Source organism: Asanoa siamensis (assembly GCF_016862555.1).
GTDB lineage: Bacteria > Actinomycetota > Actinomycetes > Mycobacteriales > Micromonosporaceae > Asanoa > Asanoa siamensis.
Map to the genome: position 1 here is coordinate 1 of NZ_BONE01000043.1, position 56,431 is coordinate 56,431.

52 protein-coding genes and 1 pseudogene (1 of these 53 cut by a window edge) are annotated in these 56,431 nt (G+C 72.1%); 29 read left to right on the forward strand and 24 right to left on the reverse strand.

The features are described from left to right. Positions 1–701 (forward strand): alpha/beta hydrolase (locus Asi02nite_RS24610; RefSeq protein WP_203716275.1); only part of this gene is annotated, 701 nt, incomplete at its 5' end. Between the two features lie 537 nt (positions 702–1,238). Here Asi02nite_RS24610 and Asi02nite_RS24615 read toward each other — a convergent pair. Next, positions 1,239–2,951 (reverse strand): glycosyltransferase family protein, encoded by a 1,713-nt coding sequence (locus Asi02nite_RS24615; protein WP_203716276.1) that lies wholly within the window; start codon positions 2,949–2,951, stop codon positions 1,239–1,241. Between the two features lie 132 nt (positions 2,952–3,083). Between Asi02nite_RS24615 and Asi02nite_RS24620 the strand changes: the two genes are divergently transcribed. Beyond that, positions 3,084–3,407, forward strand: a complete 324-nt coding sequence (locus Asi02nite_RS24620; RefSeq protein WP_203716277.1) for a PadR family transcriptional regulator — start codon at positions 3,084–3,086, stop codon at positions 3,405–3,407. Positions 3,408–3,593: 186 nt separating this feature from the next. Next, entirely contained in the window at positions 3,594–4,799 is a 1,206-nt protein-coding gene (locus tag Asi02nite_RS24625) for a hypothetical protein (RefSeq protein WP_203716278.1), read from the forward strand. Positions 4,800–4,807: 8 nt separating this feature from the next. Here the strand turns inward: Asi02nite_RS24625 and Asi02nite_RS24630 are convergent, their stop codons facing one another. After that, positions 4,808–5,494, reverse strand: a complete 687-nt coding sequence (locus Asi02nite_RS24630; protein WP_203716338.1) for a response regulator — start codon at positions 5,492–5,494, stop codon at positions 4,808–4,810. 130 nt (positions 5,495–5,624) lie between these two features. On the opposite strand from Asi02nite_RS24630, the pseudogene Asi02nite_RS24635 reads away from it, so the two are divergent. The 4 genes and pseudogenes from Asi02nite_RS24635 to Asi02nite_RS24650 all read left to right on the forward strand — a co-directional run. Next, positions 5,625–6,365 (forward strand): annotated as a pseudogene (locus tag Asi02nite_RS24635) (ABC transporter ATP-binding protein); the annotation flags it as partial. Between the two features lie 972 nt (positions 6,366–7,337). Then, on the forward strand, positions 7,338–9,890 hold the full coding sequence (locus Asi02nite_RS24640; RefSeq protein ID WP_203716279.1) for an ABC transporter permease: 2,553 nt from the start codon (positions 7,338–7,340) through the stop codon (positions 9,888–9,890). A 306-nt stretch (positions 9,891–10,196) separates the two neighbouring features. Further along, positions 10,197–10,973 carry an ABC transporter ATP-binding protein gene (locus Asi02nite_RS24645; RefSeq protein WP_203716280.1) on the forward strand — a complete coding sequence of 259 codons (777 nt, stop codon included), beginning with the start codon at positions 10,197–10,199 and terminating at the stop codon, positions 10,971–10,973. Then, a complete protein-coding gene (locus Asi02nite_RS24650; RefSeq protein WP_203716281.1) occupies positions 10,973–13,513 on the forward strand; it encodes an ABC transporter permease in 2,541 nt (846 codons plus the stop codon). Before Asi02nite_RS24645 ends, Asi02nite_RS24650 begins: the two co-directional genes overlap by 1 nt. Before the next feature lie 28 nt (positions 13,514–13,541). Here the strand turns inward: Asi02nite_RS24650 and Asi02nite_RS24655 are convergent, their stop codons facing one another. After that, the gene (locus Asi02nite_RS24655) at positions 13,542–14,195 is read right to left on the reverse strand and encodes an HAD family hydrolase (RefSeq protein WP_203716339.1); all 654 of its coding nucleotides are present in this window, start codon (positions 14,193–14,195) and stop codon (positions 13,542–13,544) included. Positions 14,196–14,442: 247 nt separating this feature from the next. Between Asi02nite_RS24655 and Asi02nite_RS24660 the strand changes: the two genes are divergently transcribed. After that, positions 14,443–15,165 (forward strand): neutral zinc metallopeptidase, encoded by a 723-nt coding sequence (locus Asi02nite_RS24660; protein ID WP_203716282.1) that lies wholly within the window; start codon positions 14,443–14,445, stop codon positions 15,163–15,165. Here the strand turns inward: Asi02nite_RS24660 and Asi02nite_RS24665 are convergent. The 3 genes from Asi02nite_RS24665 to Asi02nite_RS24675 are packed head-to-tail and all read right to left on the reverse strand — an operon-like array spanning position 15,158 to position 16,921. Continuing rightward, positions 15,158–15,550 carry a VOC family protein gene (locus Asi02nite_RS24665; RefSeq protein WP_203716283.1) on the reverse strand — a complete coding sequence of 131 codons (393 nt, stop codon included), beginning with the start codon at positions 15,548–15,550 and terminating at the stop codon, positions 15,158–15,160. The genes Asi02nite_RS24660 and Asi02nite_RS24665 overlap by 8 nt on opposite strands. A gap of 23 nt (positions 15,551–15,573) precedes the next feature. Further along, positions 15,574–16,347 (reverse strand): hypothetical protein, encoded by a 774-nt coding sequence (locus Asi02nite_RS24670; RefSeq protein WP_203716284.1) that lies wholly within the window; start codon positions 16,345–16,347, stop codon positions 15,574–15,576. Between the two features lie 55 nt (positions 16,348–16,402). After that, on the reverse strand, positions 16,403–16,921 hold the full coding sequence (locus tag Asi02nite_RS24675; protein ID WP_203716285.1) for a TetR/AcrR family transcriptional regulator: 519 nt from the start codon (positions 16,919–16,921) through the stop codon (positions 16,403–16,405). Positions 16,922–17,027: 106 nt separating this feature from the next. Between Asi02nite_RS24675 and Asi02nite_RS24680 the strand changes: the two genes are divergently transcribed. Next, positions 17,028–18,434 carry an amidase gene (locus Asi02nite_RS24680; RefSeq protein WP_203716286.1) on the forward strand — a complete coding sequence of 469 codons (1,407 nt, stop codon included), beginning with the start codon at positions 17,028–17,030 and terminating at the stop codon, positions 18,432–18,434. Positions 18,435–18,444: 10 nt separating this feature from the next. Next, positions 18,445–18,867 carry a nuclear transport factor 2 family protein gene (locus tag Asi02nite_RS24685; protein WP_203716287.1) on the forward strand — a complete coding sequence of 141 codons (423 nt, stop codon included), beginning with the start codon at positions 18,445–18,447 and terminating at the stop codon, positions 18,865–18,867. A gap of 18 nt (positions 18,868–18,885) precedes the next feature. On the opposite strand, the gene Asi02nite_RS24690 is transcribed toward Asi02nite_RS24685, so the two are convergent. Next, positions 18,886–19,572, reverse strand: a complete 687-nt coding sequence (locus tag Asi02nite_RS24690; protein ID WP_203716288.1) for a type 1 glutamine amidotransferase domain-containing protein — start codon at positions 19,570–19,572, stop codon at positions 18,886–18,888. A 110-nt stretch (positions 19,573–19,682) separates the two neighbouring features. Here Asi02nite_RS24690 and Asi02nite_RS24695 point away from each other — a divergent pair, with 110 nt between their 5' ends. Both Asi02nite_RS24695 and Asi02nite_RS42390 read left to right on the forward strand, forming a co-directional pair. Then, positions 19,683–20,177 (forward strand): CGNR zinc finger domain-containing protein, encoded by a 495-nt coding sequence (locus tag Asi02nite_RS24695; RefSeq protein ID WP_203716289.1) that lies wholly within the window; start codon positions 19,683–19,685, stop codon positions 20,175–20,177. Position 20,178: 1 nt separating this feature from the next. Then, positions 20,179–20,481: a LysR family transcriptional regulator gene (locus Asi02nite_RS42390; RefSeq protein WP_203716290.1), complete on the forward strand. Its 303-nt coding sequence runs from the start codon at positions 20,179–20,181 to the stop codon at positions 20,479–20,481. Here Asi02nite_RS42390 and Asi02nite_RS24705 read toward each other — a convergent pair. The 5 genes from Asi02nite_RS24705 to Asi02nite_RS24725 all read right to left on the reverse strand — a co-directional run bounded on the left by Asi02nite_RS24705 (position 20,440) and on the right by Asi02nite_RS24725 (position 25,299). Continuing rightward, positions 20,440–20,757, reverse strand: a complete 318-nt coding sequence (locus tag Asi02nite_RS24705; protein ID WP_203716291.1) for an STAS domain-containing protein — start codon at positions 20,755–20,757, stop codon at positions 20,440–20,442. The two genes, Asi02nite_RS42390 and Asi02nite_RS24705, sit on opposite strands and share 42 nt — an antisense overlap. A gap of 75 nt (positions 20,758–20,832) precedes the next feature. After that, a complete protein-coding gene (locus Asi02nite_RS24710; protein ID WP_203716292.1) occupies positions 20,833–21,681 on the reverse strand; it encodes a hypothetical protein in 849 nt (282 codons plus the stop codon). Then, positions 21,602–22,132: a hypothetical protein gene (locus tag Asi02nite_RS24715; RefSeq protein WP_203716293.1), complete on the reverse strand. Its 531-nt coding sequence runs from the start codon at positions 22,130–22,132 to the stop codon at positions 21,602–21,604. Before Asi02nite_RS24715 ends, Asi02nite_RS24710 begins: the two co-directional genes overlap by 80 nt. Before the next feature lie 11 nt (positions 22,133–22,143). Beyond that, positions 22,144–23,823 carry a hypothetical protein gene (locus tag Asi02nite_RS24720; protein ID WP_203716294.1) on the reverse strand — a complete coding sequence of 560 codons (1,680 nt, stop codon included), beginning with the start codon at positions 23,821–23,823 and terminating at the stop codon, positions 22,144–22,146. A 291-nt stretch (positions 23,824–24,114) separates the two neighbouring features. Next, positions 24,115–25,299, reverse strand: a complete 1,185-nt coding sequence (locus Asi02nite_RS24725; RefSeq protein ID WP_203716295.1) for an MFS transporter — start codon at positions 25,297–25,299, stop codon at positions 24,115–24,117. A gap of 83 nt (positions 25,300–25,382) precedes the next feature. On the opposite strand from Asi02nite_RS24725, the gene Asi02nite_RS24730 reads away from it, so the two are divergent. Next, on the forward strand, positions 25,383–26,300 hold the full coding sequence (locus Asi02nite_RS24730; RefSeq protein ID WP_203716296.1) for a LysR family transcriptional regulator: 918 nt from the start codon (positions 25,383–25,385) through the stop codon (positions 26,298–26,300). Here the strand turns inward: Asi02nite_RS24730 and sigJ are convergent. Beyond that, complete coding sequence (sigJ, locus tag Asi02nite_RS24735) at positions 26,248–27,123, reverse strand: RNA polymerase sigma factor SigJ (RefSeq protein ID WP_203716297.1); 876 nt, start codon at positions 27,121–27,123, stop codon at positions 26,248–26,250. The two genes, Asi02nite_RS24730 and sigJ, sit on opposite strands and share 53 nt — an antisense overlap. Before the next feature lie 88 nt (positions 27,124–27,211). On the opposite strand from sigJ, the gene Asi02nite_RS24740 reads away from it, so the two are divergent. Genes Asi02nite_RS24740 through Asi02nite_RS24750 form a run of 3 tightly spaced genes read left to right on the forward strand, consistent with a single transcriptional unit; the run spans position 27,212 to position 28,578 of the window. Beyond that, positions 27,212–27,676, forward strand: a complete 465-nt coding sequence (locus tag Asi02nite_RS24740) for a nuclear transport factor 2 family protein (protein WP_203716298.1) — start codon at positions 27,212–27,214, stop codon at positions 27,674–27,676. A gap of 60 nt (positions 27,677–27,736) precedes the next feature. Further along, positions 27,737–28,135, forward strand: a complete 399-nt coding sequence (locus tag Asi02nite_RS24745) for a hypothetical protein (protein WP_203716299.1) — start codon at positions 27,737–27,739, stop codon at positions 28,133–28,135. A 41-nt stretch (positions 28,136–28,176) separates the two neighbouring features. Beyond that, entirely contained in the window at positions 28,177–28,578 is a 402-nt protein-coding gene (locus Asi02nite_RS24750; protein ID WP_203716300.1) for a hypothetical protein, read from the forward strand. Between the two features lie 409 nt (positions 28,579–28,987). On the opposite strand, the gene Asi02nite_RS24755 is transcribed toward Asi02nite_RS24750, so the two are convergent. Together Asi02nite_RS24755 and metH are read right to left on the reverse strand one after the other, a co-directional pair. Continuing rightward, on the reverse strand, positions 28,988–29,701 hold the full coding sequence (locus Asi02nite_RS24755; RefSeq protein WP_203716301.1) for a VOC family protein: 714 nt from the start codon (positions 29,699–29,701) through the stop codon (positions 28,988–28,990). Positions 29,702–29,744: 43 nt separating this feature from the next. Then, entirely contained in the window at positions 29,745–33,254 is a 3,510-nt protein-coding gene (gene metH, locus Asi02nite_RS24760) for a methionine synthase (protein WP_203716302.1), read from the reverse strand. Positions 33,255–33,451: 197 nt separating this feature from the next. Between metH and Asi02nite_RS24765 the strand changes: the two genes are divergently transcribed. Further along, on the forward strand, positions 33,452–34,321 hold the full coding sequence (locus Asi02nite_RS24765) for a PAC2 family protein (RefSeq protein WP_203716303.1): 870 nt from the start codon (positions 33,452–33,454) through the stop codon (positions 34,319–34,321). A gap of 73 nt (positions 34,322–34,394) precedes the next feature. Then, positions 34,395–35,189: a GntR family transcriptional regulator gene (locus Asi02nite_RS24770; RefSeq protein WP_203716304.1), complete on the forward strand. Its 795-nt coding sequence runs from the start codon at positions 34,395–34,397 to the stop codon at positions 35,187–35,189. Positions 35,190–35,417: 228 nt separating this feature from the next. On the opposite strand, the gene Asi02nite_RS24775 is transcribed toward Asi02nite_RS24770, so the two are convergent. Beyond that, positions 35,418–35,789, reverse strand: a complete 372-nt coding sequence (locus Asi02nite_RS24775; protein WP_203716305.1) for a cupin domain-containing protein — start codon at positions 35,787–35,789, stop codon at positions 35,418–35,420. A gap of 61 nt (positions 35,790–35,850) precedes the next feature. On the opposite strand from Asi02nite_RS24775, the gene Asi02nite_RS24780 reads away from it, so the two are divergent. Further along, on the forward strand, positions 35,851–36,312 hold the full coding sequence (locus tag Asi02nite_RS24780; RefSeq protein WP_239127037.1) for a MarR family winged helix-turn-helix transcriptional regulator: 462 nt from the start codon (positions 35,851–35,853) through the stop codon (positions 36,310–36,312). Between the two features lie 59 nt (positions 36,313–36,371). Here the strand turns inward: Asi02nite_RS24780 and Asi02nite_RS24785 are convergent, their stop codons facing one another. Further along, positions 36,372–37,343, reverse strand: coding sequence for an aldo/keto reductase (locus Asi02nite_RS24785; protein ID WP_203716306.1), 972 nt, complete (start codon positions 37,341–37,343; stop codon positions 36,372–36,374). A 220-nt stretch (positions 37,344–37,563) separates the two neighbouring features. Between Asi02nite_RS24785 and Asi02nite_RS24790 the strand changes: the two genes are divergently transcribed. The 5 genes from Asi02nite_RS24790 (at position 37,564) to Asi02nite_RS24810 (ending at position 41,665) form a co-directional block, all read left to right on the forward strand. Further along, positions 37,564–38,616 (forward strand): LLM class F420-dependent oxidoreductase, encoded by a 1,053-nt coding sequence (locus tag Asi02nite_RS24790; RefSeq protein ID WP_203716307.1) that lies wholly within the window; start codon positions 37,564–37,566, stop codon positions 38,614–38,616. Then, positions 38,613–39,446 carry an undecaprenyl-diphosphate phosphatase gene (locus Asi02nite_RS24795; protein ID WP_203716308.1) on the forward strand — a complete coding sequence of 278 codons (834 nt, stop codon included), beginning with the start codon at positions 38,613–38,615 and terminating at the stop codon, positions 39,444–39,446. Before Asi02nite_RS24790 ends, Asi02nite_RS24795 begins: the two co-directional genes overlap by 4 nt. Before the next feature lie 10 nt (positions 39,447–39,456). Next, positions 39,457–40,158 (forward strand): histidine phosphatase family protein, encoded by a 702-nt coding sequence (locus Asi02nite_RS24800; protein WP_203716309.1) that lies wholly within the window; start codon positions 39,457–39,459, stop codon positions 40,156–40,158. A 90-nt stretch (positions 40,159–40,248) separates the two neighbouring features. Next, a complete protein-coding gene (locus Asi02nite_RS24805) occupies positions 40,249–40,839 on the forward strand; it encodes a DUF3090 domain-containing protein (RefSeq protein WP_203716310.1) in 591 nt (196 codons plus the stop codon). Further along, a complete protein-coding gene (locus tag Asi02nite_RS24810) occupies positions 40,823–41,665 on the forward strand; it encodes an SCO1664 family protein (RefSeq protein WP_203716311.1) in 843 nt (280 codons plus the stop codon). Before Asi02nite_RS24805 ends, Asi02nite_RS24810 begins: the two co-directional genes overlap by 17 nt. A 7-nt stretch (positions 41,666–41,672) precedes the next feature. Here the strand turns inward: Asi02nite_RS24810 and mshC are convergent, their stop codons facing one another. After that, positions 41,673–42,932, reverse strand: coding sequence for a cysteine--1-D-myo-inosityl 2-amino-2-deoxy-alpha-D-glucopyranoside ligase (gene mshC, locus Asi02nite_RS24815; protein ID WP_203716312.1), 1,260 nt, complete (start codon positions 42,930–42,932; stop codon positions 41,673–41,675). Between the two features lie 354 nt (positions 42,933–43,286). Here mshC and Asi02nite_RS24820 point away from each other — a divergent pair, with 354 nt between their 5' ends. The 3 genes from Asi02nite_RS24820 (at position 43,287) to Asi02nite_RS24830 (ending at position 48,710) form a co-directional block, all read left to right on the forward strand. Continuing rightward, on the forward strand, positions 43,287–48,035 hold the full coding sequence (locus tag Asi02nite_RS24820; protein WP_203716313.1) for an RHS repeat-associated core domain-containing protein: 4,749 nt from the start codon (positions 43,287–43,289) through the stop codon (positions 48,033–48,035). Positions 48,036–48,060: 25 nt separating this feature from the next. Beyond that, complete coding sequence (locus Asi02nite_RS24825) at positions 48,061–48,372, forward strand: hypothetical protein (protein WP_203716314.1); 312 nt, start codon at positions 48,061–48,063, stop codon at positions 48,370–48,372. A gap of 146 nt (positions 48,373–48,518) precedes the next feature. Beyond that, entirely contained in the window at positions 48,519–48,710 is a 192-nt protein-coding gene (locus Asi02nite_RS24830) for a DUF5703 family protein (protein WP_203716315.1), read from the forward strand. A 57-nt stretch (positions 48,711–48,767) separates the two neighbouring features. Here the strand turns inward: Asi02nite_RS24830 and Asi02nite_RS24835 are convergent, their stop codons facing one another. The 5 genes from Asi02nite_RS24835 to Asi02nite_RS24855 form a co-directional block, all read right to left on the reverse strand. Further along, positions 48,768–49,460, reverse strand: coding sequence for a hypothetical protein (locus Asi02nite_RS24835; protein WP_203716316.1), 693 nt, complete (start codon positions 49,458–49,460; stop codon positions 48,768–48,770). Positions 49,461–49,503: 43 nt separating this feature from the next. Beyond that, positions 49,504–50,820: a M20/M25/M40 family metallo-hydrolase gene (locus Asi02nite_RS24840; RefSeq protein WP_203716317.1), complete on the reverse strand. Its 1,317-nt coding sequence runs from the start codon at positions 50,818–50,820 to the stop codon at positions 49,504–49,506. 63 nt (positions 50,821–50,883) lie between these two features. Beyond that, a complete protein-coding gene (locus Asi02nite_RS24845) occupies positions 50,884–52,107 on the reverse strand; it encodes an RNA polymerase sigma factor (RefSeq protein WP_308440175.1) in 1,224 nt (407 codons plus the stop codon). Between the two features lie 51 nt (positions 52,108–52,158). Beyond that, the gene (locus Asi02nite_RS24850; RefSeq protein ID WP_203716319.1) at positions 52,159–52,521 is read right to left on the reverse strand and encodes a YciI family protein; all 363 of its coding nucleotides are present in this window, start codon (positions 52,519–52,521) and stop codon (positions 52,159–52,161) included. Positions 52,522–52,534: 13 nt separating this feature from the next. Further along, on the reverse strand, positions 52,535–53,158 hold the full coding sequence (locus Asi02nite_RS24855; RefSeq protein WP_203716320.1) for a DUF998 domain-containing protein: 624 nt from the start codon (positions 53,156–53,158) through the stop codon (positions 52,535–52,537). A gap of 142 nt (positions 53,159–53,300) precedes the next feature. On the opposite strand from Asi02nite_RS24855, the gene Asi02nite_RS24860 reads away from it, so the two are divergent. Further along, positions 53,301–54,284: a LysR family transcriptional regulator gene (locus Asi02nite_RS24860; protein ID WP_203716321.1), complete on the forward strand. Its 984-nt coding sequence runs from the start codon at positions 53,301–53,303 to the stop codon at positions 54,282–54,284. 78 nt (positions 54,285–54,362) lie between these two features. Continuing rightward, positions 54,363–55,847, forward strand: a complete 1,485-nt coding sequence (locus tag Asi02nite_RS24865) for a S1 family peptidase (protein WP_308440176.1) — start codon at positions 54,363–54,365, stop codon at positions 55,845–55,847. 28 nt (positions 55,848–55,875) lie between these two features. Here Asi02nite_RS24865 and Asi02nite_RS24870 read toward each other — a convergent pair whose 3' ends face one another. Next, positions 55,876–56,431 carry the end of an alpha/beta fold hydrolase gene (locus Asi02nite_RS24870; protein WP_203716322.1) on the reverse strand. Its footprint extends 797 nt past the window's final position, so 556 of the gene's 1,353 nt are visible here — the last part of the coding sequence; its start codon lies beyond the right edge, outside the window; the stop codon is at positions 55,876–55,878.

The following is a 56,431-nucleotide window of genomic DNA, read 5'->3' on the forward strand; positions in this document are numbered from 1 at the left end:
CCCTGGCGGGCCACGACGAGCCGGTGGCGCGGCGGGTGGCGAAGCTGTTCGCCCAGGCCCGCCTGACGCCGATCCCGGCGCCGCACGCGGACCCGCCGGGCGCGCTGACCTACGGGGACCTGCTGGTCTCGACGTTCACCCCGCTGCGCCTGCCTTTGACCTGGCCGCGGTTCGCCACGGACCTGGACGCGGCGGCATCGGGCGACGCCTCGGCCCTGCTGACGACGGCCCGCGAGATGCAGACGGCGGCCGGCTTCGAGGCGTCGACGGTTTCCACCTCGATCTCCTGCGGCGACGCCCCGGCCCGGGTGCCCCTCGCGGACTGGCCGGCGCAGATCGCCCGCTTCACGGAGTCGGGCGCGCTCTGGGGCCCGGTCCTGGGCTGGTGGCTGTGGGCCCCGTGCGCGGCCGACTGGCCGGCGAACGCTCCGGACCGCTACGCGGGCCCGTGGAACGCCCGGACGTCGACGCCGATCCTGCTGATGAGCGCGCACTACGACCCAGGCACCCCGTACCGCAACGCCGTGGCCGCGGAACAACGCCTCGGAAACGCGGTGCTGGTCACGCTGGAGGGCTGGGGCCACCCGAGCTACCAGATCCCGAGCGCGTGCATGGACGAGCTACGCACCCGCTACCTGGTGGACTTGACGGTCCCACCCCGCGGCACGACCTGCCAGCCGGACGAACTCCCGTTCGGATAGTCCCGGCCGCGCGGGTTGCCGAACGGGTCCTAGTCGTACCGCGGTGGTCGCCGCGGCCGTGATCCGGCGCCGCCGTCCGACGCAGCTAGCGGCCCCGGCGCGGGCCAGGGCCGCGTCGCCGGTGGAGACCATCACCGGCCGGCGGAACATGGGCAGCCACGTGGAGCCGCCGCCTGCGACGGTGCCGCGCATGCGAGCGGCGTAGCCCTTAGTGTCGCGGCCCGGAGATAGCCCGCAATCCCGGCCACGCGGCGCCGTTGAAGACGCCGCCGCCCCAGCCGCCGAGTTCGCAGACCTCGCCGGGCCGGGACGTTCGAACCGACCAGGCCGCCGCCGCCCCAACCGCCGAACCCCGAAACCCCGCCGGACCGCAACACCCGAACCAACCGGGCCGCCGCCGCGCCTGCGGGCGTGTGCCATGCCCGCCAGGACGGCCGAACCATCACTCTCCGACGCCGGCGCACCTGCGCGTGAGCTGTCGCTCCCCTGCCGCGGGGCGGCGCTGCGGGTTGTTCGGTCAGGGGTGGCGGTGTGGCCTTACTGGTACATCTCCAGGCACGGGTCGTCCGGGCCTGCGGGCAGTGGGGACGGTGGCACCTGGGTCAGTTCGACCAGGGCCCACGAGTGGGGGCCGATGCGGGTGTTCGTGCGGTCGTGTTGTTCGACGATCGTGCCCATCGCGTCGAGGGCCCGTAGGCTCTCGGCGAAGTTGTCGCGGCGGGTTGTGGCGTTGAGCATGCCCTCGACGTAGAAGACGCGTTTCGCGCCCGACAGCTTCGCGTAGAGCTCGTCCTGCTTCGACTTCGGGCTGTCCGGCTGGCACAGGCGGACGTTGTGGACGTCGGGGCCGAGGTTCAGGTACGGCTTGTACCAGGTCGTCACCGCGTTGCCGAAGTAGTAGACCAGCACCACGTCGCCCGGCTGGACGCGGTCGGAGACCTCGCGCAGCGCGTCGCGTAGTGCCTCCTTGCCCAGCGGCTGGGCGATCTCCGCGCGGGCCGTGCCCGCCGACGGGCCGGCGACCAGGCCGATGCCGACCGCGGCCGCTACCGCCGCCAGGGCCGCCGCGATCGCCGGGATGCGCTGCCAGGGGTGCGCGCGGCCGCGGCGGTAGAGGGCGACGCTCGCCCGCGCCAGACCGTCGACCGCGGCGACCACCAGGACCACCGTCGGCGCGATCAGGTAGATGGCCGGGCGGCTCACCACCGGGAAGCCGCGCACCGCGCCGCCGCCGACGGCGGCCAGGAAGACCATCAGGAGCATCGCCGCCCAGAGGCGGCTGCGTAGCCAGAGGCTGACCAGGCCGACGACCATGAGGGCGAGCACGAGCGCGCCGTGCCGCCAGCTCATGGGGGCCTCGATGAACTTGCTCCACATGTAGGGGAACCAGTCGAGGTATTCGCGCACGCCGGCGCCCTCGGGGGCCGTGCCGCCGCGGAAGTAGTCGGTCTGGTTCGGGTAGAACGAGAAACGGTGGCGCCACCAGACGAGGAAGACGGCGGTGAGTGCCGCCGGTGCCGACAGTGCCGCCTGGAACAGCGCGTCGGGCCAGGCCCGGCGCAGCGCGTGCAGGCCCACCAGCGCCGCCGTGACCGCGAACATCACCAGGATCGCGCTGAACGAGACGAACACCGCCACGCCCGTCGCCGCGATCCAGGCCAGCGCGAGCCAGGGACGGGCGCGCAGGGCGGGCCACCCGGCCCACCGGATCGCGTCGTGCGCCCACGCGGCGAGCACGATCAGCGCCAGCGCGACGCCCGCCTCCCAGGCGTATTGCTTGGTCTCGCCCGCGTAGACCAGCAGCACCGGCGAGAAGGAGAGCAGCAGGGCGACCGCGACCGCGCCGAACCGACCGATCGCGCGCCGCGCGATCAGGGTGCCGAGGCAGAGCACGGTCAGCGTGCCCACGAAGGGTAGGAACCGCAGCACGCGGTCGCCGGGCCCGACGACCTCGATCATCGCCTTCTGCAGCCAGAGCCAGCCGACCGGCGCGACCTGGTCGTAGGTCAGGTGCCCCGCCAGCTGCAGGAAGGACCGGCGGAGGTTGTTGGCGATCGCCGCCTCGTCCTTCCACATGCCGAGGGCGGTCCACCAGACGCGGGTCGCGCCGACCAGGCCGACGCCGAGCGCCACCGTGAGCAGCACCCGGAACGGCCACTCGCCGAGCCGGGTGAGTCGACCGCGCGGCTGGTCGCCGGACGCCGGAGTCGCCTGGACCGGCACCGCCTCGCGTGTCGCTGTGTCTTCCACTCGCCCCGCTCCACTCGGTCGACGCGGCGGGAATCAGCCGCTGAAGGACTTTAGCGTGACCGGCCAGCCGCGCAGGTGCCCCTGTGGACAAGGGGCTTGCGGACTAACTCTATCTAGGTAGATATTAGGACCATGGCACGTGTACGACGTCCCTCGCCGCAGACCGCCGCCGTGCTCACCGCCCTCGCCGAGGCGGGCGCGGAGTGGAGCCACGGCTACGACCTGTGCCGCGCCCTCGGGCTCAAGGCGGGCACGGTCTACCCGATCCTCATCCGGCTCACCGAGCGCGGCCAGGTCGAGACCACCTGGGAGACCGACCCACCCCGCGGCCGACCGGCTCGGCACCTCTACCGCCTCAGCACCGCGGGCGCCGAACTCGCCCGTGCCCTGGCCACACCAACCCGCGCCACCGACCCCACCCCGGGCACGCCCCGCCTGGCCCCCGGAACCACCTGACCCACGCCCAACCAGGCCGGCCAACGCCCGCCCAGACCGCCGACCGACGCACAACCAGGACGACCGACCCGCGCTGAGCGTCACCCGACCGATGCGCACGCGCGACCGCCCGGCCGCCACGGACCCGAGGCCGGCCGACGGACCACGACCCAGACCTGAATGCCCGTCCGTCCACGGAGGCCATTGATGCTCGGATTCCTCCTGCTCCTGGTCGTGCTCGTGCCGGCGCCCCTCCTCGCGCTGATCCTGCTGATCCTCCGGATACGTGAAGCCGGTGCCGCCAACCCGACAAAGCGCATCCGGGCCGCGCTGCGGGGTGGCACCGCGCGGCCCGTCTGGCCCTGGCTCCTCGCGGCCGCCCTCGTCGCCGCCGCCGGGACCGCCGGAATCGAGCAGGCCTACCTCGTCGCCGTGGCGGACAGGCCGAGCCGCGACTTCGACCTGAGCCTCCTGGCCGTGGTCTCCGGGCAGCTCGCCGTCGTCGGTTGCGCCGCGATGACGGGCCTCGTCGGCGCCTCCGTCGCCCGCGCCCGCGGCTTCGGTGCCGGCACGGTCGCCGGCCTTCTCACCCTCGTGGCCGTCGCCGCCGGCACGTCCGCGGCCCACCTGCCGTTGAAGGCCGCCTACCTCGCCGACCCGACGACCTTCCCCCTCGTCGCGAACCTCGGCCAGGGCGACCTGCTGATGCCGTTCGACGCCTTCCGGTACGCCCTCGTCTGGGCCCTGCCCTGGCCGGTCATCGGCGCCGCGCTGGCAGCCCGGCGCCGGGTGGCGGTCCGCGACCTGCCGCAGCTCCTGCTCGACCTCGCCACCGCCGACCTCCCGGCAGGTCGGGCCGCCTGGGGTGCGGCGCTGCGGGCGGAGCTGGCGGCCATCGACCCGCCGGCCGAGCGGCGGCGGTTCGCCCGCGGTGGTGCGTGGGCCGCCCTGCGCTCCGGCGCGCCGCGCTACGTGTGGCTGCTCGCCCTGGGCGTGTCGGCCGTCGTCGCGGCCGGTACGTTCGCCGCCTCCCGGTGGGAGCTGGCCCACGACCGCGGCGGCGTACTCGACTTCTGGCTCTCCGGGCCCAGTGTCCTGCTGCTCGCGGCGGCGCTGGTCACGGCGCGGCACAGCCGGTCGCTGGGCGCCGGCATCCGCGCCGGTGTCGGATCCGGGCTGGGCGCGTTGCTGGCCGTGGTCGCGGTCGGCATTCCCGAGGCGGTGGTCTGGGCCGATCGGCGGGCGGGCTTCCTCAGCACCGGCGACGCCGTGCCGCCGAGTGTCGAGGCCGCGATTCGCGACGTCGTACGCCCGGAGTTCCTGCTCAGTGTCGTCGTCGTCTGGACCGCCGCCGTGGGGGGCGGTGCCGTCATCGGCGCGGCGCTGAGTCGCCTGCGGGCCCGCACGCTCTGACGGACCGCTCAGGCGCCGGGGCGGACCAGCCCCGACTCGTACGCGAGGACGACCGCCTGGACGCGGTCGCGGAGGCCGAGTTTCGTCAGCACATGGCCCACGTGGGTCTTGATCGTGGTCTCGCTGACCGAGAGCTTCCTCGCGATCTCCGCGTTGGACAGGCCGCGGGCGACCTGCACCAGCACCTCGCGCTCGCGTTCGGTCAGGGTCGCCAGGGCCGGCGGCGTGGTCTCGAGCGGGTCCGGCAGCGCGGCGAAGCGGTCCAGGAGGCGCTTCAGGATCCGCGGCGCGACGACCGCCTCGCCCGCGGCGACGGTGCGGATCGCGGTCACCAGATCGTCGGCGGGTACGTCCTTGGCCAGGAAACCGCTCGCGCCCGCGCGCAGCGCGCCCACCACGTACTCGTCGAGATCGAAGGTGGTCAGCACCAGGACCCGGACCGGCAGCCGCGACTCGACGATCGCGCGGGTGGCGGCCACACCGTCCATTCTGGGCATCCGGACGTCCATCAGCACCACGTCGGGCAGCAGGCGGCGGGCCAGGTCGACCGCTTCCGCGCCGTCGCCGGCCTCGCCGACCACGTCGAGGTCGGGTTGAGCGCCGAGGACCATACGGAAGCCGGTACGCAGCAGCGGCTGGTCGTCGGCGAGTAACACCCGGACCGGCCGCCCAGGTGCCCTGTCCTCCGCCGTCATCGCCACCCCGCTGTCTCGATCCGCCCGCGCGTACACGCTCATCTTTCCGCACCGCCACCATGGAACGCGGCCGGGCGTTTCGTGCCTAAATGATCGGTTATCGGGGAGCGCTGAGGAAAGATCGGACAGCGTGACCACGACTGCCGTGACCGGACCGGCCGCGCGGGCCGTCCAGGTGTGGAAGGTGTACGGGGCCGGCGAGACCGAGGTCGTCGCACTGCGCGACGTGAGCGTCGAACTGGCACGCGGGAAGTTCACCGCGATCATGGGGCCGTCCGGGTCCGGCAAGTCGACGCTGATGCACTGCCTGGCGGGGCTCGACACGGTCAGCCGGGGCGAGGTCTACGTCGGCGACACGCGGGTCACCGGCCTCGGCGACGCGGGCCTGACCCGGCTGCGGCGGGACAAGATCGGGTTCATCTTCCAGCAGTTCAACCTGCTGCCGACGCTGACGGCCGAGGAGAACATCCTGCTGCCGCTCTCGATCGCGGGGCGCAAGCCGGACCCGGAGTGGTACCGCACCGTCATCGACACCGTCCGCCTCGGCGACCGGCTGGGCCACCGCCCGTCGCAACTCTCCGGCGGCCAGCAGCAGCGGGTGGCCTGCGCCCGCGCGCTGGTGTCGCGCCCCGAGGTGATCTTCGCCGACGAGCCGACGGGCAACCTCGACTCGCGCTCGGGCGCCGACGTGCTGACGTTCCTGCGCGACTCGGTGCAACGGCACGGCCAGACGATCGTGATGGTCACCCACGACCCGGTCGCCGCCTCGTACGCGGACCGCGTCCTGTTCCTCGCCGACGGCATGGTGGTCGACGAGATCCTGAACCCGACGGCGGACGCGGTGCTGGACCGCATGCGGACGATCGACGCGCTGGACGAGTCGCCGATCGCGCCGGGGGCGCCGGAGGTCAGCGGGCCGGCGCCCGAAAGCCGCGGCACGACCGACCCGACCGGCCGCACTCCCCACCCGGGGCCGATGCGGGGCTCCGGCGGCGGTCCGGGGTCGGAGAGTCCACATCGGAACGGGGATGGTCCGGGGGCCGGCGGAGGCTCGACGGAGCCGCGGGATCCGGGCGGACCGACTGCCCGGGCCGTCCCGGGCGCGGGTCGGAAGGACGGGGGCAGGCCGGGTACGTCGGAGGTGGTCGCGCGGACAGCGACGGCGACGCTGACGGCGGCCACGCCCGCACAGCCACAGCCGGTCGCGGCCGCTGCGACACCGCCCGGCGCGAAGGTGACGGCAGCCCAGGGTGACGCCGCGGCGCTTCCCGCCGAGCCGGACACGACCGGGCCGCAGCCGGCGCTCGCCGCGCCCGGATCGCCTCGGGACGCGGAAGCGGACGAACCAAAGGCCGAAACGGCAGAGAAGAAGGATCGCGCGAGCAACACGGGGACGGCCGGCAAGGCAGCCTCCACGCAGGAGAGAGATCGGGCGAGCACGAAGGCGGCCGGCAAGGCGACCGCGCCGGACAAGGCGCGGACGGACGAAGGAACAGCCGACTCGCGCGGTGTGGAAGGGGCCGGCTCCGACGCCGGAGAGGTGAGTCCGCGGGACGGTGAGCGCCGGGCCCAGGGTGGGCCGACGCGGCGGAAGTCGGCCGGCGCCGCCGGGCCACGGCCGGCCGCGTCCCGACCGCCGAGGGGCAAGCAGCGCAAGCGAACCGGCCCCACCGACCCGTCCCCCACCGACCAGCCCGAGCCGGGCACGGGCGCAGCAGACCAGACCGCGACGCCGCGCAAGGCCGCCAAACGCGCCGCCGCCCGCAAGCCCACACCGCCACCAGACAAGTCCATCATGGACGACGAGCGGCCCCAGCCGCCCACAACCGGCCAGGGGTAGGCCATGTTCCGGTCCATGTTGCGCGGGCTGCTCACCCACAAGCTGCGGCTCGCCCTGTCGGCGCTGGCGGTCGTACTCGGCACGATGTTCATGTCCGGTGCCTTCGTCGCCGGCGACACGTTCGCGCAAGGGTTCACCGCGCTCTTCTCCACCGTCAACCAGAACATCGACGTCGAGGTCACCGCCAAGGACACCACCCCCGGTGGGCAGGCGCAGCAGCTCGGTACGCCGACCGCCCTGCTCGACCAGCAGGACGTCGACGCCGTCCGCGGTGTGGACGGTGTCGGCCGGGTCGACCCCGGTGTCTACACCGCCGGCGCGCGGCTCATCGGCGACGACGGCAAGGTGGTCGGTGGCACCGGGCCGCCGCAGCAGGGCATCGCCTGGCAGGACGACGACCCTCTCATCCAGCTCCGGCAGGGGCGCCCGCCCCAGGCCGCCGACGAGATCGCCATCAACCAGGGGCTCTCCGAGGCCAGCGGGTTCGGGCTCGGACAGACCGCGGACGTCATCACGCTCGAGCCGCGTACGCCGTACAGAATCGTCGGTATCTTCGGCTTTCCCGGCGACCGGCCCTCGCTGGCCGGCGAGACGACGGTCGCGTTCACACTGCCGCAGGCGCAGAAGGTCCTGCTCGACGCGCCCGGCAAGTTCACCAGCATCGACGTGACGGCCGCCGGTGGGGTCAGTGACGACACACTGCGCGACCGGATCGCCGCCGCCCTGCCCGACGCGGAGGTGCGGACGGGCGCGCAGGTCGCGCAGGAGCAGCAGAGCGAGACGTCCAGCTTCGTCAACATCCTGAAGACCGGCCTGGTCGTGTTCGCGCTGATCGGCATGTTCACCGGCGCCTTCCTGATCTTCAACACGTTCTCGATGCTGGTGGCGCAGCGGACCCGGGAGCTGGCCCTGTACCGCTCCTTCGGCGCCAGCCGCGGCCAGGTCAACCGCTCCGTCCTGCTCGAGTCGCTGCTGCTCGGCCTGGCCGCCAGCATCGTCGGGCTCGGCCTCGGCATCCTGGTCGGCTTCATCCTGAACCGGGCGCTGCAGGCGTTCATCGACGCGAGCCTGCCGGTCAGCGGCGTCGTGGTCCGGGCGTACGCGGTCGTCGCCACCCTCGCCGTCGGCACCGCCTTCACGGTCGTGGCGGCGCTGATCCCCGCGCTGCGGGCCAGCCGCGTGCCGCCGATCGCCGCGATGCGCGACGCCGTGACGCCGGACAAGCCGCTCGCCCGGCTCACGGCCGCCGGCGGCGTCGTGCTGGCCGCCGGTGGGATCCTGCTCGGCCTCGGCGTGGCCGGCGTCGGCGACCTGCCGACCTGGCTGACGCTGGGGATCGGCGCGGGGCTCTGCTTCCTCGGCATGGCACTGCTCGCACCCGTCATCAGCCGCCCGCTGACGGCCGCGGCCGGCAAGGTGTTCGCCGGGTCGGTCCCGGGCCGGCTGGGCGCCCGCAACACCGGCCGCAACCCGCGCCGGACCGCCGTCACCGCCGCCGCGCTGATGATCGGCGTCGCGCTGGCCACCGGCGCCGGGGTGTTCGCCCAGTCGGCGAAGGCCGGCATCAGCAACGCGTTCGAGCGCGACGTCAACGCCCAGCTCGCCGTGACCACCAGCCTGAGCCAGGGCCCGGGCGCGAACGCCGGCTTCCCGCCGGAGCTCGAGCAGACCATGGCCGCGCTGCCGGGCGTGACGTCGGCGGTCGCCCTGCGCGCCGACACCGTGAGCCTCAACGGCAGCGACCGGTTCGTGCTGGCCGGCGACGCCCAGGCGGCCTCGACGATCTTCAACCTGCGGCCCGTGGCCGGCAACGTCCGCGAGCTGAACCCGGGCGAGGCCCTGCTCACCGAGGACACCGCGAACGCCCTGCGCGTCGGCGTCGGCAACCAGGTCACGATGCGGACCGCCCGCGGCGGGCCGGTCACCCTCGACGTGGTCGGCGTGTTCGAGCCCAACCAGGCGATCTCCAGCTCGCTGATCAGCAGCGCGGACGCGGGCGGCTTCCGGTCGCCGTTCGCCCAGCAGGGCTTCGTGCAGGTGGCCGGCGACAGCCAGGTGCCGCAGGTACGCGCGGAGCTCGACCGGCTGTTCGCCGACAACCCCGAGGTCACCGTCAACGACCAGTCACAGCTCATCGACCAGGCCAACAGCTTCGTCGACATCCTGCTCGGCATCGTCAACACGCTGCTGGCCCTGACGATCATCGTGGCGGTGCTGGGCGTGGTGAACACGCTGCTGCTCTCGGTCTTCGAGCGCACCCGGGAGCTCGGCCTGATCCGCGCGGTCGGGATGAGCCGCGGCCAGATCGGCCGGATGATCACCGTCGAGTCGATCCTGATCTCGGTCTTCGGCGCGATCCTCGGCATCTTCATCGGCGTCGGCCTGGGCATCGCGATCGTGGTCGCGCTCGGCGACGAGTTCCTGTCGCTGACGGTGCCGTGGGGCTACCTGTTGATCACCCTCGCCCTCGCGATCGTGGCGGGCGCCATAGCCGCGGTCCTCCCCGCCATCCGCGCGGCCAGGCTCAACGTCCTTCAAGCCATCGCGTACGAGTAAGGACAGAGGCCCGGGTCCGGTCTGGGGCCGGGCTGCGGCGGGCCCAGGCGCCGCCTGGACGCACGGCGTATTCGCGCAGATACGCTCCGGTATCTACGCGAATCCGCCGGACGCCCAGCCGACACCTGGACTCCGCCTCGCCTCGACCCCAGACCGGACCCGGGCCTCAGGGACAAACCCTGAGGTCAGGTACGGGACACCCGCACCGGAAAATCCGCCTGCCCTCCCCCGCGGGGCGGACGAGAAGGTTGCCGGCGTCGCGCAGCATGGAGTACGCCGGCCGGACCGCCCTGGTCCGGCCGGACCATGACACGAGGGGGACCCAAGGTGACGGCCAGCGATCCGGTGGCGGCCCGCGCGGACGACGTGTGGAAGGTCTACGGCAGCGGCGAGGCGGAGGTGATCGCGCTCCGGGGGGTGAGCGTCACCTTCCAGCGAGGCGTGTTCACGGCGATCATGGGGCCGTCCGGCTCCGGCAAGTCGACGCTCATGCACTGCCTGGCCGGGCTCGACTCGGTGACCAGGGGTGAGGTGCGGATCGGCGAGACCACGGTGACCGGGCTCGGCGACGCCGGCCTGACCAGGCTGCGGCGCGACAAGGTCGGCTTCATCTTCCAGCAGTTCAACCTGCTGCCGACGCTGTCGGCCAAGGAGAACATCCTGCTGCCCCTGGCGATCGCGGGGCGGAAGCCGGACGACGCCTGGTTCGACACGGTGATCCGGACGGTCGGTCTCCAGGACCGGCTCGAGCACCGCCCGGCCCAGCTCTCCGGCGGCCAGCAGCAGCGCGTCGCCTGCGCCCGCGCCCTGGTCGCCCGGCCGGAGGTCATCTTCGCCGACGAGCCGACCGGCAACCTCGACTCCCGCTCGGGCGCCGACGTGCTGGGCTTCCTGCGGGACTCGGTCCGCCAGCACGGGCAGACCATCGTGATGGTCACCCACGACCCGGTGGCCGCCTCGTACGCGGACCGGGTCATCTTCCTGGCCGACGGCGCCGTGGTCGACGAGTTGCACGACCCGTCGCCCGACATGGTGCTCGACCGCATGAAGAAGCTGGACGCGCCGGCCGAGGTGGAGCGCTGATGCTGCGCGCCACCCTCAAGAGCCTGCTGGCCCGCAAGGTCCGGCTGCTGTTGTCCGGCCTCGCGGTCGTACTCGGCGTCATGTTCGTCGCGGGCTCGTTCGTGCTCACCGACACCCTGTCCCGCTCCTTCGACTCGATCTTCTCCGACGCGTACTCCCAGACCGATGTGACCGTGGCCGGCAAGCCCAAGGTCGAGGTCTCGGAGCTCGACGGCGAGTCCGTCCCGGCCCCGGTCCCGGCGTCCGCGGTCGACACCGTGGCGGCGCTGCCCGGCGTGGCGCAGGCGCGCGGCATGGTGGCCGCCGACGGCGCGACCCTGATCGGCAGCAACGGCAAGGCCGTCGGCTCGTTCGGGCCGCCGCAGCTCGGCGAGAACTGGCTGGGCGAGAACGCGCTGACCCAGCTCCGGGAAGGTCGCGGCCCGACCGCGGACGACGAGATCGTCATCAACAAGGGCCTCGCCGAGGCCGGCAAGGTCGCGGTCGGCGACCGGGTCGGCGTGCTCACGCTCGACGCCAAGCAGCGGACGTTCACGATCGTCGGCACGTTCGGTTACAGCGGCGACCGCGACAGCCTGGGCGGCGTCAACGAGATCGCGTTCACCGACCCGGTGGCCCAGCAGCTCATGCTCGGTCGGACCGGCCTGTTCACCAGCATCGACGTCAAGGGCACCGACGGCACCGACCCCGCGACGCTCAAGGAACGCGTCGCGGCCGCGCTGGGTGCCGACTACAACGTGCGTACGGGCGAGGAAGCCGCGGCCGACGACGCGCAGGGCCTCAAGGACGGCCTGGGCTTCTTCAACAACATCCTGCTCGGCTTCGCGGGCATCGCCCTGTTCGTCGGCATCTTCCTGATCATCAACACGTTCTCGATCGTGGTCGCGCAGCGCACCCGGGAGCTCGCCCTGCTGCGGGCCGTCGGTGCCAGCCGCCGGCAGGTGATCGGCTCCGTGCTCACCGAGGCCGTGGTCATCGGTGTCGTGGCCTCGGTGATCGGCACCGCCGCCGGCATCGGCGTCGGCGCGCTGCTCGCCAACCTGGCCGCCCGGTTCGCCGACGGCCTCAGCCTCGCCGGCATCGGCGTGCCCCCTGTCGCGCTCATCGCGTCGTTCGCGGTCGGCCTGATCGTCACGATCGTCGCCGCGGTCACGCCGGCCCTGCGCGCGTCCCGGATCCCGCCGATCGCGGCCATGCAGGACGTGGCGACCCCGGACCGGCCGCTCACCAAGATCACCACGCTCGGCGCGATCGTCAGCGCGGCGGCGGGCGCGCTGCTCGGCATCGGCCTGTACGCGGACGGCGGCCTCATGCTCGTCGCCGGCGGCGTGCTGCTCGCGTTCGTCGGCGTCGCGCTGCTGACCCCGGTGCTCAGCCGGCCGGTGGTCGGGCTGCTGGGCCGGCTGTTCTCCTGGTCGGTGCCGGGCAAGCTGGGCCGGCTCAACTCGGGCCGCAACCCGCGCCGCACGGCGATCACCGCGGCCGCGCTGATGGTCGGCATCGCGCTGGTCACCGGCGTCGGCGTGATCGCCTCGTCGGCCAAGACCAGCATCGCGGGCTCGATCGACTCGATGGACGCCCAGCTGATCATCCAGGGCACCCAGACCGGCCCGCGGCCGCCGACGTTCGACCCGACGGTGGTCGAACGGGCCAAGGCGGTGCCCGGCGTACGCGACGCGGTCGGTGTGGCCAGCGACCTCGCCAAGGTCGACGGCGAGCAGCAGTTCGTCACGTCGGTGACCGACGCGGCGGTGATCCCGGCCATCTACGGCAGCACCGCCGTGGCCGGCGACATCACGCGGCAGGGCCCCGACCAGGCGATCGTCAACGCGGAGACGGCCACGGAGCGCGGGTGGGCAGTCGGCTCGGTGCTGACGGTGCAGCTCACCCGGGGCGAGGAGCACCGCTACACGGTCAGCGGCATCGCGCCCACCGACAAGTCGATCGGCGAGATCATGCTGCCGGCGGCGGCGATGGCCGACTTCGCGCAGCCGACGCTGTCACTGGGCTTCGTCCGGCTCGACGAGGGCACGCCGGTCGCGTCGGTGCAGCCCCAGGTGGAGGCGCTGGTCGCCGACAACCCGCTGGTGTCGGTGATCGACCAGGCGACGTTCACGCAGCAGCAGTCCGACATGCTCGACCAGGTGCTGGTGATGATCCAGATCCTGCTGGCGCTGGCGATCCTGATCGCGGTGCTGGGCATCGTCAACACCCTGGCCCTGTCGGTCATGGAGCGCACCCGCGAGCTGGGCCTGCTGCGCGCCATCGGCCTGGGCCGCGCCGCGACGATGCGGATGATCACGGTCGAGGCGGTGGTCATCTCGGTCTTCGGCGCGCTGCTCGGCGTCGTGGTCGGCGGCGGGCTGGGCGCGGCGGTGGTGCGGGCGCTGCGCGACCAGGGCTTCACCGACCTGACCCTGCCCTGGTCGACGATCGGGATCTACCTGGCGGTGGCGGCGCTGGTCGGCTGCGTGGCGGCGATCCTGCCGTCGATCCGGGCGGCCCGGCTCAACGTGCTCGGCGCGATCGCGCACGAGTGATCGGGGGTGGTCGCGGTGCCCGTTCCCGTCAGGGGGCGGGCACCGCGCCGTCGCTCAGGGCCGCGAGCAGCGGCAGGTCCACGGTGGTCAGGCTGTCCAGCACGTGTACGCCGCGGCGCGGGGTGACCGCCGCGTCGTGTGGAACGGCGATCACCGCCGCTCCCGCCGCCAGGGCGCTCGTGACGCCCGTCGGTGAGTCCTCGATCGCCACGCAGCGCTCGATCGGCACGTCGAGCAGGCGGGCGGCCATCAGGTAGGGCTCGGGGTCGGGCTTGCCGGCGGTCACCTCGTCGCCGCAGACCACGGCCGCGAACCACTGCCGCCCGATCACCTCGATCGCGATGTCGACCAGTGCGCGACCGGTGTTGGTCACCAGCGCCGCCGGGATGCCCGCGTCGTGGACCGTCGCCAGCAGCTCGCGGGCACCCGGCCGCCAGCGCAGCTCCGTCAGGAACAGCTCGGCCATCCGGCTGACCAGCCAGGCCGCGGAGACGTCCTTGTCGCGCCAGGGCTGGTCGATGTCCGCGTGCAGGATCGCCATGGACGAGTCCATGTCGCCGCCGACCATCGCCAGCCGGGCCGGGTCGGAGAGCTCCCCGCCGTACTCGCGGGCCAGCTCGCGGAGCCCGATGTCCCAGACCTGCTCGCTGTCGAGCAGCGTGCCGTCCATGTCGAACAGCACCGCCGCGGGGCGGCGGGAGTCCTCGTCGAAGTCCGTCATCAGGACGAGTATCGCCCGGACGGGCGCCCGCTCCGGCATCCCCGCGCGGGCCGGTGGCGCAGGTCACGCGCCCGGCCTGGCCATTCGCCCGCCGTTCACCGCCGCGTTCGCTGTTGTCCGCGACGCGGACAATGGTGACGGTGGTGCCGCCGTTAAGGATTGACGTTGGTCGGGTATTCCCAGGCCAGTGCGAGGAGAGGGGACGTCGATGACCAGACCCGTTCTGGTGCGGGTGCTCGCCGTGCTGGTCGCCGGGGCGGTCGCGGCCGCCTGCGGTTTCGGCACCGGCGACGCCGGCGCCCCCGCGCCGCCGGCCGCCACGGGCGACGCCGGCGACCCGAGCGGTGACAACGACGGCACGATGACGGCCGAGGAGTTCGAGGCCGACATCCAGGACGCGACCGAGTCGGCCGAGAGCTACTGGACCTCGGTCTTCCAGCAGTCCGGCGAGCGGTTCCGGGCCGTCCGCCGCATCGAGAGCTACACCCGCGACGGCGAGATCGAGTGCGGTGGCGAGCCGGTGCCCCGCAACAACGCGGTCTACTGCCCGGCCGGCGACTTCATCGCGTACGACGTGAACTTCGCGGTCTCCGCCTTCCGCCAGGTCGGCGACGCGTTCCTCTACTACCTGCTGGGCCACGAGTACGCGCACGCGATCCAGGCGCGGCTGGGCATCGAGCACCGGCTGACGATCGACCACGAGCTGCAGGCCGACTGCATGGCGGGCGCCTACCTCGGCGACTCGGTCCGGGGCAAGGCACTGTCCATCGCGGACGGTGACCTCGACGAGTTCCAGCAGGGATTGCTGGCGGTCGGCGACGACCCGAGCGTGCCGTGGTTCGCGCCGGGTGCGCACGGCACCGCCGAGCAGCGCACGGAGTCGTTCTTCCTCGGCTACGAGCGGTCGCTCTCGGCCTGCGGCCTCAACTGACGAGCTCGGCCTCGAAGCCGTCGGCGTCCTCGAGGTAGGCCGTGTAGGTGTCCGGGCCGCCGGCGTGCGGGTGGCGGTCCGGGAAGAGCAGGGCCCACCCGTGCCGCGGCGCCTCGTCGACGAGGGCGTCGACCTCCGCGCGGGTGGCGACGTGGAAGGCCAGGTGGTTGAGGCCGGGGCGGAGGCGGTCGTGGGTGGTCGCGGACAGTGCGGGCGACTGCTCGACGACGACGTAGGTCGCGCCCAGGCGCCAGCTGATGCCTCGGGGCCAGCGCTGGAACTCCGCGTAGCCCAGTGCTGGCAGCAGCCAGCCCCAGCTGGTGGTCGCGCGGGCGAGGTCGGGCACCCACAGCTCGACGTGGTGCAGCGTGCCGGTGGTGGTCATCGGACCATCCTCACGGCTGTGGCTCACGGGCGGTGCTCGGGCGGGGCCGCCTCGGGCGCGGCCGGTGCGGGCGGTCGTGGGTAGTGCGCGGCCGGGTCAGGGCAGACGAAGTAGGGCATCCCACCCGTCGCGTAGGCGGGTGGCGGCGGCACGGAAGCCACCAGCGCGTAGCCCGGCGTGGGGCGCCGCGGCACGAAGTAGCGGCTCGCCGGCGGCAGGGCGACCAGCAGCACGATCGCGACCACCAGCGCCACCTCGAGCAGCCCGCCCAGCGAGAGCCCGCCGAAGAACAGCTCGTCGGACCCGCTCGACCGGGCCCACAACGTGTCCAGGAACCCGGATTCCTCCCACGGCACCACCTCTGGCGGCAGATCCTCGGGCAGCGGCCCGAAGTCAGGCGCGGGCGCCAGCAGGAACGGCACGATCGCGACGGCGCCGAAGCCGGGCAGGCAGAGGAACAGCAGGTGTACGCCGCCCGCGACGAAGACCAGGATCCGCGCCACGTTGCTGCCCCGCAGCAGCGGCACCGCCGTGGCGGCGAGCAGCACGGCGGCGATCAGCATGACGCCACCCATCAGCACCGAGCCGACCACGTTGCCGGTCCGTTCCCCACTCACGTCGGCGGGGTCGGTGTCGGGAAACCGCGCGGCGACCTCGTTGATCAGCCCGTCGTAGTAGACGGCGTGCGCCACCACCACGCCGATCAGCCCGAGCAGCAGCACGACGGCACCGACCTGCACCCAGAACGCGGCGGTCACGGTCGTGGGACGCGGCGGCGCATCGGCGATCATGGTCACGGTTCGCCAACCTACGGCCTGTCGCGAGGCCGCGATTCCTCCGAACGGACGGGACCTAACCGTCCTTCAAGGACGCGAGGGCGTCGGCCAGGATGCGGTCGCTGAGCGGCGTGCCGGCGGTCGCGCGGGCGAGGAGCAGTGCGCCGACCGCCGTGCTCACCGCCGCCGTACCGCCGAGCTTGTCGGCGAAATAGTCGACCCCCGCGGCGTACGTGGCGGCGAGGTCGGGATCGGCGCCGGGCATGTCGCGCGCGAAGCCGGCGACCGGGCAGCCGTCGCCCGGTGAGTCGCGATGGTCCGGCGAGAGGTAGTGGTCCAGGAAGCTCTCCGGCCCGTGCTCGGCGATCCAGGCCAGCCGCTCGGCGATCTCACCCAACCCCTGCGTCACGGCCTCGGCCACCAGGGCGTCCTTCGACGCGAACTGGTTGTAGAACCCACCGTGCGTCAGCCCAGCCCCGGCCATCACGTCGGCCACACCCACCCGGGCGATGCCGCGCTCGCGGAGAAGCCGGGTGGCCGTGTCCACGACCCGCTGCCGGTTCTCCCGCGCCTGTGCCTGCGACACCTTGCTCATGGCCCCAGCATAAATGATGGATCTCATGTAAAAGCCCACGAGCTTCAAATGATCGACGTAATGTAAGCGATATACGGATCTTGAGACCCCGAGAGAGGAGCCCGTCATGAGCACCGAGATCACCTACGCCGACGCGACCGAGATCGCCGAGATGATCCGCAGCAGGCGGGTCTCCTCCGTCGAGGTCGTGCGGGCGCATCTCGACCGCATCGCGGCCGTCGACCCCAGGATCAACGCGGTCGTCACGCTCGCCGACGGCGCGCTGGACGCCGCCCGGCGGGCCGACACGGAGATCGCCGCGGGCGCCGAGGTGGGGCCGCTGCACGGCGTGCCGTTCACGGCCAAGGACTCGTTCGACACCGCCGGCGTGGCGACCCAGCGCGGCTCGCCGATCTTCGCGGGACGGGTGCCGGACACCGACGCCACCGCCGTGGCGCGGCTGAAGGAGGCGGGCGCGATCCTGCTGGCGAAGACCAACCTGCCGGAGTTCTCGTACTGGATCGAGTCCGACAACCTCCTGACGGGCCGGACCAACAACCCGTGGGACCTCGACCGCTCCCCGGGCGGATCCAGCGGCGGCGAGTCGGCGGCGATCGCGGCCGGCATGTCGCCGCTCGGACTTGGCAGCGACCTGTCGATCTCGCTGCGCGGCCCGGCGGCCGACACCGGCGTCGTGGCGCTCAAGGCGACGCACGGGCGGGTGCCGATGACGGGTGTCTGGCCGCGGAAGCCCAGGCGGGACTGGCACGCGGGTCCGATGGCCCGATCCATCCGCGACCTCGACCTCGCGTACACCATCCTGGCGGGTCCGGACGGCGCCGACGGCTTCTCCGACGTTCCGCGCGGCTACGACACGGGGCTGGGCCGGGCGCCCGAGCGGCCCGTGCGGGTCGGCTGGCTGGTCGACTCCGGGCTCGGGCCCGTCGACCCGGAGGTCGCGGCGACGGTACGGGCGGCGGCCGACGCCCTGCGGGCGGCGGGAGTCCCGGTCGACGAGGTCGACATCCCGGCTCTGCGGCGGGACGACCCGCTGGACCTGTGGACGCGGCAGCACGTCATGGAGATGAAGCCGGCCGTCCAGGCGGTCACCGCGGGTCACGAGGACCAGATGTTCGCGTACTCGCAGACCCTGCTGGCCTCCCCCGACACGCCCGTCGCGGACTACGTCGCGGCCGAGCAGGGCGTCGAGCGGCTCCGGGACGGCTTCGCCGACTACTTCCAGCGGTACGACCTGCTGCTGATGCCGGTGACGACGTTCCCCGCGCACGCGCACGGGCTCTCGAAGATCACCGTCGACGGCCAGACGGTGGACGCGTTCCACGTGAGCGCGACGACCGTCCCGTTCAACCTGACCGGCCTCCCGGCCCTGTCCATGCGGTTCGGCACGACCGGCGACGGAATGCCGATCGGCGTGCAACTGGTCGCCGACCGGCACGCGGAGTCGACGATCCTGCGCGTCGCCGCGCTGCTGGAGACGCGCAGCCCGGTCCGCGACCCGCACCCGACCCTGTGAGGGAACCATCATGTCCACAGTCGACACCAACACGCGCGACGCCTACGGCAAGGACGAGATGGCGTACGCCGTCACGCGGTTGTTCCGGGAACGCGACCAGCATCCGATTCTGCCGATGCTCAGTGACGACGTCACCATGACGCTCCCCGCCACCCTTCCGTACGGTGGCGTCTACAAAGGACGGGCGGCCTTCGACGAGTTCTTCGCGAAGCCGCCGGGCGGCAGCGCGGTCTGGAGGTCGTTCGACGTGGTCGTCGACGACGTCATCGCCGCCGACGACCACGTCATCGCCCGGCTCACGAACACGGCCGTGCCCAAGGCGACCGGCGAGGCGGTGGTCTTCCAGAACCTCTGGTTCTTCGGGGTGGCCGACGGCCGCATCGTCAGTGCCCAGCTGTACGCGGACACCGCGGTCATCGTCACGACGAGGTGACCTCGCGCGGGCTCGTGCTCAGCCCACCCGCGCGGGCAGTGCCGCGAGGAGGGCCTGCCCGACGGCCTCGCCCGAGGCCGGGTTCTGGCCGGTGATGAGGTTGCCGTCGACGACCACGTACGAGCCGAAGGCCGGCCCGGCCTCGTGCACCGCGCCGGCCGCGCGCAGCCGGGACTCCAGCAGCCAGGGCGCGTTGGCCGCGAGGCCGACCTGCTCCTCTTCGGCGTCGGTGAACGAGGTCATCCGCCGGCCGCGGAACAGCCAGTCGCCGTCGGCGTCGCCGGCCGGGAGAAAGGCGGCGATCCCGTGGCAGAGCGCGGCGACGGTCCTGCTCCGGTCGGGCAGCATCGCCTCCAGCACGCGGGCGATGTCGGGGTGCACGGCGAGATCCTGCATCGGGCCATGGCCGCCGGGGATCAGGACGGCGTCGTAGTCGGCCGGGTCGACGTCCTCCAGCCGCACCGGCGACTCCAGCACCGGCCGAAGGTCCTCCAGGTAGGCCTTCTGGGCCTCGTCGGTCAGGCTGACCTCGTCGGCGACCGGGATGCGGCCGCCCGGGGTGGCGATCGTGAGCCGCACGCCGGCCTCGGTGAGCACGCGGTGCGGCGCGATGAGCTCCTCGGCCCAGAACCCGGTCGGGCGCTGGCGGCCGTCCTGCTGGGTCCAGAACCGGGCACCGGACAGAACGATGAGAACGTGTGACATGGGGAGCTTCTCCTAGGTCGTGGGCACGTTGCAACCTTAGGGAGTTAGCCCCTAACGCCGTGATGCTCTTTGGGCATGACGCTGATGACCGTACGAGCTACGGTCATTGCATGGAGGATTGCCCACCCGCCGTCTGCGACGCGAGCGACCTGGTGCTCTCGTTGGTGAACTCCGGGTCGCTCGAGGAGTGGCTCGGCGCGTCCGCCGCGTCGGACGTCACCGCCACGGCCGAGCTGCGGGCCAGCCTGTCGGTGCTGCTGCGCGCACACTCGGGCTGCGCGCTGGACCCCGGCGAGGTCGAGGCCGCCGAGGCCCACCTGCGCCAGGTGGCGACGCGCTATCCGCTGGTCGCCGTCGTCGGTGCCGACGGGGTCGCCCTCGTGCCCGCACAGGACGGCGCGTTCGGGCAGTTCGCCCGGGTGCTCGGCGCGGTCACCGACCTCGCGTACCGGGGCGCCTGGATGCGGGTCAAGGTGTGCAAGAACGAGACCTGCCATCGCGGCTTCTTCGACAAGACCCGCAACACGTCGGCCCTCTACTGCAGCCCGGCGTGCTCGTCCCAGGCGTCGATGCGCGCCTACCGCAACCGGCGGAAGGCGGCCTGACGTGGAGCTGCGGCACCTGCACACGTTCGTCGCGGTGGCCGAGGAGCGCAGCTTCTCGCGCGCGGCCACCCGGCTGCGCACCGCCCAGTCGGCGGTGTCCCGCACGGTCCAGGCGCTCGAACGCGAGCTGGGAGGCGCGCTGTTCGAGCGCAGCAGGCACCACGTGGAGCTGACGAAGACGGGTCGGGCGACCCTCGACACGGCCCGCGCGACGTTGGCGGCCGCCGAGGCGGTCCGCGACGCGGCCCGCCGGACGTGCCCGCTACCGGCCGACGAGTGTCTCGTAGAGACCAGCGATGCGTAGCTGCTTCTCGACGAAGGGCGCTACGTCCCGCACGACGAACCGCACCTGCTGCTCCCGCGCCGCGTTCAGCCCGGCGACGAGCGCCCCCAGGCCGGTCGAGTCGACAAAGGTCACGAACTTCATGTTGACCACCACCGCGGGCGGCGGGTCATTCCGAATGGTCTGCTCCAACACGTCCCGCAACGCATCGTTGACCGCGACGTCGAGCTCACCCCGCAGATCCAGGACGACCGTGCCGTCGTCGAGGAGACGCCGGCCCACCACCGCACTCGCCACTGCCCCTCCCCTGGCCTTTGCCGTGTAGCAAGGACAGCACCTTTGCTACCCCGACGACCAGAACTCAAACGGCTCCTAGCCCTTGACGTCGACCGTGTCGCAGCCGTAGAAGCGCGTGGGGCCCGGGCCGAAGGCCCCGAACACACACGCGGTCGTGTCGCTCGGCACGAGGGCATCCCGGGGCGGGCCGAGATGGAGCATCGCGTCCGGGTCGCGATCGCGCGTCCGCTCGTCACGCTCCAGCGCGTCCTCCTGGTGGATCCTGTTGTGGATCTCCGGCACACCACCGCCACGCGACAGCACGGCGGGTGACCCGAACCGGATCGAGGCGACGACGATCGTGGTCGCGTCGAACGCCAGCGGGTTGCCGTACTCGCCGGCGCGGGTGCTGAGCACCGCGACAGGGACGTTGGCGCTGTTCAGGTTGATCGGGTTCTTCGCGCTGCCCGGATGCACGTTGACGGTCACGGGCACCGCACAGTCGAGGGTGAGCCGGGCGGTCCGCCGGTTGTTGTCGGCGTTCGGGTCGCCGACGTACGCCCGCCGCGGGTTCACGGTCGTGGTGAAGTCCAGGGTGCGGAGTCCCGGTGCGGCACACGTCACGGTGTAGCTCTTCTCCAGCCGCGCGGGCGTGCCGACCGTGAGGTTGGCCGGGGTCGTCTCGGCGGTGCCGGGCGCGACCGTGATGCCGGATCCGGCGAGCACCGTGCGTTCGACCGTGGCCTCGGTCGGCCCGTCGGGCCCGGCGTTGGAGACCGTGCTGGCCACGGTGACCGTCACGGGCTTGCCGAGCACGCCGAACAGCGGCGCGGTCGCCTCGACGGCGTCGACCGACAGGTCGCTCTCACGGCAGTCGGGGTCGTCGGGGTTCGCGACACAGTACGCGCGGACAGCCTGCGTCGTGTCGACCGTGGCGACGGTCACGTCGGCCGGGGTGGCCAACCCTGATCTGCTCGACCCGGCTGTCGTACGGCACGAGCACCTGACCGCGGCCCGCCTGGCTCACGAAGCCCGCGCCCTCCGCACGCGCGAGAGCGGGATTCGGGATGGTGGCCGACCGCAGCACCGCGCCGTCGCCGATGCTGGACACGGTCAGGTCCGGCCGCAGGAAACCCGTTCCGGGCGTGGCGACGTGCGCCACCACGACGCCGGCGGCCGTGCCGGACTCGGCGGACCGGAAGTCGATCTCGGCGACGAAGCTGCGGGCGTCGTCGACGTACTCAGGTCGGGGAACCGGCTCCGTGAGCGGGCTCCGCACATCGGGCACCGCCTGCGCGGTCGCGTGGATCGCGCCGACCGCCACTGCGATCACGCCGATCACGAGCAGCGGCACGCGGGCCCGCCGTAGCCGGCGCGGGGAGATCAGGTTCGGCATCGTCGGATCCCTCAGCATTCTCCCCGGTCGCATTCGCCGAACACGAAGGTCATGCGACGCCGGTCGGCGCGCCGGGCGAAGGCGTTGTCGTTCATCAGGTCGTTGGTCGCCGGGTCGGAGACCCAGAAGTCGTCGTCGGTGTCGGGGTCGAAGACCGAGTCCATGCCACGGCAGTCGACGGCGTTGCCGCCCAGACCACCGACGTCGGCGAGGCACGCGTCGCGGGACCGGTAGACGTTCGGCACCAGCGGCATCTGGAAGTAGCCGCCGTCGCAGCAGTACTCGTCGGCCAACTCGAAGGCGGCGTGGCCGATCTCGTGGATGAACACCCCGGTCTCACCGAACTCCGCGCTCAGCAGCCCGCCGAACGCGCATTCCCGCAAGGTGTTCGCGTTGCCCGGCGCTGGGGTCGCGGGATGCAGGATCGCGCGGGCGTGGCCGAACCCGTACTCGACGCCGACGTTGTCGGGTGGTTGGTGCTGGCAGGTGTCGTCGACGCCGTCGCCGTTGCGCAGGTCCCGGAACCCGCCCGTGGCGGCGGTGTCGAGGGCTATCCAGACGTTGACGGCACGCTGGTTGTCGAGCACGAGTTGCTCGCGCATCATCTCGGCGACCGCGGCATGGGCGTGGGTCAGGAAGTTCGGATCCCGCGGTCCGGTGTAGACCGGGAAGGTCAGGAGGGCGGTGTTCGACGGATTGTCCGGCTCGGCCCGGACGTTGGTCGTCGCCGCGAACAGGATGACGTCGAGGGCCCGCTCCCGCTCCGCCGACTGCAGCACCGGGACGGCCCGTCCCTCCGGCGGGCCGCCGACCTGGACCGTGTGCCAGCCGGAACTGACCGGCTCGAGGCGATCGATCGCCAGGCAGTTGTAGGAGAAGGTCGAGCCCGCCGGCCCGGCCGTCCGGGTGGCGGACAGCGTCGTCCGCCGGCCGGAACCGCCGATCTTGTCCCGGTTGATGCCGCCGTCGGTCGAGAAGAAGATGTCCAACTGGTCGGCGATCAGCGGCGGCAACCCGGTGCCGTCGGGTTGGTCGCCGAACGCCTCCGCGGTGATGGTGACCGTCTGGCCGGGCTGCGGCCACAGCGGCGAGTGCAGGCACCTGACATGCCGCCCGGGCGCCTGCGGCGGCTCGTTGACCTCGACCATGAGGACCATGTCGGCGACGTCGCCGTCGTTCGCGTTGCCCTCGGTCGTGACCTCGACGCCGCAGGGCCCGCTGACGTCGCCGGAGAAGTAACAGGACGAATCCTCGGGGTGCAGGTCGATGCTGAAGTTGACCGCCCGATCGGCGTCGTTGTTGGTGAGATCGATCTGGTTGTCGATGAAATTCGTGCCGTTGTCCTCGTCGAATATCTCTATCTTCACATCGGTGGTGGCGTTGCTGTGGTCGACGGTTCCCGTCGCCTGCCAGTTCGGCTCGATAACCGACCTGTTCGTGATCTCGCCGAAGTCGGTCGAGGCGCCCGCGACGGTCGTCCGTCCGTAGAAGTCGGCCTCGGACGTCAGGTCGATGGGCCCGCCAGCACAGCATTCCGCCACCCTGACGATCGTCACCGTGACGCTCAACGGCAGTGCCTGAGCAGGCGTGGCCCAGGCCACCAGACACGTCGCCGCGACCGCGAGGGCCATGAACGCCGCCCGCACCGGCTTATGGACGAACCGTAGAGTGCCCGGTTCCGCCACGCTCATCCGCGTCCACCTCAGCTGCCCTATGTGGATCGTTCGATTGCCGGAAAGGCGATCGGTACGATGCTTGTCGGGCCGCGACTGCGGCGTCAACGAAAGACACCCGGACGTGCCAGGTCAGATCATGGACTGACGAAACGAAACGCATTCGCCCTTACCGTCCACCACCGCCGGCATTCTTGACCGGTTTCCATGACCAGCGGGAGCCAAACCGCCTTGCCGCCGAGCAGACCCCGGATTGTGCCGGCCTCGAAGGTTGCGTGACGCCGCATTCCAACGTGTACTGACGATGGGTCAGGCGGTCGGGTCCGGGCGGAAGCGGACGATCGCCACCGCGGCCAGGGCCGTCAGGCCGAGCAGGGCGAAGCCCGTCAGCGCGCTGCGCGTGCCGGCCACCTGGCTCGCCGCGCCGAGGCCGATCACCGGCAGGGCCAACCCCGAATAGCTCGTGACGAACAGCGTCGCCAGTGTGCCGGCCCGGCGGTCCGGCGGGCTGAGCTGCACCACCGTCGTCAGGCAGGCGCGGAAGAGCAACCCGGCCGCCGCCCCGGTGACCGCACCCCCCGCCACGAAGGCACCGAGTGACGCGGCCCAGACCCCCAGCACGACCAGGCCCAGACCGACCGGCATCGCCGCGACGACGACCGCCAGCGCCGGGCGGGGTGGCAGCCGCCGCAGACCTACCTGCGCCGTTGCGGCCGCGCCCAACCCCACGAACGCCACCAGCCCGGCCAGCGCGTGTGACCGGTAACCGAGCGTGCCCGCCAGGAACGAGGGGCTCAGCGCGCTGAACAGGCCGAACATCGCGAACGCGACCAGACCCCCGAGGCAGGACGCGAGGAACAGGTCGCGGCGCTGGCCCGCCAGGGCCAGTGGGCGGGCCGCGGGGCGTGGACCCGGCGAGGCCGTCTCCGGCACCGCGGCGAGCAGCACCGCCGCGGCGGCCAGGACGATGCCGATCACGACGTACGGCAGGCGCAACGGCGCCGGTGCCCACTCCGCCAGCGCGCCCGAGAGGAGCGGGCCCGCCGCGATGCCGCCGAGGTTGGCCGCGGTGGCGACCACCTCCGCCTGGCGCGGGTCGCCGTCCGGGGCGGCGCGGCGGCGCAACTCGATCAGGCACGCCGTCGCCGGGCCCGAGAGCAGGCCGACCGACAACCCCGAGAGCACCCGTGCGGTCAGCAGGCCCGGCAGGTCCGGCCACGCGAGGAAGACGGCGCAGGCCAGAAGCTGCACGGCCAGCGCCGCGCCGAGGACCGGCCGCCGCCTCAGCCGGTCGGCGTGGGCGCCCGCGACGAGCAGGCCGCCGACCACGCCGAGGACGTACACGGCGAAGACGACGCCGATCATGGTCGTACCGAAATGGTCTCGGTCCTGGTAGAGCACGTAGAGCGGGGTCGGGACCGAGCCGCCCGTGGTGGTCGCGGCGTAGGCGAGGGCGACGAGCGCGAAGCCGGCGCGATGGGTGGTGCGGGGCATGATCACGAGTGTGGTCAGCCGTACCATCGGGATCCAACATCAAATGCCGATCAAGTTATCGGATCTTGCGATAATCAGGACCCATGGACGTCCGCAAGCTCGAGATCTTCACCGCCGTCGCCGCGGAACGCAGCTTCACCCGCGCCGCCGAGCGGCTGCGTACCGCCCAGTCCGGGGTCTCGACCGCCATCCGCGCGCTCGAGCGCGACCTCGGTGTCACCCTGCTCGACCGCACCACGCAGCGGGTCGAGCTGACCGAGGCCGGCCGGGCGCTGCTGCCCGAGGCGGAGCGGATCCTCGCGGCGGTCGCCGACGCCCGCGCCACGGTCAGCCAGGTCGGCCAGGGGCTGCGCGGCCGGCTCCGGCTCGGCATCCTCTACGGCATCACCCCGCCCCGCGTACGCCTCGCGTTGGCGACGTTCCAGGCGGAGCTGCCCGGTGTCGAGATGTGGCTGACCGTGCCCGGGCCGCGCGGCTCGCTGGACCACCTCGACCATCTCCGCGAGGGCGCCCTCGACCTGGCCGTGATGATCGCGCTCGGCCCGCTGCCCGGCATCGACCAGCACCTGCTGGCCTCCGAGGAGGTGGTGCTCGCCTGCGCGCCCGACCACCCGCTGGCCGATCGCGGCGAGGTCGACCCGGCCGAGGTCGCCGACGACATGTTCATCGAGTTCCCGCCCGGCTGGGGCGTCCGGATGGCCGCCGACCAGGTGTTCGGGGCCGCGGGCATCGCGCGCCGGAGCACGATCCAGATCTACGACCTGTCGACCATTCTCGACCTCGTACGCCTGCGGCTCGGGGTGGCGTTCGTCCCGCGATCGGTCGCCGCCCAGGTCGACGACCTGCGGTCGCTGCGGATCCGTGGCGACCGGCCGACGTACCAGGTCGTCATCGCCCGCGTCCGGGACCGGCCGCTCGGGCCGATCCCGCGGCGCTTCCTGGAAGTCGTCAGTGCCAGGGACGGAGTTTCTCGGGGTTCCGCACCGCCCACAGGTGGGTGATGCGGTCCCCGACGACCTCGAACGCGATCACCGCGCCCAGGACGCCGTCGCGCTGCACGACGATGCCGGGCTGGCCGTTGACCGTCCGCTCGACCAGCGTCAGGTCGCCGGCGAGGTTGGCGAGGTTGACGAAGTAGGTCGCGATCTCCTCGGCGCCCACGATCGGGTGCGGCGCGGCGGCGACCAGGCCGCCACCGTCGGCGACCGCGGTCGTGTCCGGGTCGAGCAGCCCGACGAGGGCCTTGATGTCGCGAGCCTCCCAGGCGCGCTTGAAATCGCGTACGACCGCGGCGCGCCGGGCGGCGTCGGGGCTGGTGGGCGGCTGGGCGTCGCGGACGCGCCGACGGGCCGAGGAGGCGAGCTGCCGGCTGGCCGCGGCCGACCGGCCCACGATGCGGGCCACCTCGTCGAAGGGATAGCCGAACACGTCGTGCAGCACGAACGCGACCCGCTCGGCCGGCGTCATCGAGTCGAGCACGACGAGGAAGGCCATGCTCACCGACTCGTCGAGGGTGATCCGGTCGGCGGGGTCGACGGTGCCGTTCGCGTACTCGGGCAGCGGCTCGGGGATCCACTCGCCGACGTAGCGCTCGCGCCGGGCCCGCGCCGACTTGAGCTGGTCGAGGCAGATCCGGCTGGCCACCGTGGTCAGCCAGGCGCCCGGGGTGTCGATCGCCTCCTGTTGCGGGCGGGACATGGCGTACCAGCGGGCGTAGGTCTCCTGCACCACGTCCTCGGCGTCGGCCAGCGAACCGAGCATGCGGTACGCGAGGTTGATGAGTTGCCGCCGCTCGCTCATGATCTCGTCGCTCAGCTCGGCCATCGGTGTGCTCCCTCCGTCTCCCTGTCCGACGAGGCACCGCCACGGAATGTGAGCCTCACATTCCCGCGCCCCGGTCGTCGTACCGGGTATGACCGATTTTCAGAGAATCGCCGACCGGGTCGAGATCGACGCGTTGCGCGCCGAGTACACGGACGCGGGCCTGATGCGCGACTACGACCGCTTCGCCGGCCTGTTCACGCCGGACGCGGTGCTGCGGATCCCGGACGCGGACGTGACGCTCACCGGCCGCGACGAGATCCGCGCGGGGATCGAGCGGCTGCAAGGCTTTTGGGAGTTCTTCCTGCAACACACGCATGCGGGCGCGCTGACCGTGTCGGGTGACTCGGCTGCGGGGCGGGCGCACATGCACGAGTTGGGGCGGCTGCGCGACGGGACCTCCCACGTCAACTACGCGATCTATCACGACACCTATCGTCGTACGGGCGACGGGTGGCGCTTCGCGTCGCGGACGTACGAGGTCCGGTATCACGACGCGACGCCGCTGACGGGGACGCCCGGTCGGGCGTATCTGGCCTCCCGGGTGACCGCCTGAGCGGCTATGGTGGTGCCGCCTCGTGTTGGGGGGTGCCGGTTGCGCCGACGGTCCTGGGTCGTGGTGGCGCTCGTGGTGCTGTCGTGCGCGGCCTGCGGCTCGACGGCGCCGACGGTGCTGGTCCACGACGTCCGCGGCCGCGGTGACGACGCCTTGATCACGGGGTCGGTCGGGTACCTCGCCGACGCGGACTGCTTCGTGATCGAGTCAGCGGGCGTGCGCCACGTGGCGGTGTGGCCACCGGACACAGAGGCCTGGGTCACCGGTACGGAGGTGGCCGGCGTCCGGGTCCCGGACCGTGAGCCCATCGCGATCGGCAGCCAGCTGACGGCCGGCGGCGGGTACACGAACCCGACGGCCAGCGGTGATCTGGATCTGCCCGAGGTGCCGGCGGAGTGCTTCGGTGGCGGGGGCGAGTTCGCGCTGATCCACGTGATCACCGCGGTGACGCCGGGCTGAGGGGTTGTCGCCGGCTGCCGGGTCCATATTGGATAAGCGTCATGCGGTCGCGTCGCGCGTTGTGGTTGCTGTTGTCGGGTCTCGTGGCCGGCTTGGTGGTGGCGGGCCTGCTGCTGGACTGGGACCTACGAGCGTGGAACGCGCCGTGGTGGATCCTGCTGCTGCTCGGCGGGCTGTTCCTGTCGGCGAACGTCGTCTTCACCCCGTCACGCGACAGCGCCCCCAGCCGCGTGCGATCCCGGCGCCCGGGCCGCTCGTCGCTACGCCTGCGCATGCCGCCCACCTCCCGCCTACGCCGGCCGTCGAACCGGCAGAGCTTCACGGCTCCGGAAGCCGAACCGGCAGAGTCATCCCTGAGCCGCTTCCTCTGGTCGCTGTTCTGGCTGGCCCTCGGCGCACTCCTCTCGGTCCCCATCGGCATCTTCGTCAACTCGATCAGCTGATGCCATCGTGCGTGGCCGGCGGCCGTCGAGCCGGTGACGGCCTGTACCAAGGTGCATGCAGCGATGGCCGGGCCTAATGCCTGACGCCGACTGGCGAGCGAAGCGGCAGCGAGACCGGTTGTCCGGCCACCCCGACCGACGATGAGCGGGCCTCCGCCGCTATTGGCGTCAAAGTAGTTGGCCTTTCGGGTGGTGGATGATGAGCGCATCCGTTGCCTGTTCCGAAACCAGTCGGAATTACTCCGAGAGCGTTACGCCGATCCGGCTCGCGTCGAGGGGGCGAAGAGGCGGCGGGCTCGCGAGGGAGGTCACCTGCGCCGGCGGCCCTACGACCAGGGCGCCGAGATTCGACGAACCGACGACCTGGTTCACCCCCATCACGCCAGCAGGCGGACGGCTTCCGGTGTGTTTATCGGATGAGGCAGAACGGGTGGCCGGCCGGGTCGGCGAAGACCCGGTAGCGGTCGCCGGCGGCGGGCAGCCGGCGGGCGCCCAGTTCCAGTGCGCGGGCCTGGCCCGCGTCGAGGTCGTCGACCAGGAGGTCGAGGTGGGCCTGCTGCGGGTGAGCCGGATCCGGCCAGCGGGGCGCGTGGTAGCCACTGATCTGCTGGAACATCAGGTTTCGCGCACCGCCGGTGACGAGTGCGCCCTCGGGACCGTCGTAGCTGACCTCCATGCCGGTGAGATCGGCATAGAAGTGGGCCAGGGCTGATGCGTCCGGGGCGTCGATGGTCACCGCGAAAAGCCTCATCACCGGGCCGGTGTCCCTTGCCTGGCAGAGATCGAACGGATGACCGGCCGGGTCGGCCAGGGTGATCCACGTGGGGCCGTCGGCTAGCCGGACGGCGCCGAGGGCGACCGCCCGCTCGGCCTGCTCCCGTAAATCGTCGGTCCGCAGGTCCAGGTGGAACTGCTGCGGATGCTGCTGCCCGGGCCAGCGCGGCGGGACATGGTCGGGTGCGCGTTGGAACTCGACCTCCTGGCCGTCCGGTGCCCGGACACCGAACCGGTCAGGGTCCTGACGGACGACGTCCCATCCGGTCAGCTCCGCGTAGAACGAGCCGACCTCGTCGATGTCCGCCGCGTCGAAGATTGCCAGGTCCAGACGAGCTGTCACCGTCATGGCCACATCCTGCCTCACCCCACCGACACGAACCCGCCGCCTCCTACTTGGCGTTGAAGTAGTTGGCTTCCGGGTGGTGGACGATGAGGGCGTCCGTCGCCTGCTCCGGGACCAGTTGGTACTCCTCCGACAGTGTCACGCCGATGCGGGAGGCGTCCAGGAGCGCTACGACCTTGGCGCGGTCTTCCAGGTCCGGGCACGCCGGGTAGCCGAAGGCGTAGCGGCAGCCCCGGTAGTCCGTGCGGAGCAGGCCCGCCAGGTTGGGTGGGTCCTGCGCGGCGACCGTCTCACCGGACGGGAGGACCAACTCTTCGCGGACGCGCTGGTGCCAGTACTCGGCCAAGGCCTCCGTGAGCTGGACCGACAGGCCGTGGACCTCCAGGTAGTCCCGGTACTCGTTGCGGGCGAAGAGTTTCGCCGTGTATTCGCTGATGGGCTGACCTACCGTGACCAACTGCAGGGCCAGGACGTCGTGGGACGACGAGAAGAAATCGGCCAGGCACAGGCGGCGTTCCTGACGTTGGCGCGGGAACGTGAAGCGGGTCAGCTCCGATCCGCCGTCCGCCGACAGGACAACCAGGTCGTTGCCGGACGACCGCGCGGGGAAGTAGCCGTAGGCTACCGAGGCCTCCAGGACGTGGTCGGCGGCCAGGCGGTCGAGCCAGTAACGCAGGCGCGGCCGGCCCTCCGTCTCCACCAGTTCCTCGTACGACGGCCCGGAGCCACGCGCGCCGCGCAATCCCCACTGGCCCAGGAACAACGCCCGCTCGTCCAGCAGCGCCGCGTAGGAAGCCAGCGGCACACCCTTGACAACCCGGGTGCCGAAGAACGGTGGTGTCGGGACGTCCACGTCCGTGGCCACGTCGGAGCGGACCGAGTCGTCCTCCAGCGACGGCAGGTTCTCGCGGACGACGGCACGCTGCTTCTCGCGCCGCGCCCGGCGGGCCGCCAAGGCCGCCTCCCGCCCAGGGTCCACCACCGGTGCGCCACCTCGGCGGGCCGTCATCACCCGGTCCATCAAGGACAGGCCCTCGAACGCGTCGCGGGCGTAGTGCACCTCGCCACCCGTGTACAGCGCCCGCAGGTCGTCCTCCACATAGGACCGCGTCAGGGCCGCGCCGCCCAGGAGCACCGGCCAGCGGGTCGCGACGCCGCGGGAGAGCATCTCCTGCAGGTTCTCCTTCATCACCACCGTGCTCTTCACGAGCAGCCCGGACATGCCGATCGCATCCGCGTCGTGGGACTCCGCGGCCTCCAGGATCGACGCGATAGGCTGCTTGATACCGATGTTGACGACCTCGTACCCGTTGTTGGACAGGATGATGTCGACCAGGTTCTTGCCGATGTCGTGCACGTCGCCCTTGACGGTGGCCAGGACGATCCTGCCCTTGCCCTGGTCGTCGTCGGACCTCTCGATGTGCGGCTCCAGGAACGCGACCGCGGACTTCATCACCTCGGCCGACTGCAGCACGAACGGCAGCTGCATCTGGCCCGAGCCGAACAGCTCCCCGACGACCTTCATCCCGTCGAGCAGCGTCTCGTTGATGATCTCCAAGGCCGATCGCGATGACAGAGCCTCGGACAGGTCGGCCTCCAGCCCGTTGCGCTCCCCGTCGATGATCCGGCGCTTCAACCGCTCGTCCAGCGGCAACGCGAGCAGTTCCGCCGCCCGCGTCTCGCGCGCCGACGCCACGTCCACGCCCTCGAACAGCGAGATGAACTCCTGCACGGGGTCATAACCGTCGCGCCGCCGGTCGTAGACCAGATCGAGGGCCACCTCCCGCTGCCGCTCCGGGATCTGCGACATCGGCAGGATCTTGCTCGCGTGCACGATCGCGCTGGTCAGGCCGGCGGAGACGCACTCGTGCAGGAACACCGAGTTGAGCACCTGCCGCGCCGCCGGGTTGAGGCCGAACGAGATGTTCGAGATGCCCAGCGTGAAGTTCACGCCGGGATAGAGCGCGGCGATCTCCCGGATCGCCGAGATCGTCTCGATCCCGTCCCGCCGTGTCTCCTCCTGCCCGGTCGCGATGGGGAACGTCAGCGCGTCGATCAGGATGTCCGACCGCCGCAGCCCCCACCGCCCGGTCAGGTCGTCGATCAGGCGGCGAGCGACCCGCACTTTCCAGGAAGCCGTGCGGGCCTGACCCTCCTCGTCGATCAGCAGCGCCACCACCGCCGCGCCGTGCTCGCGGACCACCGGCATGACCCGCGCGTAGCGCGACGACGGCCCGTCCCCGTCCTCGAAGTTGACGGAGTTGACGACACACCGCCCGCCGAGCATCTCCAGCCCGGCCTCGACCACGGCGGGCTCGGTCGAGTCCAGCATGATCGGCAGGGTCGACGCGGTGGCGAACCGCCCCGCGAGCTCCTTCATGTCGACGGCACCGTCCCGGCCGACGTAGTCGACGCAGAGGTCGAGCAGGTGCGAGCCGTCCCGCGCCTGCGACCGCGCCAGCTCGACGCAGGCCTGCCAGTCCCCCGCGATCATCGCCTCGCGGAACGCCTTGGACCCGTTGGCGTTGGTCCGCTCGCCGACCATCAGCACGCCGGCGTCCTGCACGAACGGCACGTGGTGATAGATCGAGGACACCCCGGGCTCGTCGACGGCCTCCCGAGCGACCCGCGCCGGCCCGACGCCGAGAGCACCGACCACCGCCGAGATGTGCTCCGGCGTCGTGCCACAACACCCACCGACCAGGGCGGCCCCATAGGAGGTGACGAAATCCGACAGCGCCGACGCGAGCTCGGCAGGGGTCAGCGGATAGTGCGCGCCGTCCGCGGTGAGCTGCGGCAACCCGGCATTCGGCATCACCGACAGGGGTACGCGCGAATGCCGCGCCAGATAACGCAGGTGCTCGCTCATCTCCGCCGGCCCGGTCGCGCAGTTGAGCCCGATCAGGTCGACCCCGAGCGGCTCGATCGCGGTCAGCGCCGCCCCGATCTCGCTGCCGAGCAGCATCGTCCCGGTGGTCTCGACCGTCACGTGCGCGATCACCGGCACCTCGCGCCCCGCCTCGCCCATCGCCCGGCGCGCGCCGTTGACCGCCGACTTGAGCTGCAGCAGGTCCTGGCAGGTCTCGACGATCAACGCGTCGGCGCCGCCGACGATCAGACCCAGGGCATTCTCCTGGTACGCGTCGCGCAGCGTCCGGTAGTCGGTGTGCCCCAACGTCGGCAGCTTGGTGCCCGGCCCCATCGACCCGAGCACGAACCGCGGCCGGTCAGCCGTGGAGAACCGATCCGCCGAGGCCCGGGCGATCCGGGCGCCGGCCTCCGCCAGCTCGCGGATCCGCGCCTGCAGGCCGTACTCGCCGAGGTTTCCGAGGTTGGCCCCGAAGGTGTTGGTCTCGACGCAGTCGGCACCCGCGGTGAAATAGGCGTCGTGCACCCCGCCGACCACCTCGGGCCGGGTCACGTTGAGCACCTCGTTGCAGCCCTCGTGGCCCTCGAAGTCGTCGAGGCTCAGGTCGGCCGCCTGCAGCATGGTGCCCATCGCCCCGTCGGAGATCAGAACCCGGGCAGCGAGCGCTTCCAAGAACGAGTTCGACACCCTCTCAGGTTACGGCGTCGTCCGATTCGCGAAGGAAGCGATGATCCAACCCGGTACGCGGCTGTGACCGACGTCGCCTCGGGGCACCGACCCGCGCCGCGCCGTCGAGCCCTCGCTGGCGCTGCCACGTAGGCTGGCAAGGTGAACGTGTGGACCAGCATGGCGACCCAGGCGACACGGTGGACGGAGGCGGCGGCATGACCGAGTTCGACGGGCTGCCCGAGCTTCGCTCCCCCGTCGCGATCGCGGCGTTCGAGGGGTGGAACGACGCCGCCGACGCCTCGACGGCCGCGGTGGAACACCTCGAGCAGGTGTGGGGCGCCCGGGAGATCGCGGCGCTCGACCCCGAGGACTTCTACGACTTCCAGGTGAGCCGCCCGACCATCACCATGGCCGACGGCGAGACCCGGCGCATCGAGTGGCCGACCACCCGGTTCATGGTGGCGAGCCCCGAGGGCACCGAGCGCGACGTCGTCCTGATCCGCGGCATCGAGCCGAGCATGCGCTGGCGGACCTTCTGCGAGCAGGTGCTCGAGCTGTGCCACAGCCTCGAGATCAACCGGGTGGTGCTGCTGGGCGCGCTGCTGGCCGACGTGCCGTACACCCGGCCCCTGCCGATCAGCGGCAGCGCCTCCGACAAGGACGCGGCCGACCGCTACCAGCTCACCCCGACGCGGTACGACGGCCCGACGGGCATCGTCGGCGTGCTGCACGACGCCTGCCAGCGCGCCGAGGTCGACGCGCTGTCGTTCTGGGTGCACGTGCCGCACTACGCCAACAACCCGCCGTGCCCGAAGGCCACGCTCGCGCTGCTGCACCGCGTCGAGGAGGTCCTCGACCTGCCGGTGCCGATGGCCGACCTCGCCGAGGAGTCGGCCGAGTGGGAGCAGCGGGTGCGCGCGGCTGCCGAGCAGGACGCGGAGCTGGGCGAATATGTCCGCGAGCTCGAGGAGCGGGCCGGCGACGCGGGCATCCAGTCGGTGAGCGGCGACGAGATCGCGCAGGAGTTCGAGAAATACCTGCGGCGCCGCGGCGGCTCGGCGGGGCCGACGGCCGGCTCCTGGTAGCGCGCGTGTCGCAGGGCGCGGCCGCCGTACGCGTGATGCATCCTAGGATCATCGCCACGCGGGAGGTCGCGCCATGCAGAGCAACCCGGGAGCGGCGGAGGCGCCGCACCGCCAGATAGCCGAGCAGATCAAGGCCCAGATCCGCCGGGGTGACTGGGCGGCGGGCGAACGGCTGCCGTCGATCCCCGCGCTGGCCGAGACGTTCGGCGTGGCCAAGCAGACGCTGCAACGCAGCATCGACCAGTTGCGGGTCGAGGGTGTGTTGATCACCAAGCCTGGCTCGGGTACGTACGTCCGCGGCACCAAACGCCGCCTCAACCGGCTGTCCCGGGGTCGCTACGGCGGGCACCGCGGCTACCACGCCGACCTGGCGGCCCGGTACCGCCAGCACCTGACCGAGGTCGGCCGCGCACCGGCGCCACCGGAGGTCGCGGACGCGTTCGGCGTCGCCGACCACACTCCCCTGCTGGTCCGCCGCCACCTGGTCCGCACCGACGACGTCCCGGTCGAGATCGGCGCGGCGTGGTTCCGGGTGGAGGACGCGGCGGGCACGAGCTTGGAACGCTTCGAGGGCTTCGGGCGGCCGCTCTACCAGGAGGCGGAGGAGGCGATCGGCCGCCGCTACGCGACCGCGACCGACGTGATCACGGCCCGCCAGCCGGACCGCGACGAGGCGGAGATCCTCCAGATCCGCGGCGACACGCCGGTGCTGCACCTGCTGCATGTCGCCTTCGACGAGCGGCACCGGGCGATCGAGGTGAGCCAGGCGACGTGGCCGGGGCCGATGACGACGCTGACGGAGAACTACAAGATCCCGGGGCCGGCGGAGGACCTGCCCGACGACGAGCCTGGGTTCGCGTTGGGCTAGCTCGCCGGGGCCCGCAACGTCGGTGCCTGACTCGCGGCTGGGCGGTACGTGGGGTGAAGGCATAGGCCCGCACGCTCGGGCACGGCCCGCACGCCTCGGCACCGCCGGCACGCTCGCCGTAGGCTGCGCGCGCGCCGTAGGCCGGGCGCGCGCCGCGCGCTCGGCACGGCCCGAACCCCCGGGCACGGCCCGCACGCGTCGACACGGTCCCGCACGCCGGACGGCCGGCTAGGCGGTCCAGGGTGGGGTGACGCGCTTGCCCGCGGCGGTGGCCGTGCTGCCGGCGGCGCTCGTGACGATGGCGGTCAGGCCGTTCGCGGCGTCCGCGGTGACCTGGCGTTCGACGTCCGGCGCGAGCACCAGCGTGTCCCCCGGGCCGATCCGGACCACGTCGTCGCCGAGGCGTACCGACGCGCCGCCGGACAGGACCGTCCAGATCTGTTCCATGTCGATCGCGTGGGTCGGGCCCGCGCTGCCCGGACCCATCTCGACCTTCCAGAGCGGGCGCGTCGCGCCGCCGAGGGTGGGTGAGGCCAGGGTGGTCGTCACACCGGCGGGGGTCTCGAAGCGCCGGGTCTGGTCCTGCCCGATGACAGTCATGGCGATGCCCTTCTAGGATGGTCAACGTGGTTGTCCAAAACGTAAACCTGGTTGTCTAATCGTGTCAACCGAGGCGGGGTTCCTGCTGCCGTTGCGGCTGTTCGTCGGCTTCCGGCAGCTCATCGACGCCGTGCACGCCGAGCTGGCCCGGGAGGGGCATCCGGACCTGCGGCCGCTGCACGGGTTCGTCTTCCAGGCCATCGGCCGCGACGGCACCACGGCGGTTGAGCTCGGGCGGCGGCTGGGCGTCTCGAAGCAGGCCGCCGGCAAGACCATCGACGGCCTGGAGCGGCTCGGCTACCTCGAGCGGGCCAGCGACCCGGCCGACGCCCGGCGCAAGCTGGTGCGGCTCACCGACCGCGGCCACGCGGTGCTGACCCGCTCAGCACAGATCTTCGACGAGCTGCGCGCGGAGTGGGCGACCCGGATCGGCCCGGAGCGGCTGCGCGCCCTGGAGGCCGACCTCGTCACGGTGACGGGCGCGGAGGCGTTCCGCCTCGACGTGCCCGGCTGGTTCGGCTGACCAGCCGAAGTTGGCAACGGTCCGTTGTTATGCGGAAAGCGTTAACAACGGACCGTTCCTTACGCGTCGCGTTCCGGGTAGCCGATCTGGATCGCGGACACGTCGTCCAGGGCCGTGGCTATCTCGGCCGGCAGCGTCACGTTCTCGACCTTGAGTGCGCCCAGCAACTGCCCGACCGTGCGCGCGCCCAGGACCGGCGCCACCACGCCCGGTTGGTCGCGGACCCAGGCCAGCGCCACCTCCAGCGGCGAGACGCCCAGGCCCCCGGCGGCCGTCGCGACCGCTTCGACGATGGATGAAGAGCGCGAATCCAGATAAGTCGCGACAAATGGGCCGAAGTGGGGGGAGGCCGCGCGGGAGTCCGCCGGGCGGCCGTGGCGGTACTTGCCCGTCAGGACGCCCCGGCCCAGCGGCGACCAGGCCAGCACGCCCAGGCCCAGCGCCGCGCAGGCCGGCAGGACCTCGCGCTCGATCCCCCGCTCCAGCAGCGAATATTCCACCTGCGCGGCCACCACCGGCGTACGGCCCGGCACCGCCTTCTGCCACGCCGCCGCCCGCGCCGTCTGCCAACCCGAGAAGTTGGAGACCCCGGCATAGCGGACCCGGCCGCTGGCAACGGCATAGTCCAGCGCCGCGAGCGTCTCCTCCAGCGGCGTCGTCTCGTCGAACCCGTGCACCTGCCAGAGATCGACATGGTCGGTGCCGAGCCGCCGCAGCGACGCGTCCAGCGAGCTCAGCAGATGCCCCCGCGACGCGTCGCGCCGCCTGCCGTGGCCCGAGCGCAGGCCCGCCTTCGTGGCGATGAGCAGGTCGTCCCGCGGGATCAGAGTGTCCAGCAGCGAGCCGATCACGGCTTCTGCCTCGCCGTCGCCGTACACGTCGGCGGTGTCGACGAGATTGCCACCCGCGTCGACGAAGCCCTTGAGCTGGGCTGCCGCGTCGTCGGTGTCGGTGTCGGCACCCCACGTCATGGTGCCGAGCGCGAGCCGGGAGACCGCGAGCCCGCTACGGCCTAGCGGTCGCTGCTGCATGGGTGCACCTTATGCCGACGCGGCCTGCGCCGATAGCCGGCCGGTCGGTGCATCATGCACGCCGGCCATGACGCGGCGACACGCGGACCATCACAATCCCCTCCCCGCGTGTTGGGGCAGCCGTCCACGAACGGGCGACGGGCATTTCGTACTCTGGTCCCGCGTCGCGGGCGGCCGCCGACGAACGGCGCCGCCGTCGGCGGCAGTGGGGAGGGGCACGGTGAAACTCGGACTCAACCTCGGATACCAGACGGCGTGGAGCTCGCCCGCGACCGACCTGGCGATGGCCCAGGAGGCGGAGCGGCTCGGCTTCACGGTCGTGTGGGCGGCGGAGGCCTACGGCTCCGACTCGCCGTCGACCCTGGCCTGGCTCGCCGGCCAGACCTCGACCATCGACCTGGGCGCGGCGGTCATGCAGATCCCGGCCCGCACCCCGGCCGCCACGGCGATGACCGCGACCACGATCGACAACCTGAGCGGCGGCCGGTTCCGGCTCGGCCTCGGCGTCAGCGGCCCGCAGGTCTCCGAGGGCTGGCACGGCGTGCGGTTCGGCAAGCCGCTCGCCCGTACCCGCGAATATGTCGACATCGTCAAGCTCGCCGTCGGCCGCAAACCGGTGGAATACACCGGCGACCACTACACGCTCCCCCTGCCAGACGGCCCCGGCAAGACGCTGCGCCTGGGCTTCCACCCGCCGCGCGAGCACATCCCGATCTACCTCGCCGCCGTCGGGCCGAAGAACCTCGAGCTCGCCGGCGAGATCGCCGACGGCTGGCTGGCGGTCTTCTACTCCCCCGAGTTCGCCGGCGAACAGCACGCGAGCATCGCAGCGGGCAAGGAAAAGGCCGCTCGAGCCGGCGAGGGCTTCGACGTCGTCCCCAGCGTCCCCGTCGTGGTCGGCGACGACGTGGCCATGGCCGCCGAGCTCGTCCGCTGGTACGCCGCCCTCTACATCGGCGGCATGGGCAGCCGGAAGCAGAACTTCTACAACGACCTCGCGGTCCGGATGGGCTACGGCGACGCCGCGAAGACGGTGCAGGACCTCTACCTCGACAAGCGCCAGCGGGACGCGGCGGCCGCCGTACCCCTGGAGTTCATCGACCGCACCTCGCTGCTCGGCAGCATGGAGCGGATCGCCGACCGGATGCAGGCGTACGCCGAATCGGGCGTTACCACACTGTCGATCAGCCCGTACGTGGCCGACGTGGAATCGGGCGTGCGGACGTTGCGTACGGTGGCCGAGGCGTTGGACAAGTCGGGGGTCGGGGAATGACGTGGACCCAGGCGATCGTGCTCGGGATCGTGCAGGGGCTCACGGAGTTCCTGCCGATCAGCTCGTCCGGGCACATGCGGATCACCTCGGCCCTGTTCTTCGGTCAGGACGCGGGCGCCTCGTTCACCGCGGTCACGCAGCTCGGCACCGAGGCCGCCGTGCTGCTCTACTTCGCCAAGGACATCTGGCGAATATCCAAGACCTGGGTCATCGGCATCTGGGACAAGTCGGCGCGCAAGGAGTTCGACTACAAGATGGCGTGGTACGTCATCGTCGGCTCCATCCCGATCGGCATCATCGGCTTCGCGTTCAAGGACCAGATCCGCACCGCCGCCCGTAACCTCTGGCTGGTCTCGATCGTCCTGATCGTCTTCTCGTTCGTGCTCGCCTTCGCGGAATACCTGAGCCGCCAGACCCGCGCCCTCGAGCGCTTCCGGATGCCCGACGCGGTCACGATGGGCCTGGCCCAGGCGTTGGCACTGGTCCCCGGCGTCTCCCGCTCGGGCGGCACCGTGAGCGCCGGCCTCTTCCTCGGCCTGACCAGAGAGGCGGCCCTGCGCTTCTCGTTCCTGCTGGCGATCCCCGCGGTGGTCATGTCGGGCCTGTTCAGCCTGCCGGACGTCTTCGACAAGAGCGGCGGCGGCCTGGTGCCCTCGGGTGCCCAGATGATCGTCGCGACGATCATCGCCTTCGGCCTCGGGTACGCGTCGATCGCGTGGCTGCTGCGGTACGTGTCCGCGCACACGTTCTATCCGTTCGTGCTCTACCGGGTCGCGGTCGGCTCCATCGTCCTCGCTCTCCTGATCAACGGCACGATCTCGGCCACGTAGAGTCGTCCGCGTGGCGACCCTTCTCCTGCTGCGACACGGCCGCACGACCGCCAACGCCGACGGTGGGCTGGCCGGGCGGCAGCCCGTCGAGCTCGACGAGACCGGCCGGGCCCAGGCGGTCGCGGTCGGCCAACGGCTGCGCGGCCTGCCGCTGGCCGCGGTGGTCAGCAGCCCGCTGATCCGCTGCCGGCAGACGCTGGACCTCGCCCTGCCGGACGCGCTGCCCAGCGTCGAGGACGGGCTGATCGAGTGCGGCTACGGCGAGTGGGAGGGCCAGCCGCTCAAGAAGCTGGCCAAGGATCCGCTGTGGCCGGTCGTCCAGCTCCACCCGTCCGCGGTGGCGTTCCCGGGCGGCGAGACGATGGCGGGGATGTCGGCCCGGGCCGTCGGCGCGGTCCGGCAGTGGGACGCCAAGGTCACGGCCGAGCACGGCGCCGAGGCGCTCTGGCTGGCCTGCACCCACGGCGACATCATCAAGGCGATCGTGGCCGACGCGCTGGGCCTGCACCTCGACCAGTTCCAGCGCATCGTCGCGGATCCGGCCTCGGTGACCGTGATCCGTTACACACCCACCCGCCCGTTCCTGCTGCGCCTCAACGACATCGGTGGTGACCTCGCCGGCCTGGTGCCGCCGAAACGGCGGCGGCGACCTCGCAAAACGGCCGCTACCTCGTCGGACGCCGTCGTCGGCGGCGGCGCCGGGCCGAGCTGAGATTCGCTCTGCGCGAACGTCGCTGATCCGCTCCCCACATTCGAGGCAGTGCGCTACGCGGGCTCACACGTGGGCGGATAGGGTCTTCTTATGACCCACCAGGTGCACGCGTTCGAGCCGCCGGAGCGGTTCGTGGCTGGAACCGTGGGACCACCCGGCGAACGCAGCTTCTTCCTGCAGGCGCGGGGCGGTGGCCGCGTGGTCAGCGTCGCGCTCGAGAAGGTCCAGGTCTCCCTCCTGGCCGAGAAGCTCGAGGAGCTGCTCACCGAGGCCGCCCGCCGGTTCGGCGTCGACCTCGAGCTGCCGCCCGCCGAGCCGGTGGTCGAGTCCGACAACGAGCCGCTGGAGAGCCCGGTCGACGAGGAGTTCCGTGTCGGCACGCTGGGCCTCGCGTTCGACGTCGACAGCGCCACCGTGGTGATCGAGGCGATCGCCGCGGGCGAGGGCGAGCTCGACGTCGAGGACGCCGAGGCCGAGGCGGTCGAGGACGACGACGATGACGACGAGCCCGACGACGATCTCGACCGGCTCCGGGTGCGGCTGACGCCGCAGGCGACCCGCGAGTTCATCAGCCGGGCGCGGCGCGTCGTCGCCGCCGGCCGGCCGCCCTGCCCGCTCTGTGGCCAGCCGCTCGACCCGCGCGGCCACCTCTGCCCGCGCCACAATGGCTATCACCGGTGACGGCGCCACGCCGGTGGACGCGCCCTCCCGGCTTCCCGAGCCAGACGCGCTGACGCTGCTGCGCTCGGGCGAGATCGAGCTCGAGGGCCGGCTGGTCGACGCGTCCAACACCACCCTGCGGGCGTTCGTCTCGCTCGACGGTGTCACCGCGCGCTGCGTCTACAAGCCGATCAGCGGCGAGCGGCCGCTCTGGGACTTTCCCGACGGCACCCTGGCCGGCCGCGAGGTCAGCGCCTACCTCGTGTCGGCGGCGACCGGGTGGGACCTGGTGCCGCCGACCCTGCTGCGCGACGAGGGGCCGCTCGGGCCCGGCATGTGCCAGCTCTGGATCGACGAGCCCGAGGGGGCGCAGCCGCTGGTCGGCTTCGTGCCCGCCCGGCAGCTCCCGGCCGGCTGGAAGCGGATCGCGTCGGCCCAGGACGAGGACGGCAACCCCTACTCGCTGGCCCACGCCGACGACCCGCGCCTGGCCCGCTTGGCGGTGCTCGACGTGGTGATCAACAACGCCGACCGCAAGGGCGGCCACGTGCTGGTCGGCCCCGACGACCGGGTCTACGGCGTCGACCACGGCGTCACGTTCAACGTCGAGCCCAAGCTGCGTACGGTCTTGTGGGGCTGGACGGGCGCGGGCCTGCCCGACGAGGCCGTCGACGTGCTCGGCCGCCTGACCCGCGATCTGAAGGGCGCCCTGGGCGATGCCCTGCGCACGCACCTGACCGGCCACGAGGTGGGCCGGCTCCGCGGCCGCGTCCGCCGCCTGCTGGAGAACGCCAGCTTCCCGGAGCCGGGCACCGACTGGCCGTCGGTGCCCTGGCCCCCGATGTAGCGTCCGGTCAGATCGCCGTCGGCTGCAGCGTGATGCCCAGCAGGGCGTCGACCGTCTTCGCCATCAGCAGCGGTGCGTCCGGGTCGTCGCCGGCGCCCGCCAGGGTGGCGTCCGCCCACGCGTCGACCAGGGCCAGGGCACCCGGGGTGTCGAGGTCGTCGGCGATGCGGCTGCGTACCCCCGCCAGCAGGTCGGCACCCGACGGCCCGGCGGTGGCCGCGGCGGCCGCCCGCCAGCGGCCCAGCCGCTCCTCGGCGGTCTTGAGCGTGTCGTCGGTCCAGGTGCGGTCGCCACGGTAGTGGTCGGCGATCAGGCCCAGCCGCAGCGCCATCGGGTCGACGTGGTCGGCCCGCAGGCGGGAGACGAAGACGAGGTTGCCCAGCGACTTCGACATCTTCTCGCCGTCGAGGCCGATCATGCCGGCGTGGACGTAGTGCGACCCGAACGGCGCCTGCCCGGTGAGCACCTCGGCGTGCGCGGCGGAACACTCGTGGTGCGGGAAGATCAGGTCGTTGCCGCCGCCCTGCACGTCGATCGTGTCGCCGAGCAGGCCGAGCGCGATGACCGCGCACTCGATGTGCCAGCCGGGGCGGCCCGGGCCGAGCGGCCCGCCGGGCCAGGCCGGCTCGCCGTCGCGGGCGCCGCGCCAGAGCAGGGGGTCGAGCGGGTCACGCTTGCCCTCGCGGTCGGGGTCGCCGCCCCGCTCGGCCGCCAGCACGAGCATCTCGTCGCGGCTCAGGTTGGACTCGTAGCCGAACCGGGGCGCCGCCGCGATGTCGAAGTAGACGTCGCCGGTGCCGTCGTCGAGGGTGTACGCGGCGCCCGCGTTGACGAGCTCGACGACCCGGTCGACGATGACCGGGATCGACTCGACCGCGCCCACGTAGTGCGCCGGCGGGATCAGCCGCAGCGCCTCCATGTCCTCGCGGAACAGCGCGGTCTCCCGCATGGCGAGGACGACCCAGTCCTCACCGTCGCGCTGCGCCCGTTCCAGCAGCGGGTCGTCGATGTCGGTGACGTTCTGGACGTAGCGCACCGGGTAGCCGGCGTCGAGCCAGGCCCGCTGCACCAGGTCGAACGTGATCATCGTGGCCGCGTGGCCGAGGTGGGTGGCGTCGTACGGGGTGATCCCGCAGACGTACATCGTCGCCCCGGTCTCCCGGTCCGGGCTCGTCGGATGTGCGCTGCGCCGCGCCGAGTCGAACAACACGAGAGGCTGACCGGTGCCCGGCAGCCGCGGCACGTCGTGCCCGGTCCAAGACTGCATTCCGCCAGCCTATCCAGCGCTTCCCGAACGATCACGGCGGCCGGGCCACCATGATCACGCCGGAGCGGCACGGTGACGGGCGTGACGGATGTGGCGTAGCACAGCCCGCGCCGACCGGTTGACCCGTGCGGGCGGACCGAGAATTTCGCCCGTGGTGCGCGGCCTCGCGTGGGCTCGGTTATGAGATCAAATGCCGCGATTGTAGTGATCATCTTCGCTACCGCACGTGACCTCGACGGCCCATTCGCCCTGTTCAGGATGAGTTCACGAACGCACAGTGATCGTTGACCAACGCATCGACGGATCTCTACGGTTGCGCTATCGCAATCGTCCATGGACTGAGGAGGTCCGGCGATGAATCATGCCCATTTTCGGCGACGCTGGAACAGACGGATCGCCACGGCGGCCGCGCTGATCCTGGTCACCGCGGTCCTGCCGGTCCCGGCCGCCGCCGGTGCACCGCCCACCGGCGCCGCACCGGTTGCCGCCACGGCGCCGGACTGCTCCCCCACACAGCCGGACGCCGGCCGGGCACTGGCCGTGGCCGCCGCCTGCGGCAAGCCGGTCGAGGACGTGGCAGCGCGGACCGAGACCCAGGAGGTCTTCGCACAGCCGGGCGGCGGCTGGACGGCGAAGCTCTACGCCGGCCCACTGCGCATGCGCGACGCGGGCGGCCGGCTCGTGCCGATTGATCTCTCCATGCGAGCGGAGGCGGATGGATCGATCGCCGCTGCGGCGCACCCGGCGAACCTGCGGGTGTCCGGCGCGGCCGGAGCCGGCGAGCACGAGCTGTTCAGCCTCGACGTGGGCCCCGGGCGGGCCGGCCTGTCCTGGCGGGGCGCCCTGCCGCGACCGGTCCTGGCCGGGAACCGGGTCACCTATCCCGAGGTGCGTCCCGGCGTCGACCTCGTGGTCGAGGCGAGCCGGACGGGAGCGCGGCAGTTCCTCGTCGTCAAGCGCCCGGCGGCGGCGAAGGAGGTGGCCGCGCTCACCTTCCCCGTGCGTACCACCGGCGTGCGGGTGCGGCCGGACCACGACGGCGGCCTGGTCTTCACCGACGACGACCGGGTCGTCGGGGTCTCGGCGAAGCCGGAGATGTGGGACTCGTCCGCCCACCCGCTCACCGGCCAGCCACTGCGCCAGGTGCGGATCCCGACGAGTCACGCCGCGAAGGGGACGGCGGCGGTCGAGGTGCGTCTGGCGCCCGCCCGCTCCTTCTTCGACGACCCCGCCACGACGTACCCGGTGATCGTCGATCCGCACATCACCCAGATCCGCGGCTCCTTCGACACGTACGTGCGGTCCGACTTCACCACCGACCGCAGCGCCGAGCCCGAGCTCCAGCTCGGTCGCTACCCCGACGGTCCGCCGGTGGCGCGCTCGTTCGTGCACTGGAACGTCGCGGCCCTGCGCGGCAAGCGGATCAACTCGGCGGCCGTCAACTTCTTCAACTACCACTCGGCCTCGTGCGCCCCGAAGGCGTGGGAGATCTGGTCGACCGGACCGGCCAGCACCGCCACCCGCTGGACGTCGCAGCCGAGCTGGAACCAGCGGGAGGGCACGTCGACCACGACCCGCGGCTACAACTCGACGTGCGTGCAGGGCTGGGCGTCGGTCAACGCCACGACCTTCTTCGCCCGGGCCGCGGCGATCAACCAGGCGACCGCGTACATGGGGATCCGGGCCACGGACGAGACGGACATCCTCGCCTGGAAGCGGTTCCGCTCGGGTGACGCGGTCGCGGCCGGCGAGGTGCCGTTTGCGGAGGTCAACTACGGCGCGCCGCCGAGCGCGCTCAACCCGAGCACGCTGCAGCCGGGCGACGCCGCCGAGACGGAGACGCGTACGCCGCTGATGCGGGCCGTGTTCAGCGACCCGGACGGCGACACCGGACGGGTGGACTACGAGATCTACGACCGCACCGGTGCCACGCTGCTCGCGTCCGGCGCGGGCGGCACGGTGGCCAGCGGGGCCGAGTCCACCTGGACGGTGCCCGGGGGCGAGCTCGTCGCCAACACCGTCTACAAGTGGCGGGCCCGGGGCAACGACGGCACGGACCTCGGCCCGTGGTCGGCGTGGCGCTACCTGGCGACGTCGGACGGCTCGCCGACGGGTGAGCAGGGCCGGTTCTCGTTCCAGGAGCTGAAGCTGACCGACCGGCTCGAGCTGAAGGTCAACGTCGCCAACGGCAACCTCCTGGTCAAGGGCGTCGACCTGCGGATCCGCGGCACCGGCACGGACCTGACCGTCGACCGCTACTACAACTCCCGCTCCACCGCGGTCTCGGTGCTGGGCACGGGCTGGACACCGGGCACCGGGCAGGGCATCAGGCTGACGTACTCCAAGGCCGACCACGCCACGGCCGACGTCACCTACCACGCGCCGAGCGGGTTCACAGCGAAGTTCGTCAACTCCGCCGCGAACGCGTGGCGGACTCCGCCGAGCATCGACGCGAAGCTCACCCGCGACACGGGCACCGGCGAGCTGCGGCTGAAGTTCGACAAGAGCGAGGGCAGCTTCTTCTTCGCGGACAGCACCGGACGTCTGCTCCGGATGGTCGACAGGAACAACAACAAGATCACTTACGGGTACGACGGCTCCGGCAACGTCACGACGATCACCGACACCCAGGGCCGAATCAGCACCCTGGCGTACGCGTCGGGCCGGCTCACGTCGATCACCGACCCGACGTCCCGCCGCGTGAGCTACACCTACAACGGTGCCCAGAACCTCGAGACGGTCACGGACGCGGGCGGCGGCGTGACCCGGTTCGACTACGACGGCGACCGGCTCACCCGGATCACGACACCCGAGGGCCGGGTCACGAACCTCGGCTACGAACCGGACTCGTCGCGGATGCTCGACTTCTACGAGCAGACGAACCCCGGGGGCACACCGGACAGCGCCCGCTACACCTTCACGTACCACGCGGGCCGGACGGAGGTGACCGACCCGAACGGCGTGGCCACCTCGACCACGACGGACGGGATCACCACGCACACGTACGAGACCCGGGACCGGGTGACCAAGGTCAAGGACGCCCTGGGGCACGAACAGTCGAAGAAGTACAACGCCAACGACAACGTCGAGACCTTCACCGACGCGCTGACCAACAACGCGACGTTCGGTTTCGACCCGAACACCAACAACCTGACGTCGGTCGGGCTGGCCACCGGCGCCACGTCGACGCTGGACTACAACAACACCGCACATCCGCACGCGGTCAGCGGCGCGAAGGATCCGCAGGGCAACGCCATGAGCTACTCGTACGACGTGGCGGGCAACAAGACGGCCGAGGAGAGCAGCCAGTACCCCGGCCAGAAGCTCTTCGAGGCCGAGTACAACACCAACGGCACGGTGAAGTGGCAGGACGACGGCAAAGACGTCCGTACCAGCTACGCGTACGACACGAAGGGCAACCTGACCAAGGTCGACAACCCGGCACCGCTCGGTGACGTGGTCGTCGTGCCGGACGCGCTGTCGCGGCTGAGCGAGCAGACCGACGGCAAGGGTCAGAAGACCCGCTACACGTACGACCACCTCGACCGCGTCGACACCGTGACCTTCCAGGGCGGCGTCGTGGTCGACTACACCTACGACAAGGACGGCAACCTCACCCGGCTGTCCGACCCGACCGGCGTCACGGTGTTCAGCTACGACAGGTTCGGCCGGCCGACCGGGAAGCAGGCGCCGGGAGCCGTGGCGGTCACCTACGACTACGACCGCAACGGCAACGTGACCACCTACACCGACGCCGGCGGCGCGGTCACCTACGGCTACAACGCGGTGAACCTGGTGACCTCGGTGCGCGAACCCGGCGCGTCGCAACCGGTCACGTTCACCTACGACGAGAACAACCGGCGCCGTTTCATGTACCTGCCGACCTCGCCGCGGGTGACCGTGGAGATGAAATACGACCGGTCCGGCCGGCAGACCTCGATCGTGGCGACGAACGACGCGACCGGGACGAAGCTGTCGTCGTTCTCGTACGACTACACCAAGGGCGGCGCCGACACCGGCCTGCGGCACGCGATGACCGACCTGGCCGGCACGACCACGTACAGCTACGACAAGCTCAACCGGCTCACCGGGGCGTCCGGGCCGGGGCTGACCCGTGCGTACGCCTACGACGCCAACAACAACCGCACCTCCAAGACGGAGAACGGCACCGCCACGTCGTACGGCTACAACGACGCCCACCAGCTCACCAGCGCCGGCTCGGCGACGTACACCTACGACGCCAACGGCAACACCACCGGCTCGTCCACCGGGTGGCAGTTCACCTACAACAGCGTCAACAACCAGACGACGGAGATCACCGCGCCTGGCCGCGCCACGCACGCGCCGATCAGTTACGCGGGCCCGGAACAGACCGAACGGCGGCGCTCCGGCAGCGTCACCTACGTCACCAGCGCGCTCGGGGTCGCCTCGGCCACGTCGACGCTGCCCGGACCGCCCGGGTCGGGGGCGGCGCCCAACGACACCGAGCCCGCCCGCGGGACCACCCAGTACTTCACCCGCGACCCCGGCGGCAACCTGATCGGCCTCCGGACCCAGGGCTCCCGCTACTACTACCTGGTCGACGGGCTCGGCTCGGTGGTGGGCCTGGTCGACGGGACCGCGACGAAGGTCAACTCGTACAGCTACGACCCGTACGGCAACCAGCTGTCGGCCAGCCAGCAGGTGCCCAACCCGTGGCGGTACGCCGCCGGGATGCTCGACGGGCCGACCGGACTCACCAAGTTCGGCGCCCGCTACTACGACCCGGCGCTGGGCCGGTTCAGCCAGCGCGACCCGAGCGGACAGGACCTGCCGTACGGGTACGCCGGCTGCAACCCGGTCAACAACACCGATCCGACGGGGTTGAGCTGGCAGTGCGCGTTGGCCGAGTACTCGACCTTCGCCCTGGCCGGCGCGATCTTCGGGGCGCTGGGCTTCGGTGTCGGCGGGCCGGCAGGTGCGACGATCGGCTTCATCGTGGGCACCTCGGTGTTCGGCGGTTTCGTCGAGGAGGCCTGCGCGGCCGAAGAGGACGGCAAGGACATCAACTGGGCCGACGTCGGCTGGAACATCCTCAAGGAGTTGGGTATGGGTGCGTTCTAGGACGCCCGGGCAGATGGGACGGACGATGGCGACTCTCACACTTCGGCGGCCCGACGACGCGGGCGGCATCGCACGGCGGATGGCGTTCCTGGTCGACGGGCGCGTCGTGGCCCGCCTGCGCCGGGGCGACAGCCAACGGGTCGAGGTGACCGCCGGCCGGCACCGGCTGCGGGTCCGCACCGACTGGCAGCGCAGCCGGGAGGTCGAGGTCGACCTGGGGCCGGACGAGGAGGTGACCGTCGAGGGTGCGGTGCCGGCCGGCGCCGCGACGCTCACGAACACGTTCCTGCGGCCCGGCGCCGCCCTCGAGCTCTCGGTGATCAACGGGAACGGCTGAACGAACCGGGGCGACCGGTGGCCCGTCGAGCCACCGGTCGCCTCCGTTGGTGCCCGAGTGAGCCCTGTGACACCTCGGGCTCGCCGGGCCGGCCGGTTGGGGGAAGCACTGGTGCCCGCACACCGGGAGTGGGCAGGATAGGTGCCATGGACTACGAATACGCGCCTCTGCGGTTGCCGCCGAATGTCGATCGGACGACCGCCGAGGCGCAGCTCGCGATCCAGGCGGAGTTCTCCGGATGGGAGTTGGCCCGGGTGCGGCTGTTCCGGGACGGCACGCGGCAGGTCATGCTGCGGCGCCGGCTCGTCAACAGGCCGCAGCCGGGCCTCAGCATCTAGGCTCCACCGCGGAGCGCCGGACGGCCGACGGGGCCGCCCGGCGATCTACCGCGAGAATCAGCGCGGGCCGTCCTCGTCGTCCGCGCCGTCGTCGTCCACCACCGAGCCGTCGAGGTCGCCCGGCAGGAACGGGTGCTCGTCGAGGCGGCCGACCAGCCGGTCGGTGCCGCCGGGCGTGAACGGGCCCGAGCTGTCGTGCTCCTCGAAGCTCTCCAGGTCGAGCGCCTCGGGCACCTCGCTGACCATCACCACACCGTCCAGCGGCTCCAGCTCCGGCACGTCGAGCGCGCTCAGCGATCCGTCACCGGCCTGGAGCAGCTCCAGCACCGCCTCGCCCACCGTCTCGACCGCGCCGCCCGTCTCCTCGTCGGGGCCGGCCTCGCTGCGGACCTCCTCCGCGCGGCGGACCAGGGCCACCACGCTCGGCACCCGGTAGTCGCGGCGCTGCCGCACCGAGATCACGTGCGGGTGCGCGTCGCGGCCGTCGTCGCCCTCGACCACGACGCCGCCGAGCTGGCCCTCGACCTCGTCGGGGTCGATCGACTCGACGTCCCAGGGCGTCACCTCGCCGAACGCCTCGAGCAGCAGCTCGTCGTAGTGGTAGGACGTGTTGTTGAGCGTCACGTACGCCTGCCACACGTCGTCGTCGTCGACCCGGCCGTCGGCGGCCTTCACCGCGGTCAGGTGGGCGCGGGCGGCGGCGATGACCTCCTCGAGCGCGCTGTCCAGGGCAGAGTGGTCGTCGGTCATGGTGAAACCATCCCTCGGGGAGAAAGAACAGAAACGGCGGCGATCAGCAGGTACGCAGGAAGCGGTCGAGCACCCGTGCGCCGAAGCGCAGGCCGTCGACCGGCACCCGCTCGTCGATGCCGTGGAACAGGTTGGCGAAGTTGAGGTCCGGCGGGAGCCGCAGCGGCGCGAAGCCGAAGCACCGGATGCCGAGCCGCTGCCACGCCTTGGCGTCGGTGCCGCCGGAGAGCATGTACGGCACGGCCCGGGCGCCCGGGTCCTCCGCCCGCAGCGCCGCCGACATCGCGTCGACCAGCGGACCGTCGAACGTGGTCTCGACGGCCGGCTGCCGCTGGATGTGCGCGATGTCGACGTCGGGGCCGAGCAGCTCGCGGATCTCGGACAGGAACGTCTCGGCCTGGCCCGGCAGCGTCCGGCAGTCCAGCGTGGCCGAGGCCCGGCTGGGCACCACGTTCTCCTTGTAGCCCGCGTCGAGCCGGGTCGGGTTGGCCGTGTTGCGCACGGTCGCGCCGACGAAACCGGCGATCGGGCCGAGCTTCGCGATCGTCGTCTCGGGGTCGGCCGGGTCGAAGTCGATGCCGAGCAGCCCGGAGATCTCCGCCAGCAGCGCCTGCGCGGTGTCGGTGAGCACGACCGGGAAGCGGTGCCGGCCGACCCGGGCGACCGCCTCGGCCAGCGCGGTGATCGCGTTGTCGTCGTGGATCATCGAGCCGTGCCCGGGCCGCCCGTGCGCGGTCACCCGCAGCCAGTGGATGCCCTTCTCGGCGGTCTCGATCAGGTAGAGCCGCAGGTCCTCGGAGACCGTGAAGGAGAAGCCGCCGACCTCGCCGATCGCCTCGGTGCAGCCCTCGAGCAGGTCGGCGTGGTTGTCGACCAGGAAGTGCGCGCCGTAGTCGCCGCCCGCCTCCTCGTCGGCGGTGAACGCCAGCACGATGTCACGGGGCGGGCGGACGCCGGTGCGCTGCCAGTCGCGGATGACCGCGAGCGCCATCGCGTCGAAGTCCTTCATGTCGACCGCGCCGCGGCCCCACAGGTAGCCGTCGCGGATCTCGCCCCCGAACGGGTCGACCGACCACTCCCCCGGGTCGGCCGGCACGACGTCGAGATGGCCGTGCACGAGCAGCGCGCCGCGCGCGGGGTCGGTGCCGGGGATGCGGGCGACGAGGCTGGTCCGGCCGGGCGCGGACTCGCGCAGCTCGGCGTCGACACCCACCTCGGCCAGCTTCTCCGCGACGTATTCGGCGGCCACCCGCTCACCGGTCGAGGTGGCGGTGTCGCCGGTGTTGGTGGTGTCGATCCGGATCAGGTCACGGCACAGGTCGACGACCTCGTCGGCACCGGAGAGCGCGGGGCTGGTCATGCGCTCTTTCTTACCAGTCGCCCGGGTCGCCGGCCCGACCGGGCGCGCGTGGGCACCGCCACGCTATCCGCCGGCCGCCCTGGCGGCGTACAACGCCCGCTCAGCGTCGTTCCTGGTCAGTGCCGCCGCCGCGGCGAAGGCGGAACGGGCCTCGTCGGCCCGGCCGAGGCGGGCCAGCAGGTCGCCGCGGACCGCCGGCAACTGTGGATAGTCGCGCAGCGACCGCTCCCCCGCCACCGCGTCGACCAGGGCCAGGCCACGGGCCGGATCACCGGCCATCCCGTACGCGACCGCCTGGTTGACCCGCAGCACCGGCGACGGTCGCAGGTGGAACAGCACCTCGTAGAGGGCGGCGACCCGCTCCCAGTCGGTCTCCTCGTGCGCGCGCGCCCGGGCGTGACAGGCGGCGATCTCCGCCTGGACCGTGTAGGTGCCGCCGCCCAGCGAGCCCGCCCGCTCCAGGGCGGCCAGCCCGCGCCGGATCAGCAACCGGTCCCAGCGCCGGCGGTCCTGGTCGGGCAGCAGCACGGGGCGGCCCGCGTCGTCGTGCCTGGCCGGCAGCCGGGACGCCTGCAGCTCCATCAGCGCGGCCAGCCCGTGCACCTCGGGCTCGCGCGGCAGCAGCCCCTGCAGCAGCCGGCCCAGCCGCAGCGCCTCGTCGGCGAGCTCCGGCCGGACCCAGGCCGGACCGCCCGTCGCGGCGTACCCCTCGTTGAAGATCAGGTAGACGGTGGCGAGCACCGACGCGACCCGTGGCCCGAGCTCCGCGGCGGGCGGCAGGCCGAACTCGACGCCGCCCAGCGCCTTCTTGGCCCGGGTGATCCGGGCGGCCATGGTCGGCTCGGGCACCAGGAACGCGCGGGCGATCTCCGCGGTCGTCAGGCCGCCGAGCAGGCGCAGGGTCAGCGCCACCCGCGACTCGGCCGGCAGCACCGGGTGGCAGACCGTGAAGATCAGCCGGAGCAGGTCGTCACCGATCCGGCCCTCGTCGAGCACCGCGCCGTACCCGCCGTCGTCGGACTCGCTGACCGTGCCGGCGACGAGCCGCAGCTTCGCGGCGTAGTTCTGCCGGCGGCGGATCTGGTCGATCGCCCGGTGCCGCGCGGTGGCCAGGAGCCACGGGCCGGGATCATCGGGTACGCCGTCGCGCGGCCACTGCTCCAGCGCCACCACCAGGGCGTCCTGGGCGATCTCCTCCGCGAGCGACACGTCGCCGGTGAGCCGGGCGACCACCGCGACGACCCGGGCGGCCTCGATCCGCCACACCGCCTCGACCGTGCGGCGCACCGTGGCAGGATCGGCGGCCCCCATCGCCACCGATCCTGCCACGACCCTCGATCAGGCGAAGTCCTCCGGCCCCATCACCTTGAGCACCTGGGACTCGCCCTCCCAGCCGGGCCAGAGGTCGCGGTGGGCGCGCATGAAGCGGGAGGTCCACTCGACGGCCTCGGCCTTGTCCCGCACGTCGTACACGGCGTAGCTGATGACCTCCTTGGCCTCGGCGAACGGCCCGTCGGTGACGGTCAGCTCCCCGCCGGCCACCCCGACCCGGGCGGCGAACGCGCTCGGCGATAGCCCGGCCTGGTCGACCAGGGCGCCGGCGTTGGTGGCGTCCGCGCCGAGCTTCATGATCGCCTCCATCAGCCCGGGCGGCGGCGGTGTGTCGGGGCGGGTGGCGGTGAGCAGCGCGATGTATCGCATCGGTTTCTCCTTCTCAGATCGAGCGGTAGAGGCGGACAGAGACGGCGGCGAGCCAGGCCGAGACGAGCAGGACGCCGCCGGTGAACGCGAGGATCCCCCAGGCGGCGCCGCCGCTCGCGTTCATGGCCAGGAACGAGGCGACGAACAGCACCCCGGTGGCCCGGGAGAGCAGCGGGAAGCCGGAGTGCCGGGCGAGCAGGAAGCAGGCGACGGTGAGCCCGACGAAGCCGACGCCGGCCGCGCCGAGGTGCACGAGGCCGTGCCAGCTCACCGTCTCGCCGTCGGCCCCGGGCGGGAAGCCCCGGCCCGGGTCGGCGCGGAACAGCCCGGCCACGACCATCCCCACACCGTAGACAGCGAGCGGGACGCCACCCCGGCCGACGGCCCGTCCGACGCCGACGGCCGCCGCGACGACCATCAGCCCGGAGACGATCAGGTTGGTGGTCTGGATCCAGCCGAGATCGCCGTTCTGCAGCATGCTCCAGGCGTGCCGGGTCGGGTCGTACCCGTCCCGGGTGAACGCCTGCGCGAGCGAGACGGTGACGTACAGCGGGCCGGCGATCACGCCGTACCCGAGGAGGCTCTTCGTCACCCGATCGGCGAGCGCCGGGGTCGTGCAGGCGGTGGTGCTGGTCATGTCGGTCTCCTTCGATCCCGTTCGGGGTCTGTCACCCGTAGCTCGAACGGGGTAGGCCGGATTCGACACATGGCCCCAGATTTTCTGAAAGAGAAACATCAAGGTCTTCCGATGAATCGCCCCGGAGTCCTACCGTCACGCTATGAACCTGGAGCTGCGGCACCTGAGGGTGGTCACCGCGATCGCGGAGACCGGCAGCGTGACCAAGGCCGCCTCCATGCTCGGGCTCGCCCAGCCGGCCCTGACGGCCCAGCTCCAGCGCATCGAGCGGGCCCTCGGCGGCCCGCTGTTCGAGCGTGACCGGCGCGGCGCGCGGCCGACCGCGCTCGGCGAGCTCGTGCTCGACCGGGCCCGGGTGCTGCTGCCCGCGATGAAGGGGCTCCAGGACGAGGCCGCCCGGCTGGCCGGCGGCGACGCCGCGCTGAGCCGGCTGCGGCTCGGCGGGGTCAACAGCCCGCTGCTCGGCCGGCTGGTGCTGCGGCTCAACGCCGACCAGCCGACGTCCCAGATCTCCACCTACGCGAGCTGGTCCGTCGACGAGCTCGCCCGGATGGTGCTCGCGGGCCGGCTCGACTACGCGCTCTGCGGTGTCTGCGGCGACGCGGTGCCCAGCGCCGAGCTGGGGCTGGCGTGGCGGGTGGTGGCGATCGACCCGGTCTGGCTGCTGATGCCCGAGGACCACCCGCAGGCCGGCCGGGCCGAGGTCGAGTTGGGCGACTTCGCCGAGGACCGCTGGGTGGCCGCGCCCGGCGACGGCTGCTTCGCCGACTGCTTCGCGGCCGCCTGCGCCCGGTCGGGCTTCACGCCGCGCAAGGTCTACGAGACCGACCTCAAGGGCAGCATCGACCTGGTCGAGGCCGGCGAGGCGATCGCCCTGTGCCAGGCGACCTTCCGGCCGGTGCCGGGGCTGGTCTCCCGGCCGATCAAGGGGGCGCCGCTGCGCTGGCGGCTGCTGCTCGGCTGGCACGCGGAGGCGCCGGGGGCCGGGTTCGCCGACCTGATGGTCAAGCACGCGGCCAACGCCTATGCGGACATCCTCGACCGCAACGACGCCTACCGCACCTGGCTGACCACCCACCCGGGCTTCGGCGCACAGGTCAACGGGGCGTTCGAGCCCGCGATATGAGCCAGGTGGGATATACCACCATCGATTGTCCGCGCTTACGTTGACGGTGCTTTCCTCCTCACCCCCAAGGAGTGCACCGTGAACCGTCTTCTCGCCGGCCTCGCGGCAGCGACCCTGCTGCCGGCCGGCATCACCGTCGCCCTGGCCCCACCGGCCATGGCCGCACCGGCACCCGCACCCGCCCCTGTCTCCGGCGCGGCCGCCTCGCCCGAGATGCTCGCCGCGATGCAGCGCGACCTCGGCCTGACCGCCGACCAGGCCAAGGTCCGGATCGCGAAGGACGACGCCGCCAGCCGCACCGAGCTTCGCCTGCGCAAGACGCTGGGCTCCGCGTTCGGCGGCGCGTACATCGGGCGTGACGGCACGTTCGTGGTCACCGTGACGTCCGCCGCGCGGGCCGCCGAGGTGACCTCGGCCGGCGCCACCGCGAAGGTGGTCGCGCGCAGCGCCGCGACGCTGGACGCGGTCAAGTCCAGGCTGGACGCGGCCGCCGCCGCCGCTCCCGCCGCCGCCGTGCCCGGCTGGTACGTGGACGTCGCCGCCAACCGGGTGGTGGTGCTCGCCAAGGGCGGCACCGCGGCCGCGTCGCGGTTCGTCCGGGCGAGCGGCGTCGACGCGGCCGCCGTCGCCGTCGTCGCCAGCACCGAGGCGCCGCGCCTGCTCTACGACGTGCGCGGCGGCGACGCCTACTACATGGGCGGCGGCCGCTGCTCGGTCGGCCTGTCCGTGAACGGCGGCTTCGTCACCGCCGGCCACTGCGGCACCCGCGGCACCGCGACGCAGGGTTACAACCAGGTCAGCCAGGGCAGCTTCCAGGGTTCGTCGTTCCCGGGCAACGACTACGCGTGGGTGTCGGTGAACAGCAACTGGACGCCGCAGCCGTGGGTCAACAACTACAGCGGCGGCAACGTGACCGTCGCGGGCTCGACCGAGGCCGCGGTGGGCGCGGCGATCTGCCGCTCCGGTTCGACGACGGGCTGGCACTGCGGCACGATCGGCGCCAAGAACCAGACCGTCAACTACCCGCAGGGTACGGTCAGCGGCCTGACCCGCACCAACGTCTGCGCCGAGCCCGGCGACTCGGGCGGCGGCTGGCTCAGCGGCCAGCAGGGTCAGGGCGTGACGTCCGGCGGTTCCGGCAACTGCTCCAGCGGCGGCACGACCTACTACCAGCCGGTCAACGAGATCCTCTCCGCGTACGGGCTGACGCTGCGCACGTCGGGCGGCGGCGGCGAGCCGAACCCGCCGACGGGCTGCTCCGGCTACGAGTTCACGGTGAGCGGCTCGCTCTCCTCGGGCGGCAGCGCCTACCAGCCGAACGGCAGCTACTACTACTCGTCGCTGTCCGGCACCCACCGCGCCTGCCTCGACGCCCCGGCCGGCACCGACTACGACCTGTACCTCCAGAAGTACAGCGGCTCCACCTGGGTCAACGTGGCCCAGGCGACCTCACCCAACGCGGACGAGACCGTGTCCTACAACGGGACCGCGGGCTACTACCGCTACCGCGTGCACGCCTACAGCGGCTCCGGCAGCTACTCGCTCGGCTACTCGAACCCGTAGCACGCCGCCGCGCACCCGCCCGCCGTGGTCACCGGCCGCGGCGGGCCGGGTCGTTCTCGGCCAGGATCCCGGTCATGGCCGCCACGAACCGGTCGGGCTGCTCGAACATCGGCCGGTGGCCGGCGCCGTCGAGGACGAGCAGCCGCTTGACCGGCGCCTCCAGGCGGTCGTACCACTGCGCGAACGGCTTCGCGAGGGCCGGCTTCTCGTCGGCGCCCTGGACGAAGTAGGCCGGGATCGCCAAGCGGGGGACGTCCGTGCGCAGGTCGACCTGCTGCAGGTCGGGGTACTGCGCCTGCCAGGTGTCCAGCATCGACGTGACCGTGTGGAGCTTGTCCAGCAGGGTGTACTCCGGGCCGTCGAGCGCGCCGACCTCGCCGCCGCTGTTGGTGACGATCGGCTCGTACGGGTAGAAGTCGTCGTACGGGGGCGGGTCGCCGCCGGCCCCGAGGTCGGCGTGGAACGCGCGGTCGGACTCGGGCAGGTCGACCGCCTGGCCGGTGCCGATGTAGGCCGCGTAGAGGTCGGGGTGGCGGGCCGCGGTCAGGGCGCCGAGGAGCGAGCCGCCCGAGTGGGCCAGCAGG

Excerpts from the sequence above, each read along its gene's own strand:
- Asi02nite_RS24820 (WP_203716313.1), top strand. The coding sequence starts at position 43,287 with ATGAATCATGCCCATTTTCGGCGACGCTGGAACAGACGGATCGCCACG.
- Asi02nite_RS24690 (WP_203716288.1), bottom strand. The coding sequence starts at position 19,572 with ATGTCACACGTTCTCATCGTTCTGTCCGGTGCCCGGTTCTGGACCCAG.
- Asi02nite_RS24640 (WP_203716279.1), top strand. The coding sequence starts at position 7,338 with ATGTTCCGGTCCATGTTGCGCGGGCTGCTCACCCACAAGCTGCGGCTC.
- sigJ (WP_203716297.1), bottom strand. The coding sequence starts at position 27,123 with ATGGCCGAGCTGAGCGACGAGATCATGAGCGAGCGGCGGCAACTCATC.
- Asi02nite_RS24620 (WP_203716277.1), top strand. The coding sequence starts at position 3,084 with ATGGCACGTGTACGACGTCCCTCGCCGCAGACCGCCGCCGTGCTCACC.
- Asi02nite_RS24770 (WP_203716304.1), top strand. The coding sequence starts at position 34,395 with ATGCAGAGCAACCCGGGAGCGGCGGAGGCGCCGCACCGCCAGATAGCC.
- Asi02nite_RS24665 (WP_203716283.1), bottom strand. The coding sequence starts at position 15,550 with ATGACCACCACCGGCACGCTGCACCACGTCGAGCTGTGGGTGCCCGAC.
- Asi02nite_RS24625 (WP_203716278.1), top strand. The coding sequence starts at position 3,594 with ATGCTCGGATTCCTCCTGCTCCTGGTCGTGCTCGTGCCGGCGCCCCTC.
- Asi02nite_RS24755 (WP_203716301.1), bottom strand. The coding sequence starts at position 29,701 with ATGACGGTGACAGCTCGTCTGGACCTGGCAATCTTCGACGCGGCGGAC.
- Asi02nite_RS24730 (WP_203716296.1), top strand. The coding sequence starts at position 25,383 with ATGGACGTCCGCAAGCTCGAGATCTTCACCGCCGTCGCCGCGGAACGC.
- Asi02nite_RS24855 (WP_203716320.1), bottom strand. The coding sequence starts at position 53,158 with ATGACCAGCACCACCGCCTGCACGACCCCGGCGCTCGCCGATCGGGTG.
- Asi02nite_RS24810 (WP_203716311.1), top strand. The coding sequence starts at position 40,823 with ATGGCTATCACCGGTGACGGCGCCACGCCGGTGGACGCGCCCTCCCGG.
- Asi02nite_RS24830 (WP_203716315.1), top strand. The coding sequence starts at position 48,519 with ATGGACTACGAATACGCGCCTCTGCGGTTGCCGCCGAATGTCGATCGG.
- Asi02nite_RS24695 (WP_203716289.1), top strand. The coding sequence starts at position 19,683 with ATGGAGGATTGCCCACCCGCCGTCTGCGACGCGAGCGACCTGGTGCTC.
- Asi02nite_RS24805 (WP_203716310.1), top strand. The coding sequence starts at position 40,249 with ATGACCCACCAGGTGCACGCGTTCGAGCCGCCGGAGCGGTTCGTGGCT.
- Asi02nite_RS24630 (WP_203716338.1), bottom strand. The coding sequence starts at position 5,494 with ATGACGGCGGAGGACAGGGCACCTGGGCGGCCGGTCCGGGTGTTACTC.
- Asi02nite_RS24740 (WP_203716298.1), top strand. The coding sequence starts at position 27,212 with ATGACCGATTTTCAGAGAATCGCCGACCGGGTCGAGATCGACGCGTTG.
- Asi02nite_RS24715 (WP_203716293.1), bottom strand. The coding sequence starts at position 22,132 with ATGCCGAACCTGATCTCCCCGCGCCGGCTACGGCGGGCCCGCGTGCCG.
- Asi02nite_RS24785 (WP_203716306.1), bottom strand. The coding sequence starts at position 37,343 with ATGCAGCAGCGACCGCTAGGCCGTAGCGGGCTCGCGGTCTCCCGGCTC.
- Asi02nite_RS24660 (WP_203716282.1), top strand. The coding sequence starts at position 14,443 with ATGACCAGACCCGTTCTGGTGCGGGTGCTCGCCGTGCTGGTCGCCGGG.
- Asi02nite_RS24775 (WP_203716305.1), bottom strand. The coding sequence starts at position 35,789 with ATGACTGTCATCGGGCAGGACCAGACCCGGCGCTTCGAGACCCCCGCC.
- Asi02nite_RS24840 (WP_203716317.1), bottom strand. The coding sequence starts at position 50,820 with ATGACCAGCCCCGCGCTCTCCGGTGCCGACGAGGTCGTCGACCTGTGC.
- Asi02nite_RS24720 (WP_203716294.1), bottom strand. The coding sequence starts at position 23,823 with ATGAGCGTGGCGGAACCGGGCACTCTACGGTTCGTCCATAAGCCGGTG.
- Asi02nite_RS24835 (WP_203716316.1), bottom strand. The coding sequence starts at position 49,460 with ATGACCGACGACCACTCTGCCCTGGACAGCGCGCTCGAGGAGGTCATC.
- Asi02nite_RS24685 (WP_203716287.1), top strand. The coding sequence starts at position 18,445 with ATGTCCACAGTCGACACCAACACGCGCGACGCCTACGGCAAGGACGAG.
- Asi02nite_RS24765 (WP_203716303.1), top strand. The coding sequence starts at position 33,452 with ATGACCGAGTTCGACGGGCTGCCCGAGCTTCGCTCCCCCGTCGCGATC.
- Asi02nite_RS24750 (WP_203716300.1), top strand. The coding sequence starts at position 28,177 with ATGCGGTCGCGTCGCGCGTTGTGGTTGCTGTTGTCGGGTCTCGTGGCC.
- mshC (WP_203716312.1), bottom strand. The coding sequence starts at position 42,932 with ATGCAGTCTTGGACCGGGCACGACGTGCCGCGGCTGCCGGGCACCGGT.
- Asi02nite_RS24645 (WP_203716280.1), top strand. The coding sequence starts at position 10,197 with ATGACACGAGGGGGACCCAAGGTGACGGCCAGCGATCCGGTGGCGGCC.
- Asi02nite_RS24725 (WP_203716295.1), bottom strand. The coding sequence starts at position 25,299 with ATGCCCCGCACCACCCATCGCGCCGGCTTCGCGCTCGTCGCCCTCGCC.
- Asi02nite_RS24795 (WP_203716308.1), top strand. The coding sequence starts at position 38,613 with ATGACGTGGACCCAGGCGATCGTGCTCGGGATCGTGCAGGGGCTCACG.
- Asi02nite_RS24825 (WP_203716314.1), top strand. The coding sequence starts at position 48,061 with ATGGCGACTCTCACACTTCGGCGGCCCGACGACGCGGGCGGCATCGCA.
- Asi02nite_RS24860 (WP_203716321.1), top strand. The coding sequence starts at position 53,301 with ATGAACCTGGAGCTGCGGCACCTGAGGGTGGTCACCGCGATCGCGGAG.
- Asi02nite_RS24850 (WP_203716319.1), bottom strand. The coding sequence starts at position 52,521 with ATGCGATACATCGCGCTGCTCACCGCCACCCGCCCCGACACACCGCCG.
- Asi02nite_RS24650 (WP_203716281.1), top strand. The coding sequence starts at position 10,973 with ATGCTGCGCGCCACCCTCAAGAGCCTGCTGGCCCGCAAGGTCCGGCTG.
- Asi02nite_RS24675 (WP_203716285.1), bottom strand. The coding sequence starts at position 16,921 with ATGAGCAAGGTGTCGCAGGCACAGGCGCGGGAGAACCGGCAGCGGGTC.
- Asi02nite_RS24680 (WP_203716286.1), top strand. The coding sequence starts at position 17,028 with ATGAGCACCGAGATCACCTACGCCGACGCGACCGAGATCGCCGAGATG.